The organism is Lacrimispora algidixylanolytica (genome assembly GCF_003609635.1).
GTDB classification, from domain to species: domain Bacteria; phylum Bacillota; class Clostridia; order Lachnospirales; family Lachnospiraceae; genus Lacrimispora; species Lacrimispora algidixylanolytica.
On record NZ_MCIA01000009.1, the window covers coordinates 57,672 to 115,342 of the forward strand.

The 57,671-nt window shown below is 41.1% G+C and carries 49 protein-coding genes (1 of these 49 only partly in view); 11 read left to right on the plus strand and 38 right to left on the minus strand.

What is annotated here, in order from left to right:
- The 13 genes from brnQ to BET01_RS07675 form a co-directional block, all read right to left on the minus strand.
- Positions 1 to 495, minus strand: the 5' portion of a protein-coding gene (gene brnQ / locus BET01_RS07615) for a branched-chain amino acid transport system II carrier protein (protein ID WP_120196207.1). 813 nt of this gene lie to the left of the window's left edge; only the first 495 of its 1,308 coding nucleotides appear in the window; it begins with the start codon at positions 493 to 495; its stop codon lies beyond the left edge, outside the window.
- 11 nt (positions 496 to 506) lie between these two features.
- Entirely contained in the window at positions 507 to 1,685 is a 1,179-nt protein-coding gene (locus BET01_RS07620; protein ID WP_120196208.1) for a ribose-phosphate pyrophosphokinase, read from the minus strand.
- A gap of 279 nt (positions 1,686 to 1,964) precedes the next feature.
- Positions 1,965 to 2,966, minus strand: coding sequence for an ATP-binding protein (locus BET01_RS07625; protein WP_120196209.1), 1,002 nt, complete (start codon positions 2,964 to 2,966; stop codon positions 1,965 to 1,967).
- 36 nt (positions 2,967 to 3,002) lie between these two features.
- Positions 3,003 to 4,037, minus strand: coding sequence for a DnaD domain protein (locus BET01_RS07630; RefSeq protein ID WP_120196210.1), 1,035 nt, complete (start codon positions 4,035 to 4,037; stop codon positions 3,003 to 3,005).
- A 262-nt stretch (positions 4,038 to 4,299) separates the two neighbouring features.
- Entirely contained in the window at positions 4,300 to 5,679 is a 1,380-nt protein-coding gene (murC, locus tag BET01_RS07635) for a UDP-N-acetylmuramate--L-alanine ligase (RefSeq protein ID WP_120196211.1), read from the minus strand.
- A 196-nt stretch (positions 5,680 to 5,875) separates the two neighbouring features.
- Positions 5,876 to 6,667: a hypothetical protein gene (locus BET01_RS07640; protein WP_120196212.1), complete on the minus strand. Its 792-nt coding sequence runs from the start codon at positions 6,665 to 6,667 to the stop codon at positions 5,876 to 5,878.
- A 184-nt stretch (positions 6,668 to 6,851) separates the two neighbouring features.
- Complete coding sequence (locus tag BET01_RS07645; RefSeq protein ID WP_120196213.1) at positions 6,852 to 7,355, minus strand: QueT transporter family protein; 504 nt, start codon at positions 7,353 to 7,355, stop codon at positions 6,852 to 6,854.
- Between the two features lie 221 nt (positions 7,356 to 7,576).
- Entirely contained in the window at positions 7,577 to 8,695 is a 1,119-nt protein-coding gene (locus tag BET01_RS07650; RefSeq protein WP_120196214.1) for a glycoside hydrolase family 88/105 protein, read from the minus strand.
- 87 nt (positions 8,696 to 8,782) lie between these two features.
- Entirely contained in the window at positions 8,783 to 9,916 is a 1,134-nt protein-coding gene (locus BET01_RS07655; protein ID WP_120196215.1) for a glycoside hydrolase family 88 protein, read from the minus strand.
- Positions 9,900 to 11,645, minus strand: a complete 1,746-nt coding sequence (locus tag BET01_RS07660) for a DUF2264 domain-containing protein (RefSeq protein WP_120196216.1) — start codon at positions 11,643 to 11,645, stop codon at positions 9,900 to 9,902. Before BET01_RS07660 ends, BET01_RS07655 begins: the two co-directional genes overlap by 17 nt.
- Before the next feature lie 90 nt (positions 11,646 to 11,735).
- Positions 11,736 to 13,097, minus strand: a complete 1,362-nt coding sequence (locus BET01_RS07665; RefSeq protein WP_120196217.1) for an ABC transporter substrate-binding protein — start codon at positions 13,095 to 13,097, stop codon at positions 11,736 to 11,738.
- Between the two features lie 58 nt (positions 13,098 to 13,155).
- Complete coding sequence (locus tag BET01_RS07670; RefSeq protein ID WP_207667584.1) at positions 13,156 to 13,995, minus strand: carbohydrate ABC transporter permease; 840 nt, start codon at positions 13,993 to 13,995, stop codon at positions 13,156 to 13,158.
- Positions 13,995 to 14,924, minus strand: a complete 930-nt coding sequence (locus tag BET01_RS07675) for a carbohydrate ABC transporter permease (protein ID WP_120196219.1) — start codon at positions 14,922 to 14,924, stop codon at positions 13,995 to 13,997. Before BET01_RS07675 ends, BET01_RS07670 begins: the two co-directional genes overlap by 1 nt.
- Positions 14,925 to 15,164: 240 nt before the next feature.
- Here BET01_RS07675 and BET01_RS07680 point away from each other — a divergent pair, with 240 nt between their 5' ends.
- From BET01_RS07680 to BET01_RS07690, 3 genes are all read left to right on the plus strand, one after another.
- On the plus strand, positions 15,165 to 15,899 hold the full coding sequence (locus BET01_RS07680; protein ID WP_120196220.1) for a response regulator transcription factor: 735 nt from the start codon (positions 15,165 to 15,167) through the stop codon (positions 15,897 to 15,899).
- 58 nt (positions 15,900 to 15,957) lie between these two features.
- The gene (locus BET01_RS07685; protein WP_158585002.1) at positions 15,958 to 17,781 is read left to right on the plus strand and encodes a sensor histidine kinase; all 1,824 of its coding nucleotides are present in this window, start codon (positions 15,958 to 15,960) and stop codon (positions 17,779 to 17,781) included.
- 301 nt (positions 17,782 to 18,082) lie between these two features.
- On the plus strand, positions 18,083 to 18,544 hold the full coding sequence (locus BET01_RS07690; RefSeq protein WP_120196222.1) for a cytochrome b family protein: 462 nt from the start codon (positions 18,083 to 18,085) through the stop codon (positions 18,542 to 18,544).
- Positions 18,545 to 18,694: 150 nt separating this feature from the next.
- Here BET01_RS07690 and BET01_RS07695 read toward each other — a convergent pair whose 3' ends face one another.
- The 3 genes from BET01_RS07695 to BET01_RS07705 form a co-directional block, all read right to left on the minus strand.
- A complete protein-coding gene (locus BET01_RS07695) occupies positions 18,695 to 19,483 on the minus strand; it encodes an AAC(3) family N-acetyltransferase (RefSeq protein WP_120196223.1) in 789 nt (262 codons plus the stop codon).
- 335 nt (positions 19,484 to 19,818) lie between these two features.
- A complete protein-coding gene (locus tag BET01_RS07700; RefSeq protein WP_120196224.1) occupies positions 19,819 to 20,631 on the minus strand; it encodes an MBL fold metallo-hydrolase in 813 nt (270 codons plus the stop codon).
- 256 nt (positions 20,632 to 20,887) lie between these two features.
- A complete protein-coding gene (locus BET01_RS07705; protein WP_243117153.1) occupies positions 20,888 to 21,181 on the minus strand; it encodes a VOC family protein in 294 nt (97 codons plus the stop codon).
- Between the two features lie 267 nt (positions 21,182 to 21,448).
- On the opposite strand from BET01_RS07705, the gene corA reads away from it, so the two are divergent.
- The 5 genes from corA (at position 21,449) to BET01_RS07730 (ending at position 26,669) form a co-directional block, all read left to right on the plus strand.
- Positions 21,449 to 22,516: a magnesium/cobalt transporter CorA gene (gene corA / locus BET01_RS07710; RefSeq protein WP_120196225.1), complete on the plus strand. Its 1,068-nt coding sequence runs from the start codon at positions 21,449 to 21,451 to the stop codon at positions 22,514 to 22,516.
- Positions 22,517 to 22,552: 36 nt separating this feature from the next.
- Entirely contained in the window at positions 22,553 to 23,935 is a 1,383-nt protein-coding gene (locus tag BET01_RS07715) for a DUF5808 domain-containing protein (RefSeq protein WP_120196226.1), read from the plus strand.
- Positions 23,936 to 23,971: 36 nt separating this feature from the next.
- Positions 23,972 to 24,661, plus strand: coding sequence for a Crp/Fnr family transcriptional regulator (locus tag BET01_RS07720; RefSeq protein ID WP_120196227.1), 690 nt, complete (start codon positions 23,972 to 23,974; stop codon positions 24,659 to 24,661).
- Between the two features lie 120 nt (positions 24,662 to 24,781).
- Complete coding sequence (gene ric / locus BET01_RS07725; protein WP_158585003.1) at positions 24,782 to 25,480, plus strand: iron-sulfur cluster repair di-iron protein; 699 nt, start codon at positions 24,782 to 24,784, stop codon at positions 25,478 to 25,480.
- Between the two features lies 1 nt (position 25,481).
- Positions 25,482 to 26,669, plus strand: a complete 1,188-nt coding sequence (locus BET01_RS07730) for an oxygen-binding di-iron domain-containing protein (RefSeq protein WP_120196229.1) — start codon at positions 25,482 to 25,484, stop codon at positions 26,667 to 26,669.
- Between the two features lie 112 nt (positions 26,670 to 26,781).
- Here the strand turns inward: BET01_RS07730 and BET01_RS07735 are convergent, their stop codons facing one another.
- Genes BET01_RS07735 through BET01_RS07745 form a run of 3 tightly spaced genes read right to left on the minus strand, consistent with a single transcriptional unit; the run spans position 26,782 to position 32,052 of the window.
- Positions 26,782 to 28,689 carry a hypothetical protein gene (locus BET01_RS07735; RefSeq protein ID WP_120196230.1) on the minus strand — a complete coding sequence of 636 codons (1,908 nt, stop codon included), beginning with the start codon at positions 28,687 to 28,689 and terminating at the stop codon, positions 26,782 to 26,784.
- Positions 28,686 to 30,965, minus strand: a complete 2,280-nt coding sequence (locus tag BET01_RS07740) for a glycosyltransferase family 2 protein (protein WP_120196231.1) — start codon at positions 30,963 to 30,965, stop codon at positions 28,686 to 28,688. Before BET01_RS07740 ends, BET01_RS07735 begins: the two co-directional genes overlap by 4 nt.
- Positions 30,955 to 32,052: a bifunctional glycosyltransferase family 2/GtrA family protein gene (locus tag BET01_RS07745; RefSeq protein WP_158585004.1), complete on the minus strand. Its 1,098-nt coding sequence runs from the start codon at positions 32,050 to 32,052 to the stop codon at positions 30,955 to 30,957. Before BET01_RS07745 ends, BET01_RS07740 begins: the two co-directional genes overlap by 11 nt.
- A 373-nt stretch (positions 32,053 to 32,425) precedes the next feature.
- Between BET01_RS07745 and BET01_RS07750 the strand changes: the two genes are divergently transcribed.
- Positions 32,426 to 34,105, plus strand: a complete 1,680-nt coding sequence (locus BET01_RS07750; RefSeq protein WP_158585005.1) for a methyl-accepting chemotaxis protein — start codon at positions 32,426 to 32,428, stop codon at positions 34,103 to 34,105.
- Between the two features lie 93 nt (positions 34,106 to 34,198).
- Here the strand turns inward: BET01_RS07750 and BET01_RS07755 are convergent, their stop codons facing one another.
- From BET01_RS07755 to BET01_RS07825, 15 genes are all read right to left on the minus strand, one after another.
- Positions 34,199 to 35,662, minus strand: a complete 1,464-nt coding sequence (locus BET01_RS07755) for a cellulase family glycosylhydrolase (protein ID WP_120196234.1) — start codon at positions 35,660 to 35,662, stop codon at positions 34,199 to 34,201.
- A gap of 191 nt (positions 35,663 to 35,853) precedes the next feature.
- Positions 35,854 to 36,789, minus strand: a complete 936-nt coding sequence (locus BET01_RS07760) for an ABC transporter ATP-binding protein (RefSeq protein WP_120196235.1) — start codon at positions 36,787 to 36,789, stop codon at positions 35,854 to 35,856.
- Between the two features lie 5 nt (positions 36,790 to 36,794).
- Complete coding sequence (locus BET01_RS07765; protein WP_207667585.1) at positions 36,795 to 37,859, minus strand: ABC transporter ATP-binding protein; 1,065 nt, start codon at positions 37,857 to 37,859, stop codon at positions 36,795 to 36,797.
- 10 nt (positions 37,860 to 37,869) lie between these two features.
- Positions 37,870 to 38,931: an ABC transporter permease gene (locus BET01_RS07770; protein ID WP_120196237.1), complete on the minus strand. Its 1,062-nt coding sequence runs from the start codon at positions 38,929 to 38,931 to the stop codon at positions 37,870 to 37,872.
- Complete coding sequence (locus BET01_RS07775; RefSeq protein WP_120196238.1) at positions 38,921 to 39,865, minus strand: ABC transporter permease; 945 nt, start codon at positions 39,863 to 39,865, stop codon at positions 38,921 to 38,923. Before BET01_RS07775 ends, BET01_RS07770 begins: the two co-directional genes overlap by 11 nt.
- A gap of 27 nt (positions 39,866 to 39,892) precedes the next feature.
- Positions 39,893 to 41,575, minus strand: coding sequence for a peptide ABC transporter substrate-binding protein (locus BET01_RS07780; RefSeq protein ID WP_120196239.1), 1,683 nt, complete (start codon positions 41,573 to 41,575; stop codon positions 39,893 to 39,895).
- Positions 41,576 to 41,912: 337 nt separating this feature from the next.
- Complete coding sequence (locus tag BET01_RS07785) at positions 41,913 to 42,440, minus strand: shikimate kinase (RefSeq protein WP_243117154.1); 528 nt, start codon at positions 42,438 to 42,440, stop codon at positions 41,913 to 41,915.
- Positions 42,437 to 43,051: a flavin reductase family protein gene (locus BET01_RS07790; RefSeq protein WP_120196240.1), complete on the minus strand. Its 615-nt coding sequence runs from the start codon at positions 43,049 to 43,051 to the stop codon at positions 42,437 to 42,439. Before BET01_RS07790 ends, BET01_RS07785 begins: the two co-directional genes overlap by 4 nt.
- Before the next feature lie 13 nt (positions 43,052 to 43,064).
- Positions 43,065 to 44,735 (minus strand): putative manganese-dependent inorganic diphosphatase, encoded by a 1,671-nt coding sequence (locus tag BET01_RS07795; RefSeq protein WP_120196241.1) that lies wholly within the window; start codon positions 44,733 to 44,735, stop codon positions 43,065 to 43,067.
- A gap of 324 nt (positions 44,736 to 45,059) precedes the next feature.
- A complete protein-coding gene (locus BET01_RS07800) occupies positions 45,060 to 46,004 on the minus strand; it encodes an ROK family glucokinase (RefSeq protein ID WP_120196242.1) in 945 nt (314 codons plus the stop codon).
- Between the two features lie 47 nt (positions 46,005 to 46,051).
- Positions 46,052 to 48,031: a transketolase gene (tkt, locus tag BET01_RS07805; RefSeq protein WP_120196243.1), complete on the minus strand. Its 1,980-nt coding sequence runs from the start codon at positions 48,029 to 48,031 to the stop codon at positions 46,052 to 46,054.
- A complete protein-coding gene (locus tag BET01_RS07810; RefSeq protein ID WP_120196244.1) occupies positions 48,028 to 49,302 on the minus strand; it encodes a DUF5711 family protein in 1,275 nt (424 codons plus the stop codon). The genes tkt and BET01_RS07810 overlap by 4 nt, the downstream gene beginning before the upstream one ends.
- 73 nt (positions 49,303 to 49,375) lie before the next feature.
- A complete protein-coding gene (locus BET01_RS07815) occupies positions 49,376 to 50,677 on the minus strand; it encodes a LysM peptidoglycan-binding domain-containing protein (RefSeq protein ID WP_120196245.1) in 1,302 nt (433 codons plus the stop codon).
- Positions 50,678 to 50,739: 62 nt separating this feature from the next.
- Positions 50,740 to 51,339 carry a spore protease YyaC gene (gene yyaC / locus BET01_RS07820; RefSeq protein ID WP_120196246.1) on the minus strand — a complete coding sequence of 200 codons (600 nt, stop codon included), beginning with the start codon at positions 51,337 to 51,339 and terminating at the stop codon, positions 50,740 to 50,742.
- A 141-nt stretch (positions 51,340 to 51,480) separates the two neighbouring features.
- Complete coding sequence (locus BET01_RS07825; RefSeq protein ID WP_120196247.1) at positions 51,481 to 52,572, minus strand: hypothetical protein; 1,092 nt, start codon at positions 52,570 to 52,572, stop codon at positions 51,481 to 51,483.
- A 167-nt stretch (positions 52,573 to 52,739) separates the two neighbouring features.
- Between BET01_RS07825 and BET01_RS07830 the strand changes: the two genes are divergently transcribed.
- Positions 52,740 to 53,006: a hypothetical protein gene (locus tag BET01_RS07830; protein ID WP_120196248.1), complete on the plus strand. Its 267-nt coding sequence runs from the start codon at positions 52,740 to 52,742 to the stop codon at positions 53,004 to 53,006.
- A gap of 44 nt (positions 53,007 to 53,050) precedes the next feature.
- Here the strand turns inward: BET01_RS07830 and BET01_RS07835 are convergent, their stop codons facing one another.
- The 4 genes from BET01_RS07835 to BET01_RS07850 all read right to left on the minus strand — a co-directional run bounded on the left by BET01_RS07835 (position 53,051) and on the right by BET01_RS07850 (position 57,270).
- Positions 53,051 to 53,821 carry a DUF6612 family protein gene (locus tag BET01_RS07835; protein WP_120196249.1) on the minus strand — a complete coding sequence of 257 codons (771 nt, stop codon included), beginning with the start codon at positions 53,819 to 53,821 and terminating at the stop codon, positions 53,051 to 53,053.
- A gap of 229 nt (positions 53,822 to 54,050) precedes the next feature.
- The gene (locus tag BET01_RS07840) at positions 54,051 to 55,397 is read right to left on the minus strand and encodes a glucose-6-phosphate isomerase (RefSeq protein ID WP_120196250.1); all 1,347 of its coding nucleotides are present in this window, start codon (positions 55,395 to 55,397) and stop codon (positions 54,051 to 54,053) included.
- 110 nt (positions 55,398 to 55,507) lie between these two features.
- Positions 55,508 to 56,443, minus strand: coding sequence for a hypothetical protein (locus BET01_RS07845; protein WP_120196251.1), 936 nt, complete (start codon positions 56,441 to 56,443; stop codon positions 55,508 to 55,510).
- Positions 56,444 to 56,571: 128 nt separating this feature from the next.
- Complete coding sequence (locus BET01_RS07850; RefSeq protein WP_120196252.1) at positions 56,572 to 57,270, minus strand: 5'-methylthioadenosine/adenosylhomocysteine nucleosidase; 699 nt, start codon at positions 57,268 to 57,270, stop codon at positions 56,572 to 56,574.
- Between the two features lie 149 nt (positions 57,271 to 57,419).
- Here BET01_RS07850 and BET01_RS07855 point away from each other — a divergent pair, with 149 nt between their 5' ends.
- Entirely contained in the window at positions 57,420 to 57,671 is a 252-nt protein-coding gene (locus BET01_RS07855) for a TIGR03905 family TSCPD domain-containing protein (RefSeq protein ID WP_120196253.1), read from the plus strand.

The following is a 57,671-nucleotide window of genomic DNA, read 5'->3' on the forward strand; positions in this document are numbered from 1 at the left end:
ACCAGCAAATATCACCACGATAAGAACCAAAAGTACAGGAGTCAGAATCTTTCCCAGACGATTCGTAAGCTGGTCCGGATTTAAGGCCACCACAAAGGCTACTACGAAGAATGCAGCGGAATAAAGAAGCTGTGCTACCAATGGGTTACCGTCCCCCATAAAGGGAACCACAGCCATCTCAAAAGATGTGCTGGCCGTCCTTGGTATGGCAAGACATGGCCCTATGGATAGATAATTTAACAAGGTAAAAATATAAGCAAACCTAGGGTGAACCCGCTCTGCCAGGTAATAAAATCCGCCTGCTCTTGCAACGGATACTACGCCCAAAACTGGAAATCCAATTGCGGTTACGGCAAAACCAATCATTGCTGTCCATGTGTTTGTACCTGCCAGTGAGCCCAAAAAAGGCGGAAAAATAAGATTTCCCGCCCCAAAAAACATGGAGAAAAGTGTAAGACCAATCAATATTCGTTTTTGAGTTGATAATTTATCCATCTGTATCCCAATTACCTATCGCCTGCACGGTAGCGTTCCAACACTCGGTTAATTCTAGTGGTTGGATTTAAAAGGTCGCTTAAGGATGCATCATGGTTTAAGTTATCTATGATCAGAGCAATGTATTTACTCATATCTACATCAATATAGTAAGGTCTTGAAAGAAGGTCCGGTGTCTGGTATACAAGATTGGTGGTAAGAATACGGTCAATAAAACCATTTTCATAATACTCATCAAACTTTGCAAGGCCATTTGTGAAAAGACCAAAGGTAGCGCATACGAATACCTTTCTTGCTTTTCTTCTCTTTAATTCTTTTGCAACGTCAAGCATGCTTTCTCCAGAAGAAATCATATCATCTACGATAATAACATCCTTGCCCTCTACACTGCTTCCTAAGAATTCATGGGCAACGATCGGGTTGCGTCCATTGATGATCTGAGTGTAATCACGGCGTTTGTAGAACATACCCATATCAAGACCTAAAACGTTGGCAAAATAAACAGCACGACCCATACCGCCTTCATCCGGGCTAATAACCATCATGTGTTCACTGTCAATATTTAACTCTTTCTCATTCTTAAGCAGATGCTTAATGAACTGATAAATAGGCTGAACCGTTTCAAATCCTTGTAATGGAATGGCATTTTGGACTCTTGGATCGTGGGCATCAAACGTAATGATATTCTCTACTCCCATGCTCACTAATTCTTTTAATGCAAGTGCGCAGTCAAGAGATTCTCTGCCGGATCTTTTATGCTGTCTGCTTTCATATAAGAAAGGCATGATCACATTGATACGGCGAGCTTTTCCTGCTGAAGCGGCAATCACGCGCTTTAAATCCTGAAAATGGTCATCAGGAGACATGTGATTGGTCATACCGCATAAAGAATACGTATGGCTGTAATTGCAAACGTCTACCATGAAATAAAGGTCATCTCCACGTACGGATTCATGCAGAGTTCCTTTTGCCTCACCAGTACCAAATCTTGGAGTGCTGGCTCCGATTAGATACGTTTCTCTCTGATAGCCTGAGAAAGCGATGGTAGATTTGTGCTCACTCTCACGTTCTTTTCTCCAGCTTATCAAATAATCATTTACCTTATCTCCCAGCTCCTTGCAGCTCTTTAACGGAATTAAGCCAAGAGGACCAACCGGAATGGTCTCTATAATTTTCTCTTCGTAAAGCATTCTTTTCTCCTCCAACGTATCTTAATACAATGCAACGGTTCTTTTATAACATTATGTGCCGCTTTAGTCAAGACAATCAATAGGATTCCCTATATTTTTCAAGTAACAAACTTTATTTTGCCTGATTTATTCCCATCATATCCATCTCTGGCAAAATATAGTAAACCTCACTATTTCTATAAGTATCCCTAGCAGCTACCCGATAAAAGCACACGACCCAGAAAGGCCGCATGCTTTTTAATTATCTTTATTTATGTCAACTTCACGTATGGATATTTCCTAACGCTGGCTGACGGATCCTGACTTTTTCTTAATCCTGATATCGTCTCCATAGAGAGGAATCACCGTATATCGACTGATCAGCCTTGATGTCACACGTTCTGTATAGCGATCTCTTAGCTCATTGATCGGGTGGTTCGTGGATATAATGGTGGACTTTGAAGAATTCAGCCGCTCGTTGATGCAGTAAAATAGCTCTGATGAAGTAAAGCTGTTATTAAGCTCCGTTCCCAAATCATCTATGATAAGTAGGTCGCAGTCTAAGATATACTGGTACATGCCTCTCATATCGTCTTCATCGTTATAATCAAACCGATTTTTGGAAAACACCTCAAAAAGATCATTAGCAGACAGATAGATCACTGAAAAAAACTGATCAATCAGCTCCTTTGCAATACAGTTGGTAAGAAAGGTTTTACCGACGCCCGTAGGGCCTGTAAACAAAAGATTTCCTGGTTCTGTGGAAAATGTAAGGGCAAAGTTTTTACAGGTTTCCACAACCTGGGCCATATACTGCCTTACGGTTCTGTTTAAATGAGGAAGGATCTTGGTATCATCAAAATAACCGGTAGAGAAGGTATTGAAGTTTTCAATTGCCACAATCTGTTCGATGTTAGACTGTGCATAAAGATATTTCATCTCCGCCTGGCGGAAGCAGTGGCATTTCGCGCCGTTTGCATACCCGGTATCCTTACAGTCCTTGCAACGATACTGCATCTCCATATAATCTGTTGGAAATCCTGCCGATCTTAAGAGCACACTTTTTTGCTCTCTTAAGTCTGCAATCTCATCGCGAAGCTCTTTTAGTGCTCCCTTATCTCCTTCAAGAAGCCTCCTAGCACAGGCCACCGCCCTGGTACTGATGGACTGGTCAAGCTCTCTGATTACCGTAATCTTTTGATATACGTTTGCAATCCGTTCTTCCTGTTCATGACGGTTCTTAAACTGCTGCTGCCCGTAAGCCCTCATGACGGCGTCGTACTGTGAATTGCTCAGTGCCATAATAACCTCCATTCCTTTTGCTACCTGTTACAAAAACTACTGCTGCTTCAATTGATCAAGAATCAGCGCATCGTAATCAATCTCTCTTTGAGGAAAGTTCTGAAACTGATTCTGTCCGGTCCTTGGTTTTGCCTGTGTACCTGTTGATGATTTCTTTCCGTTCTTATAATCTCCGCTCTTAAGCCGCTCTGCATACTGCTCGTCCAGCCGCTTAATCTCTTCCATCGTACGAACTCCTGCCTTTTTCCAGCCGTCTAAAATCTTATCCGCATAGGGAAAGCTAGGGGAATGGGTGGCGGCCAAGGTACGATTACATGCTTCCATCACGATCTCACGATTAAACCCATAGGTGCTAAACCACCGATCCATAAACTCTCGTTCCGAATCTCCTGGGTTTCTGTCATTTAGACCAAATGCTCTCATAACTGCATAGGAATCCTTTGAATAAGTGGTGGCGCTGTTTTTTGCCTCCTCAACGGTTTTCATTCCCTTTTCGTGCCAGCTGATTGCTACGGTCTCAATGTAGCGGATGCTTGTATGTCCTCCCTGGACACAATATTCTACCACGTATTCAAGCAGTTCTGATGGCATATGAAGACCATCATAAAGATATGCAAATACCTCACATTCTCTTTGGGTGAATACTTTATTCATATATTTCTGGGCAATATAAAGAAGCTGGGAAAAATCCTCATCTCCTGCAAGACCACTTATCTTTTCAGGGGAATAGGCGGTTCTTTTTGCAAGGGGCTGAGTCTTTGTCTTGACTTCAGTAGCAGTTCCAGAACAGGCAGTCTCAGAGACAGCCTTAGATGGTTCAGCCTTGACTGGAATCTCCTCTGAAAGTACACCAGCCTTCTTCCAATAAGCCAGGGCGCGGGCCACATCTGCCTCCGTATGGTTGAGTGCATCTGCAATCATAGAAATGGTTATCTCTTCTCCATCATGACGCATTAGAAATAAATATTCCTTTATGTACTCTCCATTGGCCATGGACATGTATTCATCAATGAAATCGTTTGATATCACCGTAGCCCTGATCTTTAAACTGCTCTTTACATTCACCGCCATAACCTCACCTTTTTATCATGCTCATATCATACCACAGGTCCTTAGAAAAGAAAATAGGGGCAGTTATCCACCAAATGAATTGTGGAAACTGTGGATAATGTGGAAATCTAGTATACATAATATGGGATTTCGTTTCTCATCCCGTCGATTTGTTGATAAAACCGAGATTTTGTAAATTGTAAGACTTTATATTATGTAAATCAAAGAATCCACATAGTTTCTTAACATAAAATGTTGAAAACTATGTGGACAATGTGGATAACTATACTCCCAGTAGGTTTTCTCCCACTTTTACAATGTCTCCGGCTCCCATAGTTATCAACAAGTCACCGTGTATACAATTTCCCAAAATAAATGTTTCAATTTCCTCAAAGGAAGGGATGTAGTGTACTTTTACTCCCTTTTTCTCGATTCTCACCGCAATATCTTTGGAGCTAATTCCCAAATTATCGGTTTCACGGGCAGCGTAGATATCTGCCAGGATCACCTCATCAGCCAATGATAGGGATTCTGCAAATTCATCTAAAAATGCCCTGGTCCGGGTATAAGTATGGGGCTGGAATACAACCCAGAGTTTCTTATGTGGATAATGTTTTGCCGTCTCTAAAGTTGCTCTTATTTCCTGAGGATGGTGGGCGTAGTCATCTATAATGGTTACACCAGATACCTCCCCTTTCTTTTCAAAACGACGATTGGTACCCGTAAATCGTTTCAATCCTTTTTGAATCATTTCTAAAGAAATACCTAACTCAAAACAAACTGCTGCCGCTGCCAGAGAATTATACACATTATGTTCTCCTGAAACGCCCAGAGTTACCGTATCAATGACTTCCCCGTCCACCAAAAGATCATAGGAAGCTCTTGCCAGCTCGTCATAACTGATGTTTTCTGCCTGATATCTGCTTTCCTGGTCCTTACCAAAGGTAATTACCTTACAAGGAAGACCTTCTATAATATCTTCCATGTGTTCAATATCTTTGTTTATCACTAATAAACCATTCTCCGGAAGCTTCTCAGCAAATAGTCGGAACGATTGGCGTATTTCTTTTAGATCCTTAAAAAAGTCCAGGTGATCTGCTTCTATATTTAAGATTACTTCTGTTGTAGGATAAAAGGATAAGAAGCTGTTGGTATATTCACACGCTTCTGTTACAAATAAATCTGGTCCTCCTACACGGATATTTCCGCTGATGGAATTTAAGATTCCACCCACGGAGATCGTTGGGTCCGTATCCGCAGATAAGAGGATCTCTGTAATCATAGAAGTTGTTGTTGTCTTACCATGGGTACCAGAGACAGCGATAGCGTTCTCGTAATTCTTCATCATCTGTCCCAGAAGTTCTGCTCTGGTTAATATGTGAAGCTTTTTTTCTGTTGCACTTATAAATTCCGGATTATCCGGGTGAACGGCTGCTGTATATACTACTACATTAATTTCATCGGTAATATTCTCTGCTCTCTGTCCGTAAGCTACCTTTGCTCCCTTTGCCTCTAAGTGACGGGTAAGGTCTGACTCATTGGAATCGGAGCCAGTAACTGTAAAGCCTTCCTCAATGAGTATCTCTGCAAGCCCACTCATGCTAATTCCGCCAATACCAATAAAATGTATTGCTTCCGGTTTATTAAAATCAATCTGATACATGCTTTTTCCATCCTTAATTTATATTCGGTATATCATTCTACGTTCAATTACTTTTACTGCTTTTCTTATGGAAAGTCAACTGCTTTCTCTTCTATTATATAAGAAACCAATGAGAAAATCTACAATAGAATCTGAATCAAAAAAATGCACCTTACAGATTCTATGACCTGTAAAGTGCTATTTATGACACGTATTCTCAGGACTTGCCTGCTGCCATAGGCTCACCCTCTGCCAAAGTCAGCTTCACTACAGAAGATATCATATAAAGCATTTCTTTAAAACTTCGGAAGGTCTGCTGCACTTTACCTTCCCGCCAGTATATCATACCCTGCCAGGTATTGTGCTCCCGAAACATTACTTTAACGGAGAAAGAAGCTTTTTGTCCTGTCCTTATAAATTCCTCAGAAGCTTCACTGGAAATCAGTCTGCCGTAATCAATTCCAGACAGGATATCTGCTCCTTCCGTCATACTGATGTCCATATAATCTCCACTCAGGGAAAGGGACCAGTTTTCAAAAAACTCTGGATCTAAAATGTTTGCAATCGCCTTATCTCCTTCACAAACATCTTCCTGTAAAATAGCATTGGTGATCATGATAAACTGAAGTTCACTGTCAAAGGAAGCAGTTCTGTTTCCATCATCCCAGATCATGGTTCCCTGCCAACTTGCATGGTATCGGAAGCGAAGACAAATACGAATGGTCTTTAACTTACCCATTCTGTCGGCTCTTTTCATTCTCTGCATTTTAAAATCCATAGGATCTGATCCTGACAGGCACCGCATTTGAAATGTCTGCTTGGGAGCTCCAACGGAATCAAACAAATGATCCATGTTCATAATCATTTCTGTAAATCCACCAAACATTGTTCCATGAGAGCTTTCTCCTTGAAATATCACTCCCTTAATTTCCCAGTTATCGTAGGAATCCACTGCTATTGTAAGATACCGGTCTGCCTCGTTTATCAAACTCATTCTACCAATTGCCATCTCATTCACCGTCGTCCTTATAGATTATAATTATTATATACAACTGCGGTTACAATCCAGTTACATTTATACTCGTCAAACAATATTTTATTACATATTGTAACTTTTTGCAATTATTTGTAGAATAACATTAAAAAAACTCCCTTCCTTAACTAGGAAGCGGGAGTTTTACTATGGATTTTGGTTATTCTGTTATGAAACGTCCAAAAACTATGTGCTTATAACGATTTAATACACCTAAGAAAATATTTCCAAGGAATCCGATGGCAAGAATTTCTCCCACACCCACGGTAAACATGGCGTACCAGATGAAATCCTGAGATCCGTAAGCAAAACGAAGGACCCAAGGAACAATAATGGTATTGGCTACAATCGGTGGAACGCATACCATCCACTGATGTTTCCGAAGCATATAAGAACCAACTGCTCCGATCAAGGTAGCAAGACTTCCAAAGATTACATCTAAGGCAGCCGCACCGCACAAAAAGTTAGACAGCAGACAGCCGATAAATAAACCAGGAATTGCCGCTGGGGTGAAAAATGGTAGGATGCAGAGAATCTCTGAAATCCGAAATTGAATGGGACCGAAGCTGATGGGTGCAAAAATTAAAGTCAGCACGGTGTAGATGGCAGCAATCGCTGCGGAAAAAACCAAGAAATAAGTTTTCCTTGAAGATTTGTAATTCATATTCTGTTCTCCTTTAGTTTTGTTTTACAAGTGGAAGGTTACGAACACTTGAAATATTTTCCTGAAAGTGCCTGTTTATCAGGGTTTCAGCATGTATTACTATAACTCATGCAGAAGCAAAATGCAAGTGCCACTCCAATTTTACACCACTCACACCTGTTCTTAATATTCCTGAGCTTCGAATGCAATGGGGATATGGTGCTTATCTTTTTATTTAGGATTTATACTTCTAATGCCTCACAAAGCGCCAGGATTGCCAGCGATTGTCCATATGCCATCGGTGCCACAAGTATGTTCTTATAATGTTCCTTGTCATATCCCATTCCGGTTCCGCCAGAAACATGAAGTACAGTTCCATCTGCATCGATGTTCTTAAGAATTCCCCTTACGGCAGTATGTGCGCATTCCAGATAAGTATCATCGAGAATTCCCATTTTAATGCCTTTTAAAATACCTGCTGCAATGGCTGCCGAGCCCGATACCTCTTCATAGCTGTCCGCGTCATCAAGAACCGTATGCCAAAGTCCGCTCTTGCTCTGCAGCTTTAACAGGGCATGTACCTGAGCCTTATAAGTTTCTGTCACAAGCTGTCTGATACCTGAATTCATAGTGCCTTTAAACATCTCCATATATTCCAGAATTCCCACGGTAAACCAGCTATTGCCTCTACACCAAAACACGCCGCCGAAATTATTTCTTTCATTAAAGGTCCAACCATGGTAAAACAGCCCGGTTTTCTTATCATATAAGTACTTGATATGCATCAGCACCTGATGATAAGCCTCATCTATCCAGTCCTGCCGATTGTATTTAAGGCCCATTTTATTTAAGAATAAGACGGTCATAAACAGGGTGTCGATCCACATCTCATTTTCATTGAGCCGGACGCCCAGACGGTCACCGTTTGCGCTTGTCACATGCTGGAAACCGCCCTCTTCGGTTTTAGGCAGGCATTTCATAAGCCATTTGGCCCAGTCCAGGCAAAGGGATTCAAACTCCCTGTCCTTTACTGATTCATTTAAATCCACAAGGGCTAAAAGTGGGGCTGTAGTATTGATGTTCCTCGATGGAAGTCCCAGTTCCATATTTTCTTTATACCAGTGAATGAGGAATTCTTTATAATCTTCATTTCCTTGGATTTTCTGAAGCTTTATGAGTCCATAAAGACCTATACCCTGAGGCCAGTCCCATTCCTTTATTCCAAAATCTCTTTTGAAATAACCAACAGCCTCACTGCGTTCTTCAATCGTCGTTTCATCGTTGGTCTTATCTAAGTTTATCAGCTTATCTACCACAAGACTAAGTTTTTCTTTTATTGCATTCTGATCCAATTTCTGCATTTCTTAATTTCTCCATATTTTATATTTTATTGAAGCAGATTGTTTCGGGATTTGTCACGTTTTCATCTTAAAATTTATCTTATACTCCTACCAGATGAGGAAATCCTTATTCAGCAGTCTTAAGATGCCTTCCACCAGGAAATAGTCTCCGTAGATAATGGGAACATGGCGGTCAGATTCTCTGTCATATCTGGCAGAACCGAAATTTAAAATAGAATCTTTCTTAGGATCCCACTGGCAGAATCGTTCTGTAACCGCTTTCAGGCAGCGAATTGCTGATTTCACATATAGATCTTTTTCCAATGGATTTACATGCTCTGAAAGTTCCAAAAGGCCGCAGGCCGCACAGACTCCGGCGGTGGTATCATAATAAACCGGTTCCTCCGGAGCTCTGAAGTCCAGCATGGGAACATAGTCATTTAACGCCAGATTGGCACAAAAATAATGGGCCACCCGCTTCGCCGCATCCAAATACGCATCATTCTTTGTATACTTATAAGCCAGCGCTATTCCGTAAATTCCCCAGGACTGCCCCCGACTCCAAGAGGAGCCGCTTTCATAGCCCTGACCTCCAGGATTATTTAAATATTCTCCTGTAACAGGATCAAATTCTACCAGGTGGTTGCAGGAACCGTCCGGACGGATGATGTACTTAAGAGCCATCTCCGTATGATTTATGGCAATTTGTCTCCATGCACTGTCCCCTGACTGTTCAAAAGCCCAATAAAGAAGAGGCAGGTTCATCAGACAGTCAACAATGGCAATGCCTGCACGTTCCCCATTCCATGCTTTTATAAACTTGCCGTTAGGATTGTAGCGCCCTGCCAGAATCCCGGCGGCGTGAAGTCCCCGGCTTTTGGACTCCTCTTCTCCGGTTAGACGGTAATCCGCTACTGCCGTGTGAAGCCAGAGAAAGCCTACATCATGGTCAAGTTTTGGAAAGTTTTGAAATGCCCCATCAAGACGCTTTTCAATTTCTCTTGCATTTTCCAGGTAACAATCCTTTTTCGTCGCATGATACATCTGCCACAAGATACCGGAGTAAAAGCCATTGGTCCAGGCGGTCAGCTCCCTCTCTCCCATGTCATAATATTTGCCGTTTTCCGGGACATAAGGCATGATTGGGCCCAGACGCTTACATTCTTCCTCCAGCTTTATTTCGATTTTCTTCCAGATCTCCTCTGCCCAAAGAAAAGTTTCTTTATCAATCCTGTATCGCATAACAGTTTCCTCCTCCGATTACCACCGTTTTCTTTGTGAACTCTGTTTCCACAAGGGTTTCCATTTCCATCTTCCCAGGAGCAACCGGAAAACGGACTGCCGGAATAAAGACGTTGGGGAATATGAGATTCATGTTGGGTAATGCGGTAATTACAGTTGCCTCTCCAACCGTTGACGCAACCCGGCTATATCCATTTTCATCAGACACCACAGCTTCCGTTCCATCAGTTATTTTTTTCGTTTCTTCCATACAATATGGATAGGAAAAACCACAGTCATAGGCAATGCAGGGAGTATGTTCAGGAAGACTGCTGGTAATCACATGTTTTCGTCTGTGTCCGTTTCCTTCGGGAGTCAGCCAGGTTTCCACCATAATTCCTTCTACAGGACTCCACCTGGAATAGACCTCCTGCTCTGTGATACGGTACTCCTCACATGTTCTTCTGACATAATGCATTCCGTGAACATAAAAGGCCAGCATGCTGTCCGTTCCTGATTGCTCAATGGTGTGAAAGGAACGGGATACGCAAAAACCAAACTGGGATGAATAAGCGAATTTTGCATATTTTTCCGCTGCAAATGGATGCTCTAAGGTGGGATACTGCCCTGCTGTAAGAGCCACCACCTCATGGTCTCTGTGACAGATCAGCATATCACATTCCTTAACAGCCAAAGAAGGCTTCAGCTTTGGCAAGGGTTCTGCCTTGGCACTCCAGAATGGATGATCCTCTTCCAGAGCCAAGAATACAAAAGTCTTCAAAGACCAGTAAGCGGAGCCTGGTGCATTATAAGATTCTGACATTAAAAGATTGGGATAGGTATATCCAACCGTAAGCACCCCACCATTGTCAAAAATCGGCTGCCGCATCCAGTAATCCAGATGTCGTTCTAAAATCCCCTTCATAATTCCCCAGGAACCGCACTCCACTCCAGCCAATGCACAGGCGGAAAAAAATGCAGCCTCTGCAAAACGATAGGTCAGAGAACGGCCAAAGGGCAATGCTTTCCCCTCATCATCGAACCAGTAAATAAATGTCTTGGCAAATTCTGCTGCCCGATCTTTAAAAAGGCTCGCATGGTATGGATCTTCCTTTTCCATGAATTTTGAATAAAGCAGACAGTAAAAGTGGATTCCAAAAGAAGTATAATAGTCCTTTTGAGGACGTTTTCCATCGGAATACCAGCCGTTTCCCAGGTAAAAGGTTTCATACTTATCCATGGCATTCTGTACCTGCTCCTGATTCCACTTTTTTTCCAGACTCTTTAATGCCAGGTTTGCAATGACCTTGAAAAACTGCCAGTTATTTTCAGCCTGAGAATATTCATTAATCTGGTACAGCCAGTCTGCCAGATTCTCTTTGGACTTTTCATCAAGAGGTTCCCACAATTGATCTGGAATCATCAACAGCCCATAGCTGATAGCTGCCATTTCTACCATTCTCTGATCCTTATCATGGAGATCACCCCAGTATTCCTCTGAGTCAGGATCCGTTCCGTTAGAAAGTCCCTTTTGATATATCTCAAGCAGACTCTTATCCTTTCCGCCTCCTGCCCAGTATGAGACCATTCCCCAAAGGACGCGGGAGAAGCCTTCCATATCGGCAATTCTGTTTCCGTATCCGGCTGCAAAAGCGCCAAGCTTCAGCCCTGCACCGCCTGCACTGTAATGAACCTTCAGGGGATCAACCAGTTTCATAAGCATATTTACATAATACTCTTTGTTCTTCATCTTTCCTCCTGCATTGAATGGTAAATACGGACAGAAGGTGTCACAAAATATAAATTTTGCAACACCCTCATTCCTTTTACTATGAACGGATTATTTCGCCTTTAACTGTTCTAATATTTCTTCATACTGAACCAGTAATTCTTTTGCAGCATCTTCTGGTGTAACATCTCCGTAAATAACTTCCTGAATTAAATCCTTACGGACTACTTCAAGCTCTGTATTTCCGCTGATCATGTTATTGATATAAGGATCTTTTGCAACTAAATCAATGGCATTTTTCTGAAGTTCATCAACTGCTCCTTCTGTAATCAGAATTTCCTCTGAATGCTTGGTAGGACAGTAGCCCACTGCTGTTTTCTGGATTTTAATTGCTTCTGCATCATTCATAAGGAAATCCAGGAACTTGGCTGCTTCTTCTTTATGGGCAGAATTGTCATTGATAGAAAAACCACGGTCTCCGCCGTATACCACGCCAGTACTCTTTGCATTTTCCATAACTGGTGCGGCAATTACATCGAGAGGACTATCTACAGAAGAGAGATACTTAGGAGCTGATCCTGTGTAATCTACGATCATACCGATCTTTTTGTTGATCCATTTGGTGTTCTGATCCATCTGGCCTGCAAAGGTTGCAGCATCTCCAAATGGCTCCAGCGCATTTGACTCATAAAGATTTAAAATATTCTGGAAGGCTTCTGTGGCATCTGCCTCTGTAAAATTAGGGGCATAGGTTTCTTCATCGATGATAGGTTTTCCGGTTTTCTGAACCAGATAAGGCTGAATAAACAGACGATTTAACATATCTGCATCTGCTGTCATCAGATATGCATCGCTGTCTTTTTCATGAATCGCTTTTCCTAATTCTGCAATTTCATCCCAGGTGTAGTTCTTTGCAAGATCAATTTCAAATTCCTTTGCAAAATCTGTATTTACATAAACTACTGGTGAACCGCCTACCGTACATGGGAAAATATTTGCTTCTCCATTGTAAGTTCCTGAGATTTCAAGCAAACGGTCTTTTAAAGTGCTTAAATCCACAGGCAATGTGGAAAGATCTGCTAAGTAATGCTTTGCTCCCTGAATATCAGGCAGCCATTCTTTATTAAGCTGAATGATGTCAGGTGCTGTATTACTGGAAAGGGTGGTCATGATCTTCTCATAATAACCATCGAATCCCTGATACTCTGCTTCTATTTTTACATTGGGATTCTTTGCCTGATAAGCATCAATCACATCTAATAATGCCCCATGACGGCTGTCACTTCCCCACCAGGAAAAGCGTAAGGTTACAGACTCTCCGCTTCCACCGGCTGCTGCTGATGTTACCGCTGCACCCTGAGTTGCCTGCGTGGTTTCATCTGTTTTGCCTGTGCTCCCACACCCCATAAGAGTGACTGCAGCCATTGATGCTGTCATAAGAAGCGCCACATGTTTCTTAAACTGTCTTTTCATAGAAATACATCCTCCTTATTTTGGGGGCATACTGCCCCACCTGTCTTTATATTACTTGTTAGCCTTTGATACCTCCGGCTGTAATACCTTCAACAAAATACTTCTGTGCGAAGAAATATAAAAGAATGGGCGGAATCAGTGATACAAAAGACATAGCCAGCACCTGATTCCATGGTGTTGATGAACCCTGGCTGTCAATGGACATCTTTAAGGCCAATGACAAGGTATAGTTCTTAACACTGCTGATATAAACAAGGTTGTTAAAGTAATCATTCCATCTCCACAAGGTCTGGAAAATAATTACGGAAAATACGGACGGCTTTAAAAGAGGAGCCAGAATCTTAACATATACCACAAACGGGTTACACCCATCCATGTAAGCGGATTCGTCTAATTCTTTTGGAATACCTCTAAGGAACTGAATCTGCATAAAAATCAGGAATGGATAGCAGGCCAAAACTGCAGGTGCCCAGAAGGGAAGGTAAGTATCTACCCAGCCAAATTTATTAAACACCACATATCTGGGAATCATAATGACTGCATCCGGCAGCATCAGTGTAGAAATCATAAGCGCAAACAGGATTTTCTTAAAAGGGAATTTAAATCTTCCAAACCCGTAAGCAACAATTCCCGTTGACAGTGCGGTTAACAAAACCGTTGGCACCACCAGTTTAAACGTGTTTAAGTAAAAGGTAAGATAGGTGAACTGACCGCTTCCCTTCCAGCCATTTTTATAGGCAATGGAAGAAAACTTTTCAGGCAAAAGACTCATCTTGCCAAATAACTCCTGATTATCCTTAAAGGTAGCAAAAAACAACCAGAATAAAGGATAAATCATTGCAACTCCCATAACAATTAAGATCACATATGCGATTATATCATTTTTCTTCACTCTCATCAGTCCATTCCTCCATCATTATAAAATACCCATGCACTGGATGAGCGGAATACCAAAACCGTAATCAGAAGAATCGCCAAGAACAACACCCATGAGGATGCAGATGCATACCCCATCTTCAGATTTTGGAAGGCATCTTCGTAAATTTTCACTCCAATCAGATAGGTTCCATGATTGGGACCACCGCTTGTAATGATAAAGGCTGACGTAAATTCCTGTAGCGCATGTATAATCTGCATGATCAGGTTAAAGAACACGATTGGTGTCAACATGGGAAGAGTAATGCTCCAGAACTTTGTCCATTTATTGGCTCCGTCAACCTCTGCTGCTTCATAAAGTTCTGTGGGCACATTTTTAAGTCCTGCAAGGAATAAAACCATGGAGGAACCAAACTGCCATACTACCAGTAAGCTAATGGTTACCAGTGCAATATCCGGATCTCCCAGCCAGTTGACGGACGGAATTCCAAATACTCCAAGAAAATTGTTCATCATTCCTTCTCTCATGAACATAAAGCGCCATAAAATAGAAATTGCTACGCTACCGCCCATAATGGAAGGCAGATAGTAAACGGTACGGAACAGATTGATACACTTCAGCTTCATATTCAGTATCATTGCTACAATTAAAGCCATAATAAGCTTCATTGGAACTGCCATAAGTGCATACTTAAAGGTCAATCCTAGTGATTTCATGAAGTATTTATCTTTTGTAAACAGTCTTTTGTAATTGTCTAACCCGATCCACTTTCCTTCGGCCAAAATCGAAAAGTCTGTAAATGAATAGTACAGAGACATAATTAATGGATATGCCTGAAGAATACAAAAGCCAATTAACCAGGGCAGAATAAATAAAATTCCCCACCTCCAGTTTTTCGGATACTTCCTGACACTGGGTACGGATGGATTTTTAGTTGCTTGCGGTGACATACATTACTCCTCCTAACACTTTTCATTAATGAGATTCTATCACATATGCCCTTATACTGAGCCCCTGTCACCGTTACCTGATCCTATCATTATTATCTATCATTTTTTTACAGCTCTATCTTTATTTTAGAGGTTTGTTTCATACGCTCGAGTTTTGCCGCTCTCATTTGACGCAAAGAAGTTTAGCATGCTATAATTTGGTGGTAATGAACATTGCCGATTTATTGGGGAGGTAAGACGATGTACGAGCTTTTAATTGTAGATGATGAGGCAAATTCCCGTGATATTCTCGCCTCCTGTTTTCCATGGAATGAATCAGGATTTTCCGTTTGCGCTCAAAAGGGAAACGGACGGGAAGCCCTTGAGTATTTAAAAGAACATACCGTCCATGTGGTTTTAACAGATATAAGCATGCCTGACATTGATGGAATCGGTCTTGCCAAAGCCCTCTGGGAGGCTCCAGCCCCCCGCCCTACCATTGTCTTTTTAAGTGCCTATGACAATTTCCAGTACGCCCAGAATGCCATACGCTATGGAGTACGCTACTATGTCTTAAAGCCTACCAATTTTTCTGAACTGAAAGAGATTTTTGCAACTATAAAGAAGGAACTGGACAATAAATATCAGATTTCCTCTCAAGATGAGACCGATTATGTCCCCGATGAGATCATAGACAAGGTTCTTGCCTATTGTATAAAGAACTACCGGGAAGGCTCCCTATCGGATCTAGCGGAATCCCTGTATCTGAATTCCTCTTATCTCAGCCAGCTAATCAAACAAAAAACAGCTAAGACCTTTTCCGATTTATTAACCGAAAGCCGCATGAAACAAGCCGCATTACTTCTAAAAGATCCAGATTCCAAAATTTATAATATCAGCAATTCCATTGGATATGTAAATCCCAATAACTTTGCAAGAGCCTTTAAGGCCTATTGGGGTATTACTCCCACAGAGTACCGGAACCATGAAAGATAAAGGGGTTACGCATTGTTTGGATTAAAGGCTGAGAATGAGCCAAAGATGGGAAACGAAAATGAAACAGATGAAAAAAACAATCCGGGTACAATTATCCGTTCGATATCAGTTCTTTACCAAAAGCCTGTTAACCAACTGTCTTTTACTTTTGATTCCCATCATGATGGTTGGTCCATACAGCGTAATCCAATCCTCAAAGGACAATACGACCGCCATAGAAAAAAGCACCTATCAGACACTTCATCAACTGGAACAAACCATTGAACAGCTTTATTCCCATATTGATAATGCAAAAATATTTTTCTCCTCCAATCCCAGAGTCACCATTCAGATGAAAAAAGCATTTAATGAAAAACCTGTATCTCTGGATTCACTTAAAAATATAGAAAACCTGTCTTTATATTTTCAAAATCTAATATTCACAGACCCTTATATTGAAAACATCTATGTCTATTATGACAATTCCAATAACCGGATGTTCCTCCCGCAAAGAGGCTCCATCCAAACGGTTTTCACATCAGACGAACAGAAAATTATAGACACCTATAAAAATTCCGGCACCAAAGATTTCTGGATGGAGATCAAGCGAAAAAAAATCCCCGGATCCAAAGCCTCCACCGATACCCTAATCATTTATCAACGGCTTTATACCCGTTTTGCGTACAAGCCGGTGGGTATGGTGGCTTTCGAATATAATTTAAATAAGATGGAACAGTATTTCCAGACCGTGCTGCAATACAATAACCAGTCCATCTATTTAATTGATTCAGGACAAAATATCATTTATACCAACAGCAAATCTGACGATCCCGCCGGAGAATTGAACTGCATCAATACAACACTCACTACGAAGGAAGAACTGCATCTGTTTGATATTGAACTAAATGATACGTACCAAAAAGCCGCTTACTTAAGATCCGTAAGGAACAACGGGCTGACTTATATCACCTTTACTCCTTCCAAGGAAATCTACAAAACTACAAGAAGTCTTTCCGGAACCTATATGCTTCTTATGTTTTCAGGAATTTTCTTATCCTTTGTCTTGGCCTTTTATAAGACAAATAAGGAATATCAGTATTTAAGCAGCATCATCGACATTTTCAGTAACCCAGAAGCTTCCCAGCGGCATTTTGACAAGATGCCAAGGAAAGCAGGAAATCCGTTTGAATACATTATGCTAAACATTATAAGGCTGTTTTTGGATCAAAAATATTTAAAGGTTCAGGCATCAGAGCGGGATTATAAATTACAGATATTAAAAATGCAGGCATTGCAGCATCAGATCAATCCTCATTTTCTCCATAATACATTAAATACCATTTACTGGGAGTCCATACGCATGACTTCTTCAGAAAACTCATGCAGTACCATGGTTTCCAACCTTTCCTCGGTCATGCGCTATTCCGTAGGGGATCCTCAGGAAAATGTAAAAATCAAGGAAGAACTGGGCTATTTAAAAACTTATCTGGAAATTATGAAGATACGCTATACGGATAAATTTGAGATATTCTACCTCGTCGATGAATCGTGTACCATTTATCCAATTAAAAAGATGATTCTCCAGCCGATTGTGGAGAATTCCATCTATCACGGAATCAAAGAAAAAAACGGGAAAGGAAAAATCTATGTCGGAATCCGGCGCCTCCACAAATCCATCTTATTCTATATCCTGGATGACGGTATCGGTATTGCCCCGAAAAAACTTTTGAAGTTACAGGAACAGCTTTATACCCATTCGGACATATCCTCCTCCCACATTGGTTTGACCAACACCAATCTCCGGTTAACCATGACCTATGGGGCTAAGTCCCGCCTTCGAATAAAGAGCACGAAAGAGAAATATACTCTGGTTTATTTTACGATTCCGTTAACAGATCTGTAGTGTTAATTTTGTGCCATAAAAGGATTTCGTACACGAAGAAACATGATCATACGTTTAAACCTCGTTACAATCTTAATTAAAATACTATCACTATATTTATGATATCTTGTAAATTCACCTGGGTCATAGTGGATTTGTTGCAACAAAAATCTATGTCAAGAGAATTTTACCAAAAAATAACCGAATTTACCCCGAAAAATATATATTCTAATTTTTTCATATTGTTGAAAATTCCAGCCTTATATGTTAAGGTCATATCCAAAATCTGGTAATAACCATCAAGAATGAGGGGAATATTTATTTGGGAAACTTTGAAAACATCATTAATATTGTTGGCGGAGTCATAGGGGTTTATTTTATTATTGCAATGCTTATGTTCTTTCGCTATCTTTACTTTAAGAAAGGACGCTTAAAAAAAGCTTTGATTCACGTTTTACTTTCTATCTTACTTCTTTGTGCAGTTGTGGCTTTCTATATCGGATATGGGAATGCCATAAGCAGTGCTGCACCAGAACCAGGCACCTTTACTGAAAGTATGAAACAAACATTAGACACAAAGTCACCGGAAGAACTTAAATTCAATGATTTATCTCAAATCGTTATGCTGTCCAACTTCCCCATTAACGAAGAGGACAATGTATATTTAGATAAGATTAAGGAGTATTATATTTACTATCAAATGAGTATGGAGACTAATACTAAGACCGAAGAAGAATTATCCCAACAATTTGATACATTACGGGCGAACATAGATTGTAGATAGTACTAAACCAAATGCCGTGAGTCAGCAAGATAGAGTTGACTCACGGCATTTGGTTTTTATGTTAAAGAATTCAATTTAAACATTTGATTCTGTAGTTATTTAAGTTACCTTAATCTTCTTCAAGTTATCTAGTTTTCCATACAATCCCACCTATTCTTTCAGCCACCACGCCTTCGGAATAGTTTCCAATTCTATGATGCAATTAATCTGGTGAGACAGCACATCTTTTGTCACCTCATAGATTGCACCAGAATCACACAGAATACAGGCGGCATCGCCAAACTTGGTTTTAATTGCTGCTTTCCTATCATAGAAAGCCTGTTCCAGTTTTGTATAATTCTCAGAAATATGATCCGTAACTGGATTGTCATGGCGAAGCATAAAAGATGGTTTAATCTGGTTATCTGGCATGACAATTTTAAAATAAGTAGGTTCCTTGGTCAGACGCTCCGGCACGTCTAAATGTTCTTCCACACAGTGGATAAAGGTATTCCGTTCATGACCAACTCCAAGAAGCAGGATTTTACCATTTCTTTCTTTGATACGATTATAAGCACCTTCTGGGGAACAAGGGGACGTTTGATTTTCTTCTCCTTCAATAAAGGCTTCACTATCTTTTCCGTGCACGGCTAAACTATGAGTTGGGTGAAGGGAACGAAGCACTCCTTTTCGCTTCCGAAAGAGATTGGGTAAAATGCCGACACAAGCTGGCTCAATTCTTGGATCATACTCATTGTGATACTCTGACATAGAAGCCCATGTGTGAGTGGGCAAAATAAGAAGGCCATCAGACATGTATTCCATAAACGCATCGAGAACAGTATCCGCCCCACCTTCAACCTCACCGATTGCCTTCATAGAAGAATGCACCAACAATGTGTCACTGGGCTTAATTCCCATATCCTTCAAATGCTGAATCAGATCTTGTTTTGTATACATAATAACACCTTTCTTTCCCAAGTAATTTAATAGTTATCCTGTCTACTATCATAAGGGAGCCACTGGCTTTTTGCAAGGGAGGTCCATGTTACTTTAGCTTTTTGTTTTCATGAACTGTCTCATTGTAATAGAAGTCTTATTAAGCACAAACCGATTCCTTGCGGCTTAAGAATTCTTTCACAAACCCGTCACAATTTCATCAAACTCCCGTCACAATTACAGGTTATATTAGTAATTACAAAGGATCAAGCAACCTTTTAATATAAATTTTTTTCATACTTCAGCCGACAGGATTCCCAGGTCTTGTCGGCTCCTCCCATTTTATTGGGATCTTTTTATTCTTTGATATCTATACTTAGACCAACACCAACCTCATGTATTGGAATGCGACTGTTTATTTCAGCTTTCACTTGAAAGGAAACACAGTGACAGGGATACAAATCACGAATGTTGTTCTGGACAAAGTACTCAATCGTATGATTTAATCTTGAATCCACATCAAATAAATGAAATCCTCCGATTATCCCCAAAACCTTATGATTGTTGCACACTTTTTTCGCATATTCTATGATATTGCAAATACCACTATGGGAACATCCCGTTATAATAAATAAACCATCTTTTCCCTTGTAGACCAAAGCAGTATCATCTAAAACAAAATCATCACACTGACAACCATCTTTATGCTGCTTTCCAATTGCTGTTCGTCTCTCAAATGAATTGAGATTTGGTATTTCCCCTAGAAAGATAATGTTATCGCTAACTCTCATCGGTACCTTAGAACATGATACACGACAGATCTTTTTTACTGCCTCTTCGGTTAGATCCAAACCAATCAGTTCATTATTTTCCTTCTTTATTTTTAGAGCATCAGGGTGTGCGATTAGTTCAACATTTGCCAAGTCATATTGATTGCTTATGTGCCGAAATCCACCGGTATGATCGTTATGCCCATGAGAGAATACGATCTTAGTTATTTTACTTAAGTCTACAGGGAGCTTGTCCGAATTTTTCATAATAATATCGGAGTATCCTGTATCAAATAATATTTTTTCATCCCCATCTTCAATATAGTAACTAACTGCAGGTTCACCAAAATAGTACTGATCTATATATGTGTTGTTGTCTACTAAGACTGTTAATTTCATCTTTGACTCCTCTTACTATTTTTTCTTTATGTTTTTACATTTTTCACATGATTCATGTTTGTTATAATAGTATCATCAAATTCATTAACCAAACATTAATTATCCGTGGTTTCTAGTTATTTTTATAAAAACTTATGGGAATGTATTGTAACATTAATGACAATTTAAAACCATTCACCATAGAGTGATGTCCCCCACTCTCACGCATCTGGAAAACACCGAAACGTAATTAAGTTATGATCTGGGTCTAAAAAGCTCATATTCTTTGCTCCCATGGCCTCATAGCAGGAGGATCAACAATTTCTACACCAAGAGCTTTTAGCCTTTCAAATTCCACATCAACATCATCAACGGTAAATGCAATACAAATATTTTGTGGATTCTCATTCCGAATTACCCCATCATTATAAATGGTCAATGTAGTTTCCTCTGAAAGTATCATTTGGTGAACATGGTCATTGCTGTTGTTATCTACATCAAATAATAGCTTATAAAAATTTGATAATCGAATTACATCACTAGTTAGTAAGCATACCTCTCCTATTTTCATCCAATTCACCTCATGCAATCATAATATTCTATTTACATAGAGTACTCTCCCACCATAAAAACAATCAATATAAAATTTTCAATCACCTTAACAACTTATAAATTCCTCTATAAATCACATGAATTTCATAAAGATATTATACTATAAAATTTCCATCGTGCTATACTATAAACAAATGGATTTATAATAAAATACTAATATCTCAACACTCCATTTAATACAAAAAATAACAAAGCATAAAATCAAAAACATAGAAAAGAGGATATCATGGATTCAAAGGATATGACTCCGCTTAACAAAAGTGAGGATAATATTGACCTCAATGATAACAACTCTATGAGCGCAGACAGCCTCCTCATAGAGATTATTGAGTACAGCAAAAAAACTCATAAGACGTATCAAAAAAACATCAGAGATTTAAATCATTTAAACGATCTGAAAAACATCCCACAAGACTGTGTGCGTTGGATCAACGTTGACGGAGTTGAGGATGAAACTGCGTTACAGGCATTGGGCGATTCATTTCATATACATCCGCTCATTATACAAAGCATTTCCAATCCCAATGAAAGGGCTAGGATTGAAGAATACCGGAATTCTCTCCATGTGACTGCTAAAATGCTTTATTACTCCAAAAGTGAGCTGGTAATGGAGCAGCTTAATCTGATTCTTGGACCTAACTATGTAATTACCTTTGGGGAAACCACAGGAGATGTTTTTGATGGCATACGAAACCATATTAAGGTGGCTGACTCTCCCGTTAGAAATTGTGGTGCTGATTATCTTATGTATCTGATTTTAGATGCGCTTACAGAAAGCTACTTTGATATTTTAGAAACCTTAGATGAACAAATTGATATTCTTGAAGATCAGGTAATGGAGAAAACGGAGCAGGATCATCTGCTGGAAATCAGAAGAATTAAAAAAGAGCTTATGAAGATAAATAAATACATCTGGCCCCTAAGGGATGTGGCCTCGCTTTTGGGCCGTGAAGCCATGGAGTTGATCCGCCCAACTACGGAACCTTATTTAAGAGACGTTTATAATCGAATCGTACAGGCCATTGATGCAACAGAAATGTGCCGGGATCTTCTCTCCGGATTGGCAGACCTTCACTTGTCCAACACCAGCAACCGACTCAATGAGATTATGAAGGTATTAACGGTTATTTCCACCATATTCATACCACTGACCTTTATTGCAGGGATTTATGGCATGAACTTTGCTCACATGCCGGAACTGCAGCTTCCATGGGGATATGGCGCGACCTGGGGCATTATGCTTGCGATTGCAGGATGTATGATCTATTACTTTAAGAAAAAGAAATGGTTTTAATTCTGGAGGTTGGTATCATGAAAAAGGAGGTACAATATGCTACTAGGATGGTTGGTTTTACAATGGATTATTTTTGGAGTGTTTGCTGCATCCGCTCTGCTTTATAAGCAGTATTGTTATCACCATATACTTGGAGTTACATTTTCTAGGGTACATGCGAGACACCCTGATGTGAAGAAAGCCGTTCATTCTTTTACACTGGCTTGCTTTGGGGTTTTGATGGTTTCTATTGTTTTAGGCGCTTTGACTCTGCTACCCTTTTTTAAGGGGGGAGTCGAACTATTACTGTTTCCTTACATTGGGCTTAACCTTTTATTAAACAGCTTAATCGTTATATATTATCAGAAGAAGTTACGACGGATTAAGGAAGAAAATAAATGGATTTATCCAAGGGCTGGAACGGAGAATACAAAACCTGCGGCTTTTACAAAACAAAAAAGGAATGGTCTTTCTTCTTTTCTTATCTGGTTGTTTTTTGGAATCAGCTTTGTGCCTTTGATTCTTTTATTCCTTCGCCCGGATTTACAGGGGAGTTATCCCATTGGCATCGCTTTTATTGGGCCAGTGTGCCAGCTCATTACAATTTTCCCTTACTACAGGACCTGGCAGCGTTATAAAAGGCCAATCAGTGCAAACGAAGAGGTTAACCTCTGGTTTTTACAGCAGGAAGACAAGATTCAAGCACATTCTGCCTTTGGCTACTCTCTTTCCATGTTAATCTTCTGGTTGATGTTTTATTTTGTGATGACTCAGAACCAGATTCGATTTTTTATCTTTATCCCAGTTTTCTTATTTACCATATCTCTGTTATTTATCGGGTACTGGCAACAAGAAAAGACAGCAAAGCTTGAAGATGATTTTTACCAAAAGGTTCCGGAGGAAGAAGATAAGGCGGAAGAACAAGATAGTTATTATGTATTGGGATTTTATGTTAATCCAGAAGACCCACGCTTCCTTGTTCCCAAAAGATCCCCCAATATGGGCTGGACGATTAATATGGGTAATACGGCTGGAAAACTTACCGGGGCAGTTATTTTGATCTTCACCTTGGGAGTCGTCGGGCTTACTATCTATAGCAGTCAAAAAGACTACAATATAACAGTTCAAGAATCTTCATTGGTAATTGACGCTGCCATGTATGATATGTCAGTTTCAAGAGAAGACATCATCTCTGCCTCCATAATCGACCAACTTCCAGCAAACCGTAGAACCAACGGGTATGGTGGCATTAAGAAAAGCTTTGGCCACTTTTTCGTAGAGGGTTATGGAAGAACTATGTTTTATGTATACAATGATGTGGGGGAATACATCCTTATTAAATTAAAAGGAAGTAATCCTGGCTATATTATAATGAATGAAAAGACAACAGAGGATACTAGGGCCATGTACCAGAGCATCAATGACTGGTTTCTTAAGTAGGACTATTTACACTCGGATACCAGAAAGGAGGATCTTATGGCACATCAATGCAGCTCCTGTCACTGTTTGTGTACGTCCAGAATTTCGCTTTTTGATTCTCTTACCTTTGAGGAACAAAAAGAGCTGATTGCAAAAGCACAGCATCTGGATTACCAAAAGGGAGATATTGTATTTCATGAAAATGACCCAGCAGATAGAATTATGATCATCCGTTATGGAAAGATTAAGATCAACCACTATTCTCTCGATGGGAAAGAATACGTTCTTGATATTTTAGATGAAAGTGATTTTTATGGGGAACAAAATATATTTGGAGGTAACAGCCTGGAAGCCAACGCAGTCTCCATGGGAGACAGTGGGGTTTGCTTGATTTACTTAAAGGAAATCCAGGAATTGATTTTACGGAAACCGGAAATCGGAATTAAGCTCTTAAATGTTATCGGTCAAAAGCTTTCCCTAGCCAATGAGTTGGTTCGGCTATTGTCTGTTAACAATGCCAAATCTAGAATTGCAGGGTTCCTCTTGTTTCGAAGCAGTCGAATCAACAGTGACACCATACAGCTGACCCGGGAAGACATTGCCGCTTATATTAATGTAAGAAGAGAGACCATCAGCCGAAAGATGGGCGAGCTTTGCAAAGAAGGGGCTATTGCTCTGGAGGGAAATCGCAAGGTGAAAATCTTAAAAAAAGATATCTTAAGAGAAATCTTTGAAAACGACGATTAGTGAAACTTTTGATGAATTTTTAAAAAAGCTTAAATAATGATTCAAATCACATTTTTCTTTTTCCTTCCGGGTTATACTAGCCTTACAAAAGCAGATACGCACCGGAAAGGAAGGTTAAATATGATTACAAACCAAATGAAATTAGGCGATATTGTTAAAGCATATCCAAGAGCTGTTACTATCTTTAATGACTTTCACATTGACTATTGCTGTGGCGGAAAGGATCGTCTGGAAGATGCATTAAAGGAACTTTCCATTGATCCTAAGAGCTTTATCGATCTTATGAATAAAAAACTAGCTGACACCAAAAATAAAACAGAGGGCGACGAAGTTCTAAACATGGAACAGCTGACACAAATGAACGTCCCTGATTTGATTGATTATATTGTTGATACGTATCATGGTAAGGAAAGAAATCTGATTGCTGAAATAGACGGCCTGATGAATAAAGTACTTCTAGTTCATTATGAGCATAATCACTCTCAGCTTGTTCCGCTTCACAGCCTTTTCTCTGATTTAAGAAAAGAACTGGAAGAGCATTTTGCCAAAGAAGAAAAACTGGTATTTCCATATATGAAGAAGAGTTACTTAGAAAGCAGCAACGATGGATACGTCAAAGAACTGGAAGATGAACATGACGCAGCCGGAAATATCATTAAGGAAATCACAGCCTGCACCAATGATTTTAAGGCCCCAGAAGGCGCATGTACTTCTTACCGCATGCTCTTTGGAAAGCTAGATGACCTTACTAAGGATATTTTTAACCATATATTCACTGAAAACTCACTGTTATTTCCAAAGTATGAGGGAGGACGTTAAGATGAAGAAACTAGTAAAAAACAATGTGAACTGGGTAGGTATTATTGATTGGGAGCTGGAGTCCTTTCATGGTTCTGATTATTCCATTAATCACGGTTCCAGCCAGAATGCTTATTTAATACAGGAAGAGAAAACGGTATTGATTGATACGGTATGGAAACCTCACTCTACCGAATTTATTGATAATCTGGAAAAAGAGATTGATTTAAAAAAGATTGATTTTATCGTTGCCAACCATGGAGAAGTGGATCACAGTGGTTCCCTGCCTGCACTACTGGAAAAGATTCCGGGAACCCCTATTTACTGTACGGCAAACGGAGTCAAATCACTGACTGGACAGTACCATCACCCAGAATGGAATTATCAGGTGGTAAAAACCGGAGATTCCATTGATATTGGAAATGGAAAATCACTTGTATTCGTTGAGATGAAGATGCTTCACTGGCCTGACAGCATGGCTACCTACTTAACAGGGGATAACATACTCTTTTCCAACGATGCCTTTGGCCAGCACTTCGCCGTGGAAGAGTTATTTAGTGATAAGGCCGACAAGTGCAAGCTTTGGGAAGAGGCACTGAAGTATTATGCCAATATATTAACTCCATTTTCACCTCTTGTGAAAAAGAAAATCGAGGAGATTCAGGGACTGAATATCCCAATCGATATCATTGCCACCAGCCATGGAGCCATCTGGAGAGAGAATGCACTGCAAATCGTAGAAAAGTATTATGAGTGGTCCCAGGATTATCAGGAAGATCAGATTACCGTTGTCTATGATACCATGTGGGATGGAACAAAGCAGCTTGCCCATAAGATCAGCGCTGAGATCGCTGAGGTCTCTCCTCAGACAAGAGTCAAGATTTTTAACATTTCAAAATCGGATAAAAACGATATTATGACAGAAATATTTAAATCAAAGGCCATTGCTTTAGGCTCTCCTACCGTCGGAAACAACATCTTATCCTCTGTGGGAGGTTGGCTTGATTTCCTTAAGGAATTAAAATTCAAGGGGAAAAAAGCAGCTGTATTTGGTTGCTATGGCTGGAGCGGCGAGGGCACAAAGGTTCTTCGTGAGAAACTGACTGATGCAGGGTTTTCCGTTGTAGAAGCAGAGGCAAAATGCAATTGGAATCCTAGGGAAGAAGATTTTGAAAGAGCCGCTGGAATCGCAAAAGCATTATGTGAATAAAAAATACGTCATGATACGGGTGATAAGAATCCGTATCATGGCGTATTTTCATGTTAATCTAGGAAGTTAGTAAAAAGTCATATTCCGTAAAGAGGTAAATTGCAATGATAACTTATTTTGTATAAGCCCCCTCTTTTTGATTCTCGGGAACAAGTTGAACCTTTTTCTCAGCTCCTTCTCCACCAGAAGCGCTGATTTTATAAATTCCCTCACTCCCCGATACTCCGTAATATTTTTTAAGCAATTTTTTGGCTGATGCATCGCTTTCTACCATAACAAGATAATCGTACCCGCTTAATAGGTTGGACATGTTGTCCTCATAGAAGGCACAAATACCATCTACATTCGGAGTATAGAGCATATATTTCCCAAGGTATTGCATGAAGTAATTCGTAACCTGACTGTCACGGTCTGAGGCATAAAATAAATATTTGCTATGATCAACCTGGCCCTCTTGATACCACCGGTCACCAGTTACTTCTTTAACCTTATAGGGCAAGGTGGTTTCATACGTTTTCTGAATCGTTGCCATGCCATTATATTCTGACATTAAAAGCGCCAACGCTACGCCGATCACTCCTATTACACCCTTTTGATAACGGTTTTTACTCTCCACTGTTTTGAAGGCACGGTAATCTGGAACCTCATTCATTCGATAATAAAAGGTCCGCTCAATATCAACCGTGGCGCAAAGAATGATTCCCCCAGCAAAGAGTATTACGATACTGGCCGCATATCGATCAAATCCCGCAAGCCTGATGGCTTCATCAAGAGGCATAGAGAATACATAAAGAGCCAGGATTCCTAGATAATAACTAATAAGAACCAGATCAAGGGCGATTAAGGCTTTCCACAGATTCCATTTCTTTTTTAGTACAGTATAAGCAAATACCACCGACATAATAACGGCTACATGGAAAACAAGAACTCCCATAGCCGGTCTGGTTTTTAGATCAAAAGTGGATTGAACAAACAAGCTTATGATGTTATTTATATCTTCCGGACTTTTACCTCCTGAAATGTTGTTAAGCTTATCCGCAGATACATTAAACTTATTTTCCACCCCCTGAAATCCCCATGCCATATGAAGTTTCCAAAGTACATACGGTAGAAAGGATGCCAAAATGGAAGAAAGAAGCATAATACCTGTTTTTAACAAGGGCTTTTCTTTGTTCTTTAACCACTGATAGACTAGGTATATCAGACCAATTCCTGCGAAAATAGTTCCTGTACTTTTCACAATCATCAATAATCCAGCAACAGGTATAGTACAAATACATGCTTTTTTGATGGAATCCTTATATCGATATGCAATGACAAATAAAACCAGTGTGTAAATGGGAAGAATGAAATCCACCAGTAGATTATTGATACGAATTGTAAGGTTAAAAATAGAGAGAACCGAGCAACCTGCCCCTAAAAATCCATATAGGAGAAAACGCTTTTTTTCCGTTATAATACCGAAGATGGCATAAAAGCAAGCAAATATCAAAAGTCCCTGGGCGATGAGCATCATAGCCTGAGAATGACCTGCAAACCGGCAGATGTAGTAGAGAAAAGAAGTTGTGCCCAGTGGGTAGTTCTTAAAATCAATCAGGACAGAAGTTGCAGTGGGAAACGCATTGGTGCTAAGCATCACCTTTAATGCCACGGCCCAGTGGGAAAAGTTATCATAGTGAGTCAGTTTGCTAATGCCTAAAAGATAGAGGAAGAACAAACTGCCCACTAGAAACAGTCCCTGGAAAAGAGTGATTTTGATATGAATACACTCCTTTTTTAGGCATGTTTTACTCATATAAGAAGCAAAGAAAATCAGACCCACTGCAAAAATTAAAATTGCACCAGGAAACAAAAGATTAAAAATACCACCGATATAAGTGACACAGGCGATGGAAGAAAACACAAATACAGGAACGAATTCCGGTAACAGTTTAAGTTTCTTCCCCGCGAACATAAAATAGCCAATCATGGAACACAAAAGCAAAATCCCCATGACAGCATGGACCAAAACACTTATCATTTATTTTTATTCCCCTCTGCCTTCGTAAGATCGTAAAGGACCTGACTGACTTGACCTTTTTTCAGAAGCTCATTGATGTTTAACACCGTCAACAGCTCCTCCGATGAATCTTTTACATACTTGCCGGTTCTCATTAAAACCAGCATGATACCACTTACTGTTTTATAAAGAAACCGATCATCTTTGCTTTCTCCGGTCACAAAATCCGCTGCGGAAAAATATTTGTAATTAAAACTTGTCAACCTGCAGGCACCACCATTATGAAAGGAAATCTGCTTATTAAGGGGTATCCTTGGCAGCGTTCTTTTGTCAGAAACCGCACGGCTCGTACGCTTTTTTATATTTCTTAAAAGATCATCATAAGCAGTAATCCATAAGTCCATTTGTTTTGGCAAGGTATGGTTTCTGTCATATATGACTTGCATATACTGACGTTTGTTCTCCTCATCTATGGGACTGGCTTCTGCAGAATACCGCCAGCCACCTTTTTGTTCTTTCACATAGACGATGTTGCCTTTTAGTCTCGCCTTATAATAAGGCGTTACAATGGTAAAATATATGGTATGATCCTCAGGAAGATAGATCGGTTCCGTAGAAGAAAACGCCAGACCACTATCGGATACGTCTATGGTTCTTCCTTTATAACTGGTATCATTATATTCGATGGTAATCTCTTCTTCTGCTCCAATTCTTTCACTGAACCGATACGCCTTTCTACCTGACATAAATAGAATCGCATAACAGAGTGCAACCATATTATATGCAATCCAGAAAATAATTACACTGCTGTAAAACAAGGCAGTACCATATTTCCCATGAACAAATCGTATCATAGCTGCTAGGGAAAAGGCCAGCAAAATTACATGAGGGAGTGCATAAAGAATCAGATTATATCCGGTACCATCGCCTTCCTTCTTCTTACTTGTTACCTTAAAGGTCCTTTCATGAATATGAAGAGTCTCAAGGATAACAGGTCGAATCAAATACGGCATAAAGATGGTATCTATGACCTGGCTCCATCTTTGATTTCTGATGTTTCCCGATAAAAACCGCATGGAAAGGCTATAAAAGAAATAAGCAGGAAGCCAGATAAACACCACATTCCAAAAGCTTGCATTGACTATTTGGAAGTCAAAAAGGGCAAAGAGAACTGGTGATATAATAAAGATAAAACGGTTAAAAAAAGACCACCAATATAAAAAGCTGTTTAAATAAGTGATTCTCGCTTTAAACGGAAGCTTCTTCGTACAGATGGCATGGGTGTTTTGAAGGCTCTGGATCACACCTCTGGCCCAGCGCACTCTTTGCTTTAACATACTTTTTACGGTAGTCGTTGTAAGCCCTGCCGCTAAAATCTCATCCGTTGCATACGTAATATAACCTGCCTTTTGCAACCGTATGCTGGTTTCAAGATCTTCTGTAATGGTCTTTAAAGGGAATCCGCCTATTTCCTCCATACCCTTTCTTAAAATCACGGTATTGCTTCCGGTATATGCCACCGCGTTGGAAGAGTTTCTCAAAATATTTACTTCTTTGGAAAAGAAATCCTGTTCGTTTGGAATGTTCTCTTCTGAATATAAATTAAACTGAAAGAGATCAGGGTTATAAAAGCTTTGAGGGGTCTGAACCAAACCAAGCTTTATGGCTGATTCCATTTCCTCTTCTCTTCTTAACCTCCAAGCGCCATCCTCATTTTTAAACTTTGATAATAGAAAATAAGGAACTGTTTTCATAAGAAACATACGCTGGGGAATCATATCAGCATCAAAAGTCGCAATCAAAGGGGAAGAAGTATTTTTTAATGCATTGTTGTAATTTCCAGACTTTGCTTCTTTATTTCCAGACAATCCCAGATATCCGATTCCAAATTCATCGGCCAGAGTTTTGACCTCTTCTCTGTCACCATCGTCACATAGATAGATATGGACCTTGCTTTTATCTGGATATACCATAAAGGTACAGGCATTGACTGTTTTATATAGAATATCGACTGGCTCATTATGCGTTGCAATAAATACATCCACATCTGGGTAATATTCTTCTGGGACCTGAGGCAATACTAACTGAAACTGATTAAGCCTCATCTTCTGATAAAACAGCTCAAACGTGGTAAATACCGTAATGATTTCGGCAGATACTAGTAGGACTCCAAATATAAGATTCAAAAGTCCTTCATGAATTGGTAGTGTAAAAAGCACACGCCAGCCCAGATATAGGGTCATGAGAATTATGGTTATCAAAAACATTATATTTCTTTTTTTCTCTTCACGGCTCATGTTTTAATCCTCTAATCGCAAATACCCAGCGAGATTGTAGTTGATAATTAAAGAGAAACAGGATCACATCACATATAACCTTAGCAATTTTTTCATCCATATTAAGAAGGGTGTGGAGGAGGTAAACACTAATTGCAGATAAAATCATATTGATCGCGCACAAAGCCAGATACCGGTATAGAGAATTCTCTCCAGTATGCTCATTTCCAAATACCAAATTTTTATTCAAAGAATAATTGACGCCAATGGAAACAAACCTAGCGGCTGCGGTGGCAGTCATAATCCTTATAAAGTCAGCTCCCGTAAAAATCCCACGCAACAAATCAAACATAACCCAGGCTAACCCCATATCAACGGCGGCGCAGAGAATACTGGTGGATATGAATTTCATAAAATCCGACGTTATGACTGATATGATCTTAAAGCTATCCTTTATGGGGTGAAAATGAGTTCCTTTGTTCTCGTTTTCATATATAGTCTGGATTGGAACCTCAATTAAAGGGATCTTTGATCGAATGCAAAAGATCAAGACCCGTGTTTCATATTCAAACCGCTCCCCCAGTATTTCCCACATAAGCCCAGTAAGTCTCGGCCCAAATGCCCTTAATCCTGTCTGTGTATCAGGAAGATAACGACCAAAAAACAATGCAAAAATTGCAGAGGTCAAACGGTTTCCCATAAGGGACTTGGCAGGAATTCCTGATGTTTTAAAATCACGTTCTCCTAAAATCAAGCCGTCTGGATGATTCACGGCTTCCTTTGCCATCTTATACACGTCTTCTGCTGCATGTTGGCCGTCAGAGTCCGCAGTGATAATACAGGCGTAATCCGGATAGGCATCATGAATGTAATGATATCCGGTCTTAAGTGCCATGCCTTTTCCCCGATTCAATTGATGGACGAGAATGACGCACCCCATCTCTTCTAATGTGTGAAAGATCTTTTCAAAGGCTGGTCCTGACCCGTCGTTCACGATTACAATTTCATTAAGCCCATGCCCATGTAACTCTTTCACGTATGATATCAGCCTGTAATCCGGTTCATAGGCGGGTATAAGAATGATTCTGCTTTTTTTCAAAATCTCCATAATTGAATCCCACCCTATCATTTTTTTATTTGAATTTATTCTTATCATATCCATATAAAAGATTAAAGTCAACGATAACACCTATGGAATCAGTGGATGGATGTAACGCACTAGTTGAGGTAAATAATAAAGTTAAAAATTACCATATTTTGGTATACAAGTAAGTTGTATAAATAAGCCTATATTTATTAGAATACTTAACAATTGTAGTACAGTATAATCATTGACTATTAATCTAAATAAACCTATAATAAATCAATAAACTAGGCATGCAGCTTACACTGAATCAACGTGTAATACATAGATCAGAGGCTTAAGAATTCGCATGAGAAGAGTGTTTTATGGAAGTCTCATAAAACAGAGAGGAGAACTAATGTTAAATAAGTTAAAAGTAAAAAACAGATTGTTAATCGCATTTTTAATCGTAGTATTGTTTTCCGGTATCGCAGGAGTTATTGGAATCCAGCTTATCCGCACTACGGACAAAGAGTACACCAGAGAGCTTAGAGATTATGGTTTTTCTCAGGGAGATATTGGAAGTCTAGGACAGGCATTTCAGGCACATCGAGCCACTGTTCTCTACATTATTCTTGCGGATAGTGAGGCAGATGCCGGGAAACAGAAAGATACTTTAAAAAGTCAAATTGATGTGATTCATGAAAAGCTAGGTAAGGTCGGCACTTATATGAAGACCGACTCTGAGAAAAAACTTTATCAGGATCTTACGGAAAAGTTGAATGCCTATGAGGGATTAAGAGAACAGACCATCGCTCTGAAAGATAAATCCCAAACCGAATCCTTGAAGTTCTTTCGGAGCAATGCAGCCCCTCTTGCGGCTGAGATCGGAACTGACATTAACACCATACTTACCAACAAATCCACGGACGGAGAAGCCATGTCCGCAAAATTAGCCAGACAAGCGGTTATCTTCATGGTAATTATGATCGTTATCGTTCTTGCCTCCATTGTAGCATCCATCCTCATCGCTCTTCGCATCACAAAAGGCATCACAAAGCCACTTGATGAGCTGAAAGAGGTTGCGGACCTTATGGCACAAGGCGAATTAAAATGCAGCCTAAATTACCAATCAGAAGATGAGCTTGGTAATCTGGCGGATAGTATGAGAACTATGATGTCTAGAATCTCCTACTATATGGATTACATATCTGCCACTACGGGACGTATGGCACAAGGCGATTTTAACATTCCTCATGATTCAGAAGAATTCAAAGGTGAATTTCGGCCTGTTCAGATCTCCATTCAAGATCTCACAGATTCCTTAAATGATGTTATGGGAAGAATCGCACAGGCATCTGATCAGGTGGCTTCTGGCGCAGATCAGGTGGCTAGCAGCGCACAAGCCCTAAGCCAGGGTGCTACGGAACAGGCTTCTGCTATTCAGGAGCTGGCTGCTACCATTAACGATATTAGTAACAATATCTCCCTTAACGCTGAGAATGCCAAGGAAACTGATCTTCAGGTGAACAACACCTCTACAGAACTGGAATCTGGAAAAGCCAGAATGGAGGACTTAACTGGTGCTATGGATAACATCAGCGAAGCATCTTCAGAAATCAGTAAAGTCATTAAAACCATTGAAGACATTGCTTTCCAGACCAATATTCTTGCCTTAAACGCTGCAGTAGAGGCAGCCAGAGCTGGAGACGCAGGAAAAGGCTTTGCAGTAGTAGCCGATGAAGTTAGAAATCTAGCAAATAAGAGCCAGGAAGCATCAAAGAACACAGCAGTCCTGATCGAGCGTGCTTTAAGCTCCATTGAGACAGGAAATCACATTGCCAGAGAGACCGCACAATCCATGGACCGCATCGTTAAGTCCTCTCATTCTGTGGCGGAACTGGTATATCGGATCTCCAGCGCTTCTGAGGAGCAGGCAAACGCCGTTGCTCAGGTAACGGTAGGAATCGATCAGATTTCAAGTGTGGTACAGACCAATTCCGCCACTTCAGAAGAAAGCGCTGCTGCCAGTCAGGAGATGTCAAACCAGGCACATATGCTAAAAGTTCTGATGCAAAGGTTTCAGTTAAAGAGATAACCCAGAGCATTATAATGGTCCCCCAAAGGGATACACCGAAATAGGTGTATATCTTTGAGGGACCTTTTTTCATTGCATTAATATAGAATCTATTTATTTTTGATTATAACTTAGCAGGTAAACGGTAATTGGTTTGTCTGTAGCTCCTACATGAATGATATCAAGTAGCTCACCAAAATTATTGCCAAACGCTTTCACACAATTGTCATAAGAAAATTTAGCAAAATAATGTCCATTGATACTTCCTGATTCACTCATTGTAACTTTACACCAGTTATTTCCGCCGGATAAGCTCTGAAAAATAAGTTCAACCTGATCTTTGGTCCCACTATATTCCACATAGAAATATCCACCCTGTTTTACAGTGCTAGGATCAAGCCTTCCCCCGTATCTTGAGGTTGGGGCGGTAACTGCCTGCCCCCAATTGGATGCAGATGAGGAACCCTTAAAAAGAGGCGCGTTATCGTCGTCATCATCGTCATCTTGGTTATTTTTGTATACATTTATAATAGCATCAGCAATTCCGCCGTAGACAAAGGATAAAGAACTACGGTTAAAAATACCAAACATCTCAGCACCTTTACCAAATAGGTTGTTATCCCACCAGATACAGGACATGTGATATTTCTTTGCAAACTTCGCATATGCTTTTGCAAACTTTTCACGGTCAGCTACATTCTCCTTACCGGTTGCGCCAAATTCTCCCATTACGACTGGCAGACCTTTTTTGACGAACGTTGAATTCAACCGGAGGAAAACGGCGTTTAAATCGTAATAATCTGATTCTGTCCAATTGGAATGTCCTTTGGCATCAAAAGCAAAATCAAAGGGCAGATACGCGTGGACGGAAACTGCAATCATATCATCTTCAGAAAGTTTTTTCCATGTGGAAATCTTAGGGCTGTCAGAAGAAGCCGCATACGTGGGCATCATAATCAGTCTGGAGGTGTTGTTTCCTCCTGTACTACGGATAGCCGCACGGCTGACTTCATTGTATTCATTGACACAATTATATAATGCCGTAGTTCCATTCCAATCTTCTTCAAATCTTGGTTCATTGATTGTTTCAAGAATCAGCATATCTCCGTAGCTTTTAAAACGATTTCCAACCTGCTTCCATATGGCTGTCAGCTCGTCTTTCACTCGTTTCTGGACGGATGTGTCTGTGGAAACCATGGACTGCAAATCATTATGGTGGACATTGATAATAACGTACATTCCATTTTGAAGTCCATAATTGACGACTTCTTCCACTCTGTTCATGAATTCGGTTTTAATGGTATAAGTCGATGGATCAGAGTAACTGTCATCCCATCTTACGGGAACACGCAAGGTTTTAAATCCCCTTGCAGCAATTGTATTGATCATTTCCTTTGTCGTAACTGGATTTCCCCAAGCAGTTTCGTTATTCTCAGATTCGAGCGCATTTCCAAGATTCCACCCTGGTCCCATATCGGCAACCAGCTGAGATGCTGATAGACCTCTCATTTTAGTAAAATCACTTTTTTTAGCAGACAATTCTGAAGCATTCACTGAATCAGGTTCACAATTAACCATTTTTATTACTTCCCTTCATTAAAATCAACTTTTTATTACCAGTTGATTTTCTTATTCCCGGATCTCCCCTTTCCATGATATGATTTCGATGTTCTATCCCTTACCGCCTCCCTTCTCATGAATTTCATTTCAAAAGGAGTATTTGTTTTGAGTCCGGTTATACATCAATATGTAATAATCCGTACTATTATTTATACTTTTTTATTCCATTTTTCAATCTCTTCCTTTGTTCCCAGTACATAATGCTGTCCCCCAATGAAGTGGCTGGTGGCCGCATTATAATCAATTCCCATCTCCTTACAGTCATAAGAAAGCGCCACTCTCTTTTTTTCCCCGTTGGGGTCTGGCTGAGGAATGGCAGATAACAGAGATTTTGTATAAGGGTGAATGGGATTACCAAATATCTCTTCCGTGGTCCCGGTTTCCACCAAGTGCCCCAGATGAAGAACTCCGATCCGGTCAGAAATATACTTTACCATGGATAAATCATGAGCAATAAATAAAATGGCAGACCCAGTCTGTGCCTGAATCTCTTTCATTAAGTTTACAACCTGTGCCTGAATGGATACGTCAAGAGCGCTGATTGCCTCATCAGCAATAATCAAATCTGGGTCCATAATCAAAGCTCTTGCAATACCGATTCTCTGCCTTTGACCGCCGGAAAACTGATGGGGATACCGGGAGGCATGTTCTTTTGATAAGCCTACCATACGAAGAATGTTATATACCTTTTCCTCCCGTTCCTCCTTGGTTTTATACATGCCATGAATATCCAGCCCCTGGGCTACAATATCCAAAACCTTTTTTCTGGGATTTAAACAGGCCATAGGATCCTGAAAAATCATCTGCATCTTCGTCCGAAGGTGCTTTGTCTCTTCTCTGTTAAGGCTACCGGAGATGGTTACTCCCTGAAATTTCACTTCCCCTGAGGTTGGTTTATAAAGCCTGATCAGAGAACGTCCGATGGTGGATTTACCGCTTCCTGATTCCCCCACCAAACCATAGGTCTCACCAGGATATATCCGAAAAGACACTCCGTCGACTGCCTTTACTTCATACTTTCTACTCACTTTGAAATACTGCTTTAATTCCGTTACTTCCAAAAGGGGCTTTTTCTCATCTTCCATCTTATTTAAGCCTCCTTTCTCATTCTTGAAATCCTGTTTTTTAAAGCATCTGGCATCCCTACTTCTGGTGCATTCTCATGAAGCAGCCAGGTAGCTGCATAATGAGTATCGGTCACCTGAAACATAGGTGGTTCCATACGGTAATCAATGTTTAAAGCAAATGCATTCCTGTCTGCAAAGGCATCTCCTTTGCCTTTCCCCATAAGATTATAAGGACTTCCGGGTATGGTGTAGAGCGCCTCATCAGAGGTATTTAAATCTGGCATAGCAGATAGAAGGCCCCAAGTATAAGGGTGTCTTGGATCATAGAAAACCTCTTCTGCGAGCCCCTTTTCCACGATCTTTCCAGCATACATGACAGCCACATAATCCGCCACCTTTGCTACCACTCCAAGGTCATGGGTGATATAGATGACGGAGATTCCTGTTCTATCTTGTATTTCCTTAATCAGCTCCAAAATCTTAGCCTGAATGGTAACATCTAATGCTGTGGTTGGCTCATCACAAATTAACACCTCAGGATCGCAAGATAGGGCTATGGCAATCACCACTCTCTGGCGCATCCCCCCGGATAGCTGGTGGGGGTAACATTTCATTCGCTTCTCCGGTTCTGTGATTCCTACTAAAGATAACAGGCTGACTGCCTTTTCATACGCCTCTTTTTTTGGCGTTTTATAATGGCAGCGCATTCCCTCCATAATCTGTTTTCCAATGGTCATGGTGGGATTTAAGGAGGTCATAGGATCTTGAAATACCATGGCAATCCGCTTTCCATTGATACGCCTGCGCATCTCCTTTTTTGTAAGCTTTAACAAATCCTGATGGACTGTTTCTCCATTTCTTTCATAAGTAAAATCAATGGTGCCTTCCTTAACCGATCCATTCCCACTTAAGATTCCCATGATGGCTTTGACTGTAACTGACTTTCCTGACCCGGATTCTCCTACAATAGCCAGGGTCTCTCCTTTATAAAGATCAAGCTTTACTCCCCGTATGGCATTGGCTTCACCAGCCGTGGTCATAAAGGAGATGGAGAGATCCCGAATGGACAATATTTTTTCTTTGTTCATGATACTCCTCCTATATCTCCTTCATTTTAGGATCAAATGCATCCCGAAGTCCGTCTGCTAGCATATTAAAGCTTAACATAATGGCGCCCAGCACCAGGACCGGGGAGATGATCATATACGGATGGGTGGTAAATGATTTAAAGGCGTCGCTAATCAATGACCCCAAGGAGGCCAGAGGTGCCGGAACCCCAAGTCCGATAAATGCCAGAAACGCTTCCGTAAAAATAGCATTGGGAATGGAAAACATGGACATGATAATGAGCTGTCCAAAGATGTTTGGAAGGATCTCTTTAAATATGACGTAGAAATCTCCTGCCCCAAGGGTTTTTGAAGCAAGTACAAATTCCTGTTCTTTTAATTTTAATACCTGTGCTCTGGCAATCCGGTTCATTCCAATCCACCCCGTAATGGCAAGAGCCAAAGTGATGGTGCCAAGCCCCGGCTTTAAAACCAGCATAAGCAAGGTCACAATAACTAGGGTTGGGATTCCATTTAAGATTTCAGCAAATCGCTGCATCACGTTATCCACTGCACCGCCGTAATATCCGCTAATCAGTCCATAGCTCATACCAAAGCAAAGATCCACGATAACTGCGACCAAGGCAATGTATAAGGATATTCTAGTTCCCATAAAGGTACGGGTAAATAAATCCCGCCCAAGAACGTCTGTACCAAACCAGTAATATGTAGATTCAAGACCTGTGGTTTTATTTGGATTTACGTATTTGTTGACTACGGTCATGCCCGTAGAGGTGGACATGTGCTCCGTCCCATCAAACACGCCCCATGTTTCCAGCACTGGGATTCTTGGTGCAAGGTTTTGATTGGCAATGATCTGCCCGTTATACGTATAGCCATTCATATAGGGGCCTATTATAGCAAAGGTGATAATAAGTATAATCGCTACCAATGCAATTACGGCCCCTTTGTTTTTTATAAATGCAGATATCACATCGCTCCAATAAGAGCGGGCTGGATATACCTGATCCACGCCTAAGTCACGGTTTTTAGCCAGGAGAAAATCATCTGGTTGAAATTCAAAGGATGGAACGTTTTCCCGATTAGTGCTCATAATTACCCTCCTTTGCCAACCTGATCCTAGGATCGATGATTCCATATAAGATATCTACAAAAAGCATAATTCCAATGTACATAGCACTGTAAATAAAGGCCAGGGTCACAATGACGTTATAATCATTTGACTGTATGGCAGTTACCAAAAGGCTTCCGATTCCTGGTATGGAGAATATCTTTTCCACCACCAAAGATCCGGTCATCAAACTTACCACCAAAGGCGCTAGAACCGTAATAATAGGAATCAGGGCATTTTTAAGACCGTGAACCAATATCAACCTCCACTCAGGGAGTCCCTTACTTTCTGCCAGTAGCATATAATCAGAACCTAAGACCTCAAGCATCTCTGTCCTTGTAAAACGGGCCACCGTAGCCACCGTAAACATGGCCAGGGAGATGGTAGGAAGGACAGAGGACTTCATTGCAGCTTCTTGCTGATATAAAAGAGGGAACCAGTGGACTCGGTATCCCAAAGAGTAAGAAAGGGCCAGTGCGAACACGTAGGACGGCAGACTTACCCCCAGCACGGATACAACCGTGGTTAAGGTATCAAATATGGTGTTATGCTTTAGAGCCGCTAGAAGCCCTAGAAACAGCCCTATCACCGTACCAAGAAGCACCGCCTGACCTCCGATGCGAATGGACACCGGAAGTCTGGATGCTAAAAGTGTGGTGATTGAGGTGTTTTTTGATATGGTATAGGATACTCCAAAATCACCTGTAACCATATGTTTTACATATTGAATGAATCGGTAATAAACTGGCTGATCAAGGCCGTATTTGTCATTTAAAAGAGCTACCTGAGACTGGGTCAGCTTTTCATCGTTAAAGGGGGATCCTGGCATCAGTTCCAGCATCAAAAACAGGATAAAAAGAATTGCCAATAAGGTTGCTAAAGAAATACAGAGCCGCTTTGCAACGTATCGTTTCAAGGGTATCTCTCCTATCTCATTCAGCCATTAATTCTTGACTGTATTTTTAAAGTATCGGTTAATTGCTATGGAATGGAAATCAATGCCTTCTACGCCTGCTTTTTGCATCACTGCATTTCCCTTTTGGTAAACAGGGAAGATGACTGCATCATCGCAAACGATTTTCTCAGCGTCTGCAAGCGCTTTCCACCGTTTCACTGGATCAAGGGCAAGTTCTCCCTTTTTGCTTGATTCAATGATGGAATCGTAGTCCTTATTGCTCCAGAAACCGTAGTTGTTGGGGTTACCTGTGGTCCACATATTAAGATAAGTCATAGGGTCTGCATAATCTGGTCCCCAACGAGTAAGGCCGATTTCAAACTCCCCTGCCTGCATTCTTTCCACACGGTTTTTCTTTGGCATCTGCTCTAAAGTAATGGTGATTCCAGGTAACGTAGTCTGAATCTCTGACTGTAAGAACTGAGCAACGTTAATGGCTGACTCCGTATCCTCTACAATCATGGTATAAGTCAGGGTGTCAACTCCCAGCTCCTTTTTCGCTGCTTCCCAATACTTTAATGCCTCAGCTTTATCGGTTTTAAAATAATTACTGCCAGCGGTTTCTCTGTAATCTTTTCCATCAGGTCCGGTTGCCAAAAGGGTGGGGACTGCAAAATAAGCAGGAATAGAACCATCCTTTAAGATATTGTTACACACCGCCTCTTTATCAAAGCTAAGAGACAATGCTTTTCTAAGATTTAAGTTTTCAAGACCAGCTACTTTGGTGTTTGGAGACATATACCACAGGTAACCTGCCATGATGTTTTTAAATTCCGGATCTGCCTGGAACTGCTCCACCTGTTCTCCGGATAGGGTTACTACGTCAAGGTCTCCATTTTGATAGGCCAGAATTGCCTGCTGGGAATCCTTAATTACCTGATACTTCATTCCATCAAGCTTAACTTTATCTGCGTCCCAGTAATCCTTGTTTTTCTCAAGGGTAATGGTGGTTGCCGCTGGCTCGTAAGAAGTAATCTTATAGGGCCCGTTTGATAACAATGTGTCTGGTGTGGTGGCATACTGATCTCCGGCTTTTTCAAAGAATTCCTGATTGACCGGATAGAAGGTAGGAAATGCCATTAAAGATTCAAAATATGGGACAGGAACATCAAGCTCTACCTTTAAGGTCTTGTCATCCACAGCAGTCACCCCAAGGTCGTCAAGTGATTTTTCACCTGCTGCTACTGCGTCTGCATTCTTGATTCCTGCAATTCCAACAATAAATGCATACTCACTTGCCGTCTTTGGATCTACGGCCCGTTTCCAGGCATATACAAAGTCTTTGGCTGTAACTGGTGTACCATTGGACCATTTAGCATCTCTTAAATGATAGGTAAGAGTCATGCCATCCCCACTTTTTTCTACGCTTTCTGCCAGAGCAGGTACGGGATTTCCATCGGCACCTAGCTCATATAACCCATCGGTGGTATCAGCAATGACTTCAAAGGAAGTTCCATCGGTTGCGATCTGAGGATCCATGGAAGCCACTTCCACATCAATATGTACGTTTAATACCTTACCATTTTCCTTACTGCCTTCTTTAGTCTCTGCCTTTGCAGTAGAGGCTTGTGTTTCCTGAGACACTGTTTTCGAATTCCCACACGCGGTCAAAGACCAGGCCATAATGCCTGCTATACTGATAGCCGCTAATTTTTTTAGACTTTTTTTCATTATTTTCCCCCTCATATTCATTTTATTTTAATAAAAATAGTGTCTGACAGAGTTCTCCCTCTATTCAGACACTATTGTCAAAAATATTTGTTACAATATATTATTTTTTAATATCTGTCAATATCGAACCAGCCATTAAACATTAAGTTAAGGCGATTCATCACTTTACAAGCCCAAAGCGTCGTTTTCTAATGCATATGCTTCTATAAATTAATTGAGAACAAAAAAAATTATTATTTAAAATATGTCCCGGCTAATAAAATAAGACGGAGAAATAAAAATCATCTCTCCGTCTTACTCATTTTCTTGCATATTCATACATCAGTCTTACCAAATCTTATGTAGTAAGGCCAAATTTTTCTTCCATAATAGATCTTAACTCATCCACGATTATTCCTGCTTCCAGGCCTGTTTCATCGATTGTAATATCTGCATAAGATTCATAATAAGGAACTCTCTCCTCATATAACTCTTCAAGGGTCATACCGTCTTTTAAAACCACGCCCCGGTCAACCAGATTACCAAGTCGTTCCATTACATCATTAAGGCTTAGCTTTAGATAAACAACAATACTGATTTCCTTCAAATGTTCCATCGCTTCTTTTCCATAGATGACGCTTCCACCTGGGGCGATGACGCTATGGCTAACCTGAAGTTCCTTGTTGGTCCTGTTCTCCACCTCTAAAAATCCATCATCTCCACTTTCGGCTATGATTTCCTTTAACAACTTTCCTTCCTTTTCCTGTATCACAATATCCACGTCCACAAATGAATACCCAAGTCGTTTTGCCAAAAGAACACCAACAGTGCTCTTGCCGGAAGCGGGCATTCCGATGAGAGTTATGTTATCACGCATCTGGGTCATCTACGTTTCCTCCTGCCGGCTGAACTTTTTCCAGACTTTCTTACTGAATATCCAAAACTGCCAAGTTTCTTCCCTTGTTCAAAATATTCTCCATGGGAATAGGATACAAGTCCTGCCTCATTTAAATGAAATTTGTTTTTCTCATCCATGTAACGGCTGTCTACAGTCACGCCTAAGATCTCAGCTAGAAACAAATCATGGCTGCCAAGGCGCTTTACTTCAACCACCTTACAAGCCAGACAAACAGGGCTTTCTTCAATCCCTGGAGCTTTGACGTGCTTTAGGGCACAAGGAGTCAGCTTCATCTGGGCAAACTTATCTACCTCTCTGCCTGATTTTACACCACAGTAATCCGCAGCCCTCACCAGATCCTTGGATACCAGATTCACCACAAATTCCCCGGTCTCTTTTATAATATCATAAGAGTAGCGCTCCCTACGAACGGATATGGACAACATCGCCGGGGTAGAGCATATGGTGCCTGCCCAGGCAATTGTAATAATATTAGGTTTCTCGCCCTCTCTTTGACAACTTACCATAACAGCAGGAACTGGATAAAGCATATTACCAGGCTTCCACTCCACTTTGCTTGATTTTTCAGGATTTTTCATAAGATTATTCTCCTCATCCTTGAACAGCTAACATAATGCTTGGGATCAACTGTTTCTTTCTGGATACTACGCCTGGAAGACTTACTACATGATCTTCCTGTTCTTCTTTCCTGTTATCGATGCGGAAGGCTCTCTCTACGATCTGCTTTGCTCCCTGTCCCTCACATAAGAGCACAGTAGACTGCGACAGGATATTGGTTAACATAAAGAACATCATGTCAACGCCGTGTTCTTCTCTCGCCTTTACCATGTATGGAATCATGCGATCTTTTAAATTAACAAGCTCCTTATCATTTAAGGAGGTGATCTGTCCTACTCCAAAGGCAATTTTACCAACGGAAAACTTTTTAAAATCCTGATAGAAGATTTCTCCATCTGTTTTCCCCTTTAAATTACTTGCCGCTTCAAACATGGATGAGGCATACTTATCCGCATCAATACCTGCGATTTCTGCAAGTGCAAGAGCCGCAGTTTTATCTGCCTCTGTACAAGTTGGGGAACGGAATAAAAGTGTATCGGAAATAATAGCACTGCATAAAAGTCCTGCAATCTGAGGTTCTATTTTTATGCTATTCTCCTGATACATCTGATATACAATGGTTGCGGTACAGCCCACCGGCTGGTTGCGGAAGAATACTGGCGCAATGGTCTCCACGGTGCCAAGTCTGTGATGATCGATGATTTCTAAAAGTTCCGCATTCTCCATGCCTTCCACTGCCTGGGATTTCTCGTTATGATCCACCAAAATCAACCGTTTTCCTTTTGCACCAAGTAAGTTACGGCGGGATATCATACCTTTATATTTTCCATCCTTATCAAGGATTGGGAAATCACGGTGGCGTTTGCTGGCCATAACATCTTTGATTTCGTCGATATAATCCTCTTCTTCAAAGGTAATCAGCCCTTCGGTTTTCATAAAGTAGCTGATTGGAATGCTCTGGTTTACCAAACGAGCGGCAGTATACGTATCATATGGTGTCGTCACGATGGTACAGCCTCTTTCTTGAGCCAGTTTTTTGATGGTCATAGAAACAGAAGCTCCCTCGCAGACAATAATACAAGCTGCCTCCATCTCAATGGCGCAAAGCTGAGATTCATAACGGTTTCCTAAGATAACCAAATCTCCCTCAGAAATATAATATTCCATCATATCAGGATTGGCTGCTGCAATGAGTACCTTTCCCTTATCAAAATAAGCCTCTAGATCTCCCACCACCAGATTGCCCTCTAGTGTCTCTACAATATTAGAGTATTGGGTGCAGGCTTTTGATAATATGCTGCTGTCATATACGTTCATATAGGATTTGGCAATGTCTCCGACCGTGATCAGTCCTTCCAAAATTCCATCTGCCGTAACCGCTGGTATGGTCACTGCATTGGCCTCCTGCATGAGATTCCATGCTATTTTTAAGGACAATTTCTTCTTTACGCCCTTTGTTTCCCGAATCTCTATGTCAAGAACCTGGGTCTTTACATTCTCTATCAGTTCAGGGGCTTCCATGCCGAAATAGTTCAATACAAACTGAGTTTCTTCATTGACTCGTCCCGCTCGTCCGGGTCTGTAATCCTCACCAGTTAAAATCCGCTTTAAATTGGCATAGCAGACCGCAGAACAGATGGAATCTGTATCAGGATTTTTGTGCCCGATGACGATAGTTTTTCTATTTTTATGGTTATCTCCCATGGTATCTCCTTTTTTCATAATCTGTTTACAGGCCGTTCATATCCTGTTCACATCCGTTTTTTATACTAAATGTATAGAAAAATTGCAATACAAACAAGTTAATCAGTCAAGTTGCACATAGATTTTTCATAATTGCCCTGGTTGTCCTACAACCAGGGTCTCCTCAATTTATCCGATACATTGTCTTGTGAAGTATTCCCATTATATCATAAATTAGCAAATTGTAAATAAGTGATACCGAATGGAAAAGGTTGATCCATAAGAAAATACCAGACCTGACCGACCACGAAGTGGCCAGCCAATATCTGGTATTATGTTTGTAATCTAATCCAAAATGAGCCTAGCCGCCCCGTAAATTCCTGCGTCATTGCCCAATGTGGCCAGTACAATACTGCCCTTGTTCTTAGATATCGGTGTGAACTTTTCGTAATTATGGTCGATGGTATCAATCAGGAACTGACCTGCCTTTGATACTCCACCACCCAGAACAAAAACCTCCGGATCTATGGTCATGGCAACCTGGGAAAGTAAAAGTCCAAGATAATGGCCCACAATCTCCATAACTTCTAGAGCAAGGGGATCTCCTGCCTTTGCTTCATCCAGCACATCTTTTGCTGTGACCTGTTGACCAAAACTTCTTAAGGAAGAAGGCAGATCCTTTGATGCCATCATTCTTTTTGCTTCGTTTGCGATTCCAGTCGCACTTGCAACCTGCTCCACACAGCCGACTCCGCCGCAGTTGCAAGTTTCTGTTTCATCTCCACGAATATGGATATGTCCGATCTCTCCAGCCAAACCATGGCGTCCAGATACGATTTTCTCGTCAATGATCACTCCTCCGCCCACACCGGTTCCTAAGGTGACCATAACAATATCATGATATCCTTTTCCTCCGCCTTGCCACATCTCTCCAAGAGCTGCTACATTGGCATCGTTTGCGCTTTTTACCGGCAGACCATGAAGCATCTCACTCAGCTCTCGCTCGGGATATCGGTCACGCCAGCCTAAGTTGACGCAGACCTCTACATAACCATTGGGCAGAACAGGGCCCGGGATCCCAAGTCCGGCCCCCTGTATCTGATCAATGGGAATATTAAGTTCTTTCAGCTTTTCTAAAATAGAAGCTCCCACATCATCAAGGATGTATTTTCCACCCTCTTCTTTTCTGGTCGTCACTTCCCATTTATGTAAAAGCTCCCCTGTTACTTCAAACAGTCCCATCTTTACAGAGGTACCGCCTACATCAACACCAATACATTTCATTCCCATGGCCCTTAATGCTCCTTTTCCTTTTGTATCAAGATGTCGGAAACTTATTATAAGGATTTTGCAACTTCTGCAACTCGCTCAGCCGTAAATCCAAAATGTTTGAATAACTGATCTGCAGGTCCACTGGCACCATAACCTGTCATGGTCACGTATGCACCATCAAGACCTACATATTTACCCCAGCCAAAATCACTTAAGGCTTCAACTGCCACACGTTTTCTCACTGCCTTTGGAAGAACGGATTCTTTATATTCATCACTCTGCTCTTCAAAGAGATCCATACAAGGCATGGAAACAACTCTTACCTTTTGGTCTGCAAGGAGTTCTTTTGCCTTTACAGAAAGCTCTACTTCAGAACCGCTGGCAATTAAGATGATATCTGGAGTTCCCTCACAGTCATCAATCACATATCCACCCTTTAATGCATCTTTGCTGCTTCCTGGCATTGGAGTTAAGTTCTGTCTAGTCAGAACAAGGCCAGTAGGAGTCTTTTTGGAAGTCAGTGCAGAATACCAAGCTGCTTCTGTCTCGATCTCATCACAAGGACGGAATACATGGAAATTCGGCATTGCTCTTAACATTGCAAGCTGCTCGATTGGCTCATGAGTTGGTCCATCTTCGCCTACACCAATGCTGTCATGAGTGAATACGAAGGTCTGTGGAATGCCCATCAAAGAAGCCAAACGTGCCATAGGCTTGGTGTAATCACTGAATACAAAGAAGGTTGCAATATAGGTGCGAAGTCCGCCGTGAAGAAGCATACCGTTACCGATTGCAGTCATTCCAAGCTCTCTAACACCAAAATGCATGTTGCGTCCGCCTCTGTCTTCTTTTGAGAAATCTCCCACATCAGACATATTGGTCTTATTGGATGGAGCAAGATCTGCTGATCCGCCGATAAGATTAGGAATACAGGTTTTCACACGATTTAAAATCTGACCGGAGATATTTCTGGTTGCATCTGCTTTTTCTGGTTTCTTCCAGAAATCAGTGCAAGCGTCAATTGCCTTACTTGTGCCATCTGGATCATGGTAGGAATTCCAAAGTACTTCCATCTCTGGATATTCTTCGCAGTATGCTGCAAACATAACGTTCCATGCAGCTTCTACTTCTGCCTTTTCCTCAGCCAGTTTCTTATAGTGGCTATATACCTCTTCTGGTACAAAGAATGGCTCTGTGGAAGGCCAGCCAAGATTCTCTTTTAAAGCGGTGATGTTATCTGCACCAAGAGGTTCTCCATGGGCACTTGCTTTTCCCTGCTTTGCTGGACAGCCATAACCAATCTGAGTTTTTATGGTGATAAAGGATGGGCGCTTCGTATCTGCCTTTGCCTCTTCGATGGCGCGGGCAATGGCACCTAGATCATTTCCGTCTTCTACGGTAATGGTCTGGAAATGGAATGCCTCCATGCGTTTTTGTACATCCTCGGTAAATGCGATATCAGTGCTTCCTTCGATGGAAATCTCGTTGGAATCATAGAAGATAATCAGCTTTGAAAGGCCTAAGGTACCTGCCAGAGATAGGGTTTCAGAAGAGATTCCTTCCATCATACATCCATCACCGCCAAGGGCATAAGTATAATGATCCACAACTGGGAACTCATCTTTATTAAATACAGAAGACAGATGGCTTTCTGCAATTGCCATACCAACTGCCATACCCATACCTGCTCCTAAAGGTCCTGTTGTTGCTTCGATGCCAACGGTGTGACCATACTCTGGATGTCCTGGTGTCTTAGAACCAAGCTGACGGAAATTCATTAAATCCTCTTTGGAGAGGTTTCCATATCCAAACAAGTGAAGCAAGGAATACAAAAGCATGGAACCATGGCCTCCTGATAACACAAAACGATCCCTATTTGCCCAATCAGGATCAGCCGGGTTATGGTTTAAATGGTTTGCCCATAATTCATAAGCCGCGGATGCACAACCTAAAGGGAGTCCGGGGTGTCCGGAATTGGCTTTCTGGATCGCATCTGCTGATAGGATGCGGATTGCATTAATTGACATGGTTTCGATGTTGCTCATTGGTATTGTCCTCCTATTTGTAATCTTATTTCTTTCATATTTTGGGGACCCGTAACGATCAGTGTATTTGGAAATCTGCCGTTTCGGATCTTAGTTACCGGAAAATCAAATGTACCGGAAAATTTTAGCCTGCCGGACATGTTATAGACTCTACACGAATTCTCATTATACAGAAATACATGATTACCGTCAATATCAGCATTGGTATACGGATACTGAAATACCTTGGAAAAGACCTGTTTTCCATCTGGTCTGTAAATATCTAAGCGGTAAGGGTTTTCACCCCCCGGGTTGTCCACGATGAGACCCACATATTTACGGGAATAAAATACGCTTTTTATTTGCTCTTTTATTGGAATCTGTTTGACTAATTCTGGGGAAAGAGCATTTTTTGTTGAGTAAAACGATACGCTGTTGTCTGAAAAAGCACAAGCGTAGGTATCGTCTAAGAAATGCACCTGGGCTACAAGGGATGAATCATAGGGTTCATCAAACCCGCCTACCAGCCTGTCCGGAACACTTTTTCCGATTTCTGCAAAATTGTGGAACGCTACCCTTCCGTTTAAAGTGCCATTCTTTAAATAGGCATAGGCTCCCATGAGCTGAGTTCCATCTGGAGATAAACTAATATCAACTGGATAGCCGGAATCTCCCCCTAAAAGTGCCTTGATCTTTACATCAAGTGCTGATCCGTCCTGTTTGAAAAAATATATGTAATTGGCGGTTGACTCCTCTAAGACTGCGGCAACCACTCCTTGAGAGGAAACCGTTGCTTTCACAATAGGGAGAACTGTGGTAGCTACCCCAACATTTCCTGCCTTATTAAAAATATAAATGGAATTGCCCTGCAAGTCTGCAACTGCAGCATACTCTCCGTTTACAACCGCCTTTGGTGACTTCATCTCATAGCTTTGGATCCATACTTCTTTTCCTTGGGAGTCCAGATAGGAAGCACCATCTTTACTGTATTTGAGTAGATTGGAACCAAAGTTTAAATATCCCTCATAGCTTCCCTCATTCAGTTCCTTTGACCATACCACACCATATCCGGTGTAGTGGTATAGACTGAAATACTCAAACGCACCGATGCCACCTGCTGCCAGCACCAATAATACCACCAAAGAAATCCGGAACCGCTTCTTTTTTACCTTACTACGGGCTTTTTTAATGATCTCTTCACTGGATTCATCCTTGTTGCCGGAATTTTGAACAATCTGACTCCGAAGCTGGTTTTTTTTAATCTCTCTGTTCATTGAGTTCCATTCGCTCATGCAGTTCTCTCCTAAAAATGCCCATATATACTTGTAGTATACAACATTTTATTGAGAAAAGCATTATTTTTTTCTACGGAAGCAGTAATTTCTGACCCGCTACAATCTTATTTTCATCCTCTAATCCATTGAGCTCACAGATTTCCTTTAACTTGTTTACCGTATGGTATTCTGCCAGACTGATTCCGTAAAGCGTCTCTCCTTCCTGCACCACATGAACCCTTGCTCCTGAAGCTGCCGCTTCCTGGTTTTTAGAAGGGGCCTCGCTGGTCTCTTTTTGCGCACTGCTCTCGCCGGTTTGTGCCTTTGTGGTCTCTGCTGCAACTTGGCTGGTCTGTTCTGTGGCTTTCTCGCTTTCAGCTATGGTCTGACTTTCCTTTGTGTTGTCTGCCTGAGTCTGAGCCATGCTTGTTTCCGAGGTTACAGCGGCTTCTGTCGGCACCTGAACCTGCCCTGCCTGTGTTGGCTGGGTATTAGACATCGTCTCCTTATTCACTGCTGTTGTGGGCGATATGCCAGCTTCTGCATCTTCCACCACCACACCGGTTTGGGATTTACTTTCTTTTTTATGATCTCCTGCTAAGAATTTTTCCGCTTTTGCCGGAATGGCAGAAACGATGACACTTTCCATGTTTTGCATTCGCTCAAAGTTGTTAAACATAACAATTCCGCCAGCTAATATGACGACTGACATGGCTGTGCACATGCCCCGAAGAAGCCCGGCGGTCTGATGCCTGTCCGTCGCTTCCTCTTTATGTTCGTCCATTCGCTTGCGGAATTCTTCAATAACCTTATCATTTGTATCAGTTTCGATACGTTTTACATCTTTTCGCAGTACCATATAGTCCTGCATCATCTGGTTTCTTTCATAATATATACTATAGCCCTGGAGCTTGTAAAATCCGTCTTCTGATGTTATGTAAACTGTTTCATCCCCTTCGATTCCATTGCTTAAATACATCAACTTGTTGGTGCCTTCAAAATACTGCATATGTTGTTTCCAGTAATTCAAAGGAGTCAGATCATCTCCTGGACTGCCACATAAAAACCAGCCGAGAATTGATCTCTTTGGGAAAAGCTGCTCAATGCTCTGATAGGCCTTTTTCCAGGAAATATCAGTAAATGATACCCTTCCTGCTTCTGTCACATCCTCCATCTCCAAAGCACCATCTATGAAGATATAAGGCATTCCGTCATTGAGTTCCATACTACCAAGCAGTAAGCCTATCCGCAGCCCTTGTCCTCCCACAGGATACAGACGTTTTAAATACGTGTTCACATAATCCTCAACATATAGTTTTACGATCTGATCCCGTTCCCCGATCTGCCTGATGTTCTTTGGCAGCTTCGGGTACGGATTGTATAATTCACCCATTGGCACACCTCGCTATTCTTTATAATCCAATGCATCATAGCATGTAATAGGCGAAAAACGTGTCAAAGCATGGACGTGTTCTCCCATAACTTTTCGACAAGATAAATACTATGGCTGATGCAGTCAGCCATACGCATGACAATGGAAAGTCTTATACTTTGGAGCATAAGTGGGTCATAATTACTACAGCTTCCAACGATTCCTGTTATGAAGATATCACCGACTGACCGAAGTTCCTTACTCACTCCAAGCCCTGGTTTTAAGGCTCCTCTGCCAAGGGTCACATGACCGATGTGCTCCATATTTCCAACAGAAGCATCCACAGCTACTATCACATAATTGGGATATCTTAAACGAAGCAAGGTCTGATACGTATCAAGATTCATGGCGTGTACCGGTCGCTCCAAAGTCCCAATGACCTCTATGTGCTCCAGACTTTGTTCTTTTAGCTTGTAACCAATTAAGGGCCCAAGGCTGTCTCCCGTGGAACGGTCGGTGCCGATGCACAAAAAAAGTACTCCTGATGCTTTCTTATTTTCCAGTTCTATACTTATCATATCGTAAAGTCTGGAAGCGAAGTCCTCTGCTTCAAAGGAATGCTTTGTGTCATAATAAAAAACGTCCCGGTTGCTCCGGATCGAAATTCTTTCCCATAGTTTCATAATATCCTGCCTTGCTGTCCTTATTTTCTCTGTTCTATTATAAGCCGTGATTTATGGAATTATTCACTACATCGTCCTAGAAAAATCGCAAAAAAAAATGCAGGAAACAACTGCTTTCGCGTGTCTTCCTGCACCTTCATTTTATTCCTTAAGACTCGAATATAGGGTTTTGGCTTCTCCTATGGTCGTCGCCTTCCCCATTCGTATCATATCAGCCAGTTCATCAAGTAGCTCCGGTATCATAAATTCTTTTCCAATATAAGAAGTATAATTGTCGTTGATAAACAAGGTCTGCTCCTTCACCCGGATCTCAGCCTCTTTGCCACTTGTCTGAGCTTCTTCATAATCCTTTGTAAGCTTTGTTAAGATATCTTTTCTGCCATCTGCAATTTCATCTGATATAATGGTCTTTGTGACCTTATCAAACGTGTTCAAGGCTTCCCTTTTCTTATCCATGATATCTGTTAGCTCTTGTTCAATTCTTGCAATCTCATCATCAAATTTCTCCAAATCATAAGACGCTTCATCCCGATCCCGCTTAATGGAATTGATGATGACCTTCATCTTCCGGTCGTTAGTCTTAATAAGATCCCTGATGGTTCTTCCTTTTCTCAAGGCACTAAGGTGCCTCATCTTTGTCCGGTTATAGATGAGAATATAGATACTCCCAAAAATAACAACGGTCATAAAATAAATTCCGATTAAATAAAATAAGGTTTTCTCTGGAAGCAGAAAGTAGATTCCACATGGAAGGACAAGAAAAACTATGAGGATGACTGTAATTAAAAGCATCCATTCCCGAAATCCTCCAGGAAGATAAAGCGCATAATATAGCCTGCTGTTGCAAAATTTAGGAACTCTCTCCTGACGGAACACGTCCTTCATCTGCTGCCTCAGCTCTTTATTATTTTCCTTAAGTTCTACAGTTTCCTCTTCAATCCGCTCTTTCACCCCTTGATTCTTGGCCTTTTCTCGTTTGGCCCTCATCCGCTTTAGTGCATCCTGTTCTCGTTCAATTTCTTTGTCATAAGTGCCTTCGATCTCATCGATTCTCTTCTTGATCGTAAGGCTGATATCATCTGCCACTGCCTTTCGTTCTGCTTCCAGCTCCTTTTCCAGATGTCTCTTCTCCTGATGGAACTTTTCCAGCAGATTCCTGCTTGCAGACAGCTCTTGGACGGCTCTGCACGCCTCTCCAAGAAAACCAACCTGATCTGTTATGGGTTGTGCCATCTTAAGTCTCCCTTCTTGGGTTTTTCCTATCAAGATTCTATCATATATTTCACTGTTTTACAATGTCCGTCATTTTCCACCTTGCGCTCTTTCCTTTCCCGATGATATAATCGTTTTATCATGAAAACAAAGGGTGCAACTGCTGCATTAAGAAGGGATAATACATTATGTTTCGCATATGGGCAAAATTAGTCAAAGACACAAGGTTCCTTAAGGATACTGTTATCTGCAACTCTGATTACAGCCAGTCCAGGACTACTATGATATTTAACGCTCTGGAAGAGATCTGCTACCAGCTTGATTTGGGAAAACCGATCTGGCTTGATGCCACTGTCCAGGATTTTAAAAAGCACTCCAAGGCCAGGTTCACCCAGGATAACTTTATTGAACACATAGACTTTGACTTTCTAGAAATCCAAGTCATTGAAGAATAAAAGGGCTGTCGCACATGTGCGACAGCCCTTTCACTAAGTGTAGCTTATTGATTTCCCATCGTACTTGGGTCAACTTCTGTATAACCTTCTAAATCCGGAGCCGTAACTTCTACGGTCTGACCTGGATTATTATAGGCTGCATCGGTATCCATAACCATGGAAATGGTCTCGCCCTGAGCGGTCATATCCAAAGACATATTAATCTTTGATTTGGAGAAGTAACCATCTTTATTCACAGTTGCTTCACCCTTTACTTCTTTGATGTTATAGGTTACGCCCTCTAAGTTGGTTCCCATCTGAGCAATCAGATCTTTTACATAGGTATCCATCTTCTGTGCATCCACAGTAAAGGTGATTACCTGATTATCTCCATCCTTCTTCGCAGTGATTTCCTTCATATAAGAAGAATCCAGGCTTGCACCTTCTGTACTCTGCTTTACCTGCTCCATCATTTCTTTTAGATCCATGGCATATTTGATTTTCTGTCCCATGGAGTTCATGTAATAATATCCGTTTTCATAGTACATGGAAATATCCAGGTCCTGTCCCATAACTGAGGTAGTTCCTGTTGCAGAATATCTCATACTATCTTTATTGATATCTGCAATCTTCATGTCTAGATTCATCTTCATCTCTGTCTTTTTCTCTCCCTGAGTCATCTGTGTATTGACTATGGAAGTTACGTCCATGGATGTCAGCTCTGAAGTTTTCTTCGTAGCCTCATCATAAATAGTTTTTGCGTCCTTTGCTCCTGCGCAGGCAGTCATAGAAAATGCCATAGCAAAAACAAGGAACATGGTTAAAGTCTTTTTCATAGTTTCCTCCTTAAAAATGTGTTTCCTAGATACCCTTTAATCATATCATGATATTTAAGTATTTCCAAATTAAGTTTTGTTAAATACTTCCTTAAGCGCGTCATGTGCATCCCGCCTGGCATGGCTTTTCATGTAATAGGATACAATTTCCTATTACATGAAAAATCCGGCATCCCGGACCGAACCCAAAAAGGTCCAAGCCGGAGTGCCGGTATCATATTCATACACCTTATAATCGTTTTAACAATTCTTCTCTTTCTTTCTCATAACCAGGCTTTCCTAACAGTGCGAACATGTTCTTTTTATAGCTTTCTACACCTGGCTGGTTAAACGGATTCACTCCAAGCAGATATCCGCTGACACCGCAAGCATACTCAAAGAAATAAAATAGCTGTCCTAAGCTGTATTCGTCCTGTTCTGGAATATCAATGACCAGATTAGGCACATCACCATCGCTATGAGCTATAATGGTGCCGTTCATGGCACTCTTATTTACAAAATCAACACTCTTTCCAGCAAGATAGTTCATGCCGTCGGTATCCACTTCTTCTTTCTTTAAAAGAATCTCTGCAGGAGATTCCTGGACATTTAAAACAGTTTCGAACATAATTCTTGCCCCATCCTGAATAAACTGTCCCATAGAGTGGAGATCTGCGGTCAAATCTACTGCCGCCGGAAAAATACCTCTCTGGTCCTTACCTTCACTCTCACCAAAAAGCTGTTTCCACCATTCGGATACATAATGAAGGCTTGGTTCATAATTGGCTACGATTTCAACTGTCTTGCCCTTTCTAAGAAGGATATTGCGGACAGCCGCATACTGGAGCGCACCATTAGACTCATATGGAGTCTTGGTGACTGCTAATCTCGCATCACTTGCTCCTTCCATCAGCCGGTCAATGTCAGCACCTGATACTGCGATGGGAAGAAGTCCTACGGCAGTGAGCACAGAAAAGCGTCCGCCTACATCATCGGGCACCACAAAGGTTTCATATCCTTCTTGGTCTGCCAGATCTTTAAGCGCTCCTTTTTCCTTATCCGTGGTGGCATAAATCCTTTTATTTGCCTCCTCACGACCATACTTTTCAATCAACATGTCCTTAAACACACGGAAAGCGATGGCAGGCTCAGTCGTAGTGCCGGACTTAGATATCATATTTACGGAGAAATCTTTTCCTTTTAGCACACCTTTTAAATCATTGATGTATTTGCTGCTAATGCTGTTTCCAACAAAATAGATCTCCGGAGTTTTACGAGTTTCTTTGGGTAATACATTATAAAAACTATGGGATAAAAATTCAATGGCTGCTCTTGCACCAAGATAGGAACCGCCAATTCCAACCACTAAGAGTACATCAGAGTCCGATTGAATCTTTTTTGCAGCTTCCTTTATTCGGTGAAACTCTTCCTTATCATAATCGGACGGAAGGTCGATCCAGCCTAAAAAATCATTGCCTGCTCCGGATTTGTTCATTAAGGTGTCTCTTGCACACATAACCGCAGACTTCATATTATCCATCTCTTCTGCTGAAACAAAGCCGGATGCTTTGGAATAATCAAAAACTATATTTCCCATTTCCCATATCTCCTTTTTCCTTATGTTCAGGTTGCTGACTGCCTGTTTAGGGAAATTATATCATATAATCCTTCCGTTTGCGACATGATTTTCCTGGTACTGCCAAATGTTCAGGTTAGATATTCTTGAAGAATTTCACCGATTAGTTTTAATTCTTCTGGGTTTAAATCCTTAAGCCAATCCTCTCCTGCCCGGTTGCTTCTCTCTTTTTCCCGGCTTGCCGCAATCTGTTCCAAACTCCGTTTTAGATAATCCACATCTCGTCTGTTACTCGCAGCCTCTGAAGCTACCGGTTTTTCCATCTCCGGTCCTATTTTATCTGGATACTGCTCCATTTGTGGTGCCTGACGGTTTCTTACTGGTTTTTCCGGTCTCTCTGATTTTAATCTCTGCCTTGCACTTCTTCTATCCGGTTTTGGTTCGGCCTCTTGAATTTCTTCTACTCCATTTTTACTTGCTTGGGAATAAATGGACCTTATATTTTCACGGGGCTCCAAATGCGGTCCCGACATTGCATCTAAATCATCTCGTTCCTGATCCAATCTATATATGAGGATATTTTCCAGATAATTGTCAAGCGCCGCAAATAGCTGCTGCCGTTTCTCTGAAATTCCTGCCCCATGCTCCACTAATATAGTAAAGAGCCCTGCCATGATTCCAACGGAACCATATAATACGATGTAGTACGGATCGGTACGATACCAATAGGAAGCAAACGCTGCACCGCCTCCCAGCAAAAAGCACCAAAGCGTCATTTGATTGGAAAAGATGTTCCAACCGTGGAAGGTGACCCCCATACATCTAAAGTCATACATCTGACGCTCTAAATAAGGTTTGATTCTTGGAATACCTTGGTTTAACTGATATGTAGATTCCGTCTTCTGCTTAAAGGCACGAAGACTCTTATTCTTCGTAAGTAATAGGTTGTCCGATTCTTTAATCATTCTTTTGTAGAGGTTACGTGTCAGCCATCTGGTGATCACACCGATGCCGCAAAATGCTGCTAGCACGTATAACGCTTTGCCTGTCTGTAAAAATTCCAGCATAATAATAGCTCCCCTTTCGTACCCGGTCTCCCCGGGTGATAGGTCTATTATAAACACCCGGTAAGGCTTTGGGAAGATGAGAGAGCCTAGAATCGTTCGTCAAATCCTGTCAGGATTCGATTCTGAACCTAATATGAATACCTTTGTGCAACGGCTAAAATAAGGTTTACGGAGTGTTTTACTGCCAGGGGTTCAAACTCGCTATAGTCCATATCTGCGCTGTCATCCGCCTTGTCTGAGATGGCTCTAATGATGAGAAATGGGATATGGTTTAAGTAGGCCGCCTGAGCGATGGCAGCACCCTCCATCTCGGTGCATGCGCCACCAAAAGTTTTTGAAATCCACTCTTTTTTAACCCTATCGGAAATAAACTGATCCCCTGAGACCACTCTTCCAATGAAAACTCCAATCTCAGGATTAACTTCTTTACAACAATCATAAGCCAGTTTTCTAAGTTCTTCGTCGGCAGAAAATGAAAATTCTTTCATCTGGGGAATCTGTCCTGCTGGATAACCAAAGCCAGTTGCATCCATATCATGATGGACCACATCCGTAGAAAGTACCACATCTGCGATGTTGATTTCAGGTTTCAGTGATCCGGCAATACCGGTGTTGATGACTGCGCTCACCTGGTATTGATCTGCAAGAATTTGGGTACAGATAGCCGCATTTACTTTTCCAATCCCGCAACGTACCACAACTGCTTCCTTGCCCTTTAATACACCTCTATAAAAATCCATACCTGCTATGGTCTTTACCGTTACATTCTCCATAGATTTCTTTACTTCTGCCACTTCTACGTCCATGGCTCCGATAATTCCTAACATAACATTCCTCCTTTAAAATGATTTTTTCTATTATTATATATTATAACGTCTTTATTCCTGTTTGAAAAGTGCTATTGACACCTTACCGCAGTTTGACTATAATTTAGTTTGTTTACATGCGATGGCTTAAGGAGTTGGAGGTACCAATCATGAATTATAAAACACGGGGCGTATGCTCAAAGGAAATCAGTTTTGAAGTGGAAGACAATAAGGTAGTTAAGGTTCAGTTCGTCGGCGGCTGTTCCGGTAATACGCAGGGCGTATCAAGGCTTGTGGAAGGAATGGATGTAGATGAAGCGATTAAGCGTCTGGATGGAATTCAGTGCGGGTTTCGTCCTACCTCTTGTCCAGACCAGCTTTCTCAAGCATTAAAGGAATTTAAGGAGCAAGCTCCTTCATAA

Bases quoted from the DNA above. Each gene is read 5' to 3' on its own strand.
- BET01_RS07620 (WP_120196208.1), bottom strand. From the start codon at position 1,685: ATGCTTTACGAAGAGAAAATTATAGAGACCATTCCGGTTGGTCCTCTT.
- BET01_RS07625 (WP_120196209.1), bottom strand. From the start codon at position 2,966: ATGGCACTGAGCAATTCACAGTACGACGCCGTCATGAGGGCTTACGGG.
- BET01_RS07630 (WP_120196210.1), bottom strand. From the start codon at position 4,037: ATGGCGGTGAATGTAAAGAGCAGTTTAAAGATCAGGGCTACGGTGATA.
- murC (WP_120196211.1), bottom strand. From the start codon at position 5,679: ATGTATCAGATTGATTTTAATAAACCGGAAGCAATACATTTTATTGGT.
- BET01_RS07640 (WP_120196212.1), bottom strand. From the start codon at position 6,667: ATGGCAATTGGTAGAATGAGTTTGATAAACGAGGCAGACCGGTATCTT.
- BET01_RS07645 (WP_120196213.1), bottom strand. From the start codon at position 7,355: ATGAATTACAAATCTTCAAGGAAAACTTATTTCTTGGTTTTTTCCGCA.
- BET01_RS07650 (WP_120196214.1), bottom strand. From the start codon at position 8,695: ATGCAGAAATTGGATCAGAATGCAATAAAAGAAAAACTTAGTCTTGTG.
- BET01_RS07655 (WP_120196215.1), bottom strand. From the start codon at position 9,916: ATGCGATACAGGATTGATAAAGAAACTTTTCTTTGGGCAGAGGAGATC.
- BET01_RS07660 (WP_120196216.1), bottom strand. From the start codon at position 11,645: ATGAAGAACAAAGAGTATTATGTAAATATGCTTATGAAACTGGTTGAT.
- BET01_RS07665 (WP_120196217.1), bottom strand. From the start codon at position 13,097: ATGAAAAGACAGTTTAAGAAACATGTGGCGCTTCTTATGACAGCATCA.
- BET01_RS07670 (WP_207667584.1), bottom strand. From the start codon at position 13,995: ATGAGAGTGAAGAAAAATGATATAATCGCATATGTGATCTTAATTGTT.
- BET01_RS07675 (WP_120196219.1), bottom strand. From the start codon at position 14,924: ATGTCACCGCAAGCAACTAAAAATCCATCCGTACCCAGTGTCAGGAAG.
- BET01_RS07680 (WP_120196220.1), top strand. From the start codon at position 15,165: ATGTACGAGCTTTTAATTGTAGATGATGAGGCAAATTCCCGTGATATT.
- BET01_RS07685 (WP_158585002.1), top strand. From the start codon at position 15,958: ATGAAACAGATGAAAAAAACAATCCGGGTACAATTATCCGTTCGATAT.
- BET01_RS07695 (WP_120196223.1), bottom strand. From the start codon at position 19,483: ATGTATACAAAACAAGATCTGATTCAGCATTTGAAGGATATGGGAATT.
- BET01_RS07700 (WP_120196224.1), bottom strand. From the start codon at position 20,631: ATGAAATTAACAGTCTTAGTAGACAACAACACATATATAGATCAGTAC.
- BET01_RS07705 (WP_243117153.1), bottom strand. From the start codon at position 21,181: ATGAAAATAGGAGAGGTATGCTTACTAACTAGTGATGTAATTCGATTA.
- corA (WP_120196225.1), top strand. From the start codon at position 21,449: ATGGATTCAAAGGATATGACTCCGCTTAACAAAAGTGAGGATAATATT.
- BET01_RS07715 (WP_120196226.1), top strand. From the start codon at position 22,553: ATGCTACTAGGATGGTTGGTTTTACAATGGATTATTTTTGGAGTGTTT.
- BET01_RS07720 (WP_120196227.1), top strand. From the start codon at position 23,972: ATGGCACATCAATGCAGCTCCTGTCACTGTTTGTGTACGTCCAGAATT.
- ric (WP_158585003.1), top strand. From the start codon at position 24,782: ATGATTACAAACCAAATGAAATTAGGCGATATTGTTAAAGCATATCCA.
- BET01_RS07730 (WP_120196229.1), top strand. From the start codon at position 25,482: ATGAAGAAACTAGTAAAAAACAATGTGAACTGGGTAGGTATTATTGAT.
- BET01_RS07735 (WP_120196230.1), bottom strand. From the start codon at position 28,689: ATGATAAGTGTTTTGGTCCATGCTGTCATGGGGATTTTGCTTTTGTGT.
- BET01_RS07740 (WP_120196231.1), bottom strand. From the start codon at position 30,965: ATGAGCCGTGAAGAGAAAAAAAGAAATATAATGTTTTTGATAACCATA.
- BET01_RS07745 (WP_158585004.1), bottom strand. From the start codon at position 32,052: ATGGAGATTTTGAAAAAAAGCAGAATCATTCTTATACCCGCCTATGAA.
- BET01_RS07750 (WP_158585005.1), top strand. From the start codon at position 32,426: ATGTTAAATAAGTTAAAAGTAAAAAACAGATTGTTAATCGCATTTTTA.
- BET01_RS07755 (WP_120196234.1), bottom strand. From the start codon at position 35,662: ATGGTTAATTGTGAACCTGATTCAGTGAATGCTTCAGAATTGTCTGCT.
- BET01_RS07760 (WP_120196235.1), bottom strand. From the start codon at position 36,789: ATGGAAGATGAGAAAAAGCCCCTTTTGGAAGTAACGGAATTAAAGCAG.
- BET01_RS07765 (WP_207667585.1), bottom strand. From the start codon at position 37,859: ATGAACAAAGAAAAAATATTGTCCATTCGGGATCTCTCCATCTCCTTT.
- BET01_RS07770 (WP_120196237.1), bottom strand. From the start codon at position 38,931: ATGAGCACTAATCGGGAAAACGTTCCATCCTTTGAATTTCAACCAGAT.
- BET01_RS07780 (WP_120196239.1), bottom strand. From the start codon at position 41,575: ATGAAAAAAAGTCTAAAAAAATTAGCGGCTATCAGTATAGCAGGCATT.
- BET01_RS07785 (WP_243117154.1), bottom strand. From the start codon at position 42,440: ATGACCCAGATGCGTGATAACATAACTCTCATCGGAATGCCCGCTTCC.
- BET01_RS07790 (WP_120196240.1), bottom strand. From the start codon at position 43,051: ATGAAAAATCCTGAAAAATCAAGCAAAGTGGAGTGGAAGCCTGGTAAT.
- BET01_RS07795 (WP_120196241.1), bottom strand. From the start codon at position 44,735: ATGGGAGATAACCATAAAAATAGAAAAACTATCGTCATCGGGCACAAA.
- BET01_RS07800 (WP_120196242.1), bottom strand. From the start codon at position 46,004: ATGGGAATGAAATGTATTGGTGTTGATGTAGGCGGTACCTCTGTAAAG.
- tkt (WP_120196243.1), bottom strand. From the start codon at position 48,031: ATGAGCAACATCGAAACCATGTCAATTAATGCAATCCGCATCCTATCA.
- BET01_RS07810 (WP_120196244.1), bottom strand. From the start codon at position 49,302: ATGAGCGAATGGAACTCAATGAACAGAGAGATTAAAAAAAACCAGCTT.
- BET01_RS07815 (WP_120196245.1), bottom strand. From the start codon at position 50,677: ATGGGTGAATTATACAATCCGTACCCGAAGCTGCCAAAGAACATCAGG.
- yyaC (WP_120196246.1), bottom strand. From the start codon at position 51,339: ATGAAACTATGGGAAAGAATTTCGATCCGGAGCAACCGGGACGTTTTT.
- BET01_RS07825 (WP_120196247.1), bottom strand. From the start codon at position 52,572: ATGGCACAACCCATAACAGATCAGGTTGGTTTTCTTGGAGAGGCGTGC.
- BET01_RS07830 (WP_120196248.1), top strand. From the start codon at position 52,740: ATGTTTCGCATATGGGCAAAATTAGTCAAAGACACAAGGTTCCTTAAG.
- BET01_RS07835 (WP_120196249.1), bottom strand. From the start codon at position 53,821: ATGAAAAAGACTTTAACCATGTTCCTTGTTTTTGCTATGGCATTTTCT.
- BET01_RS07840 (WP_120196250.1), bottom strand. From the start codon at position 55,397: ATGGGAAATATAGTTTTTGATTATTCCAAAGCATCCGGCTTTGTTTCA.
- BET01_RS07845 (WP_120196251.1), bottom strand. From the start codon at position 56,443: ATGCTGGAATTTTTACAGACAGGCAAAGCGTTATACGTGCTAGCAGCA.
- BET01_RS07850 (WP_120196252.1), bottom strand. From the start codon at position 57,270: ATGTTAGGAATTATCGGAGCCATGGACGTAGAAGTGGCAGAAGTAAAG.
- BET01_RS07855 (WP_120196253.1), top strand. From the start codon at position 57,420: ATGAATTATAAAACACGGGGCGTATGCTCAAAGGAAATCAGTTTTGAA.